This window comes from Paenibacillus antibioticophila (assembly GCF_000455265.1).
In the GTDB taxonomy this organism is placed as follows: Bacteria; Bacillota; Bacilli; order Paenibacillales; family Paenibacillaceae; genus Fontibacillus; species Fontibacillus antibioticophila.
Map to the genome: position 1 here is coordinate 303,166 of NZ_HG005139.1, position 57,671 is coordinate 360,836.

The following is a 57,671-nucleotide window of genomic DNA, read 5'->3' on the forward strand; positions in this document are numbered from 1 at the left end:
TTCGTCGCCAGACTCAGCGGTTCGACCGCTGAATTCCTCAGCATGTGGGTGATGATGATGGCCGGGAAGCATATTTTCCGTATGGCTGACGGAGAATTGCAGTTGAAGTTGAATCCTGCATTGCCGGGATGGCTCTTTGATGATCAGGGAGAAGTATCCTTTACCTTCCTGGGAAGCACATTAGTCACGTACCGCAATCTGGATCGTCGTGATACTTTCGGAGGAAACGCAGCTGCGATCTGCAGGATGACGGTAGTGAAGAGAGATGGACAGCAGATTCAGATTGACGGTAACGCCATTACAGGTACTTTGGCTGAAGCTGTGCGTAATGGCTTGGTAGAATCCATTACAGCAGAACTGGCTTAAGTCTTTAAATTCGGTATCATCTGCCGATAAATCAGAGAGTCTTTCAACGCATCAGGTTGAAAGGCTCTCTCTTATTTTGGCAAGGTAGATTTTTTATCGATAAAACTATTCATGGATTTAATATTCCATTAAAGGTAAAATAATTTTGTTGTATAAAAGCTATAAAACCTCGTAATTTTACCATATTATTGAAGTTGATAAAGGTATTTTTGATCATATTATCGAAGTAAGAGGTATGCATAAAAATTTTGGCAGGGGTGCTGGAATGAAGGGGTTTCTAAAGGTATTTTCGATTTTTATGGTGCTAGGTATATTCATCTTTTTCGTAGTTCTCTTGGAAGTCCCGGAGAAGGATAATATAAATGAGCAGGTTATTACTGAGTGGGAGATTACCTGGACGGACCATCTAGATTCTCAAATCAGCACTGAAGAACTGGAGGCCACTCAGCCTTGGACGGAGGTTCAGGCCTCTGACCAGGTCCCTGAGCGACCGGAAGGAGCCACGGTTCAATGGATAAGGATGGATCTGCCTAAGATTGAATCTGGCTCGCCAGCCCTTTTATTTGAAAAGGTGTTAGGTAGAGAAATTATTATCAAAAAGAATCAGCAGCTTATTTATGAGTCAAGAAGGGATTTTAATTACGGAGTCAATACGATCTTGCTTCCTTTGAACCAATCGGATGGAGGAGAATCGATTTATATCGGAATTGATTCACCTACACGGATTGGAATCATAGGGACTGTTCAAGCAGGTGAGTTCAAAGAACTACAAAGATCGTTCATTAAAAATAATATTCTCGATTTTATCATTGGCAGTGCCCTGATATTTATAGCAATTGTCATGCTGGTATGCTCACTCTTCCTGAAGAATGAAAATATGTCTGGCTGGTTTTCATTATGTCTGGTCATTTTATCCAGCGGGACTATTGTAATCACTTATTCATCATTCCTATACTCATTGTACGGCTCGTTAGGAAATATTTACGTGGCGCTCTTTGATTTGGGGTTACTCGTTTTGCTTCCTTCCTTTACATTGTTTTTTGAAGGGATATTTGGGAAGGGATATAAGTCTATTGTTACTAAATTTCGGAAGTTCCAAGTGGTTTACTCGACACTCTGTGTGGCATTGCTTCTAATTAATTTTGCCAGCAATAACTATTTCTACAGCATATATCAACTTTTTTCTGGATTATTGTTGAGCGTTATCATGATAATCCAATTTATTATGATCATTGTTATTTCAACAGGATATACAATCAAGGGAAATCGCGAAGCGATTATTTTTTCGTGTGGTTTTGGAATATTTGCATTTTTAGGCCTGGGTGAACTACTGTGGTTCTATTTTAAGTCAGCTAATTATGAACTCTTTATCTGGAAATGGGGGATTGTCTGTTTTCTGATTTCCCTGATTATTATTTTAGGTAATAGATTTGCAAGTAATCATGAACGGATTGTTGAATACTCAAAGCAATTGGAAATGTTTAATAACGAACTGCAGCGCTCGGAAAAAATGGAGATTATCAGTGAACTGGCGGCTTCTGTTGCGCATGAAGTACGCAATCCGCTCCAAGTAACCCGAGGCTTCCTTCAATTGCTTGTAGCCAAGCAAAACTCGAGCGATAAGGTTTATCTGAGCATGGCGCTGGAGGAGCTGGATCGAGCCTCCAATATCATTACGGACTTTCTGACTTTTGCTAAACCGGAAGTAGGTAAAGTTGCTGCCCTTAATGTATTGAATGAGTTTATTCATATTGAAGGCATTTTAATTCCGATGGCTAATTTGCAGGGGGGCAGAATAACTGTACAAATCCCAAAGGATTTGAATATCAAGGGGAATTCCTCGAAATTTAAGCAAGCCTTTATCAATATTATTAAAAACAGTATTGAATCCCTTCATGGCGAAGGTGAAATACAGGTGTGGGCGTATGAGCAAAAAGGGGAAGTGTGCATCCATATTAAGGATAATGGTGAAGGTATGGAGGAAGAAGTTCTGTCGCGCCTTGGGGAGCCTTACTTTTCGAATAAAACAAAGGGAACCGGGCTTGGGTTGATGGTGACATTCCGAATCATCGAAGTAATGCAAGGCAGAATAGAGTTCAAAAGTGAAAAGGGAGTAGGAACGGAAGCTATTGTTCGATTCCCCGCAGTTGATCCTGCATAAGGATTCGAAACTTCCTGTCTACCTACTCCCTATCTATCTAGCTTATATTACCACTCACCCCAAATAACTTGCGGTTTGATGTCGGATTTAATCGCTTTGGAAGGGCTTGGCGGTAAAACGACGTAGAATTCGTCAGAATTCTCTTCAACAGCTTTAATCTTAATGTGTTCTGGTAGAGCAATTCCCAGTGCCTCTTGAATTGCTTCTCTAGGATTTGCAAGAAGCTTTGCCTTAAAACTAGGGTCTTGCCAAGCCTTTTCAATAACTTGTGATTGAAGAGCACTTGTTGTCATAAGATCACCCTTTCCATTAAAATGGTTATATTTTCCTATTAAGTATACCATAATACCCACTAATCTAGCAATATTAGATGTTTTTTGCGAGCCAGTACCCGAGTCCCCCATTGAGCAGCATACGTCTGTTATTTATGACCTCCTGCGCCCCTTCATTGAGGTTCCTGACCAGATCATAGTGAAAGTGATAGAGATCCGGCGCCAGGTTCTTGATGGCTTCGAGGGATTCGTGGTTGCGATTGGCCAGGGCTGACAGCTCGCTTAATGCATCATGGACCATCATGCCGTCTCTGATCTCCTCCGGAGAAGGGCGTGTTCCTGAGGGGAGGTTTAATTGGGCTTGTACGACAGAGACCAGGGAATTATAGCTGCCTTGGTCAAGGTCTTTTTCCCAGTCCTCCCAATCATCCAGAAGCTGAAGCGTCACCAAGGCCGTGTCAACGGCTGACTCAAACATGTCAATCTCTTGCTCGCGCCCGCCAAGAATCATGGAGGCAGCCACGCTCAACTTAACCGGTGCTGCTTTATGCCCCAATCGCACCGGGTTCTCATAGTAAAAGTCTGCAACTTTCTCGGTGGATACAGCAGCAGCCCATTCGGAGACATACTTTTTATAGTAGACCCAAAAGGGTGCCCGATCCTTCAGACATTCTTGATAAGCACTAATGAATTCAATATGAATGAATTCTGCCAGTGTCAGCTGCTGCGATACGTCTGTATCCGGATCATCCATGCAGGCATCAACTAAATGAAAATACATCATCTTGAATAAGTTAGCTACCGCAATACGGCGGCATGTCTCCCGATCAATTCCGGCATAAGACTGAAGCCAGAACGGAAGTAAGTAGCATATGTAGTTCTTGGAACGATGCTCCTTCAGCGCATGGAATCTGTCTAAATAATCTACAGCCTGCTTGCTAAAAGGAACGGGAAGCTGAAACAGAATCGACTCAGCTTCGGAGAAGGCTAGGTCAAGCTCTTTTTCATAGTTTGAAAGCCATTTCAAGATATGAACCTCCTCTCTAAATTGGCCGGTCTGGAAATCTATATGTGTAAGAATAGAATACCATGAACTCCGTTAAAACTTAAATTTGTATCCCCGTCCCAGATTCATAGAAGAAAAGAGCCTGCAGGAACAATCTCCTGGCGGGCTCAGAGGATTTGATGAATACCTATAAGAATAAGGAGTAATCCGGAGACGACGGTTGCTCGGCTTCCTAATTTATCGGCCGCATATTTCTCTCCCAGTCCGGCACAAAAGGCAAGCAGAAGATAGCTGAATACGCCGACAAATAGTGAAGTGAGCCAGATGTTCAGATGAGTGATGCCTGCATTGAATCCGCCGGCAAGTGCGTTCATTGCAAGCGCTAGGCCAAGCAGAACAGACTCTCCGAGGCTTAATGTCTTTGAACTGTCTCGGTCGGCCTCCTCAGGGTTGCGGAGCAGTCGGGTTAACACAGAGGCATCCTGCTCTCTCATGGCCTGCTTCTTCTCCACATAGGGCTGCAGCAATACCCAGACTCCTACGGAGACAATGACAATGGTTCCGATCCATTGACCAATCCAGGGGTGGATCCATATAGCTAGCCAATTTCCAAACATACCAGACAGTAATGTCGCGAGGAAAGAAATGAGAGCAATCATTAGGTTGGAGAACCAGGGGATGTGTATTTTTCGAACTCCATAAGCAATTCCGACTCCTGCATTATCCAGGTTAGAAGCCAATCCGATAATAATGGCAGCCAACAGGCTGAGCATATCCATGTATTTCGCTCCTTTGCAAGCTTGATGCCACAGCATATGCCCAGAAGCAGGAATTGGTTTCTTGTCGACGTTATCTGAATAGTGTAGTATAATTTTAACAAAAATATGGCGAAGAGGTGACAAACGTGCTTGAAAATTTGTTGCGACCTACTCACTTACTGTTACTGATTATTGCCGCATTGCTGTTATTTGGACCGAGCAAGCTTCCGGAATTGGGGCGAAGCTTTGGAACAATGCTTAAGGAATTCAAGAAGGGTGCACGCGGAGAAGAGGATGAACAGAAATCGCAGGAAGCCCAGCCCGTGCAAGAGACAAACAAATCTTGAACGAAATAAAACAGGATGTCCCGAAGCAGTATCTTCTGCTGGTTGGGGACATCCTGTTTCTATGATGTGCCGATCTAAGACCTGATCATCCTTGCAGGAGTAGAAGTATGATTGAAGAGAGACCCAGACAGGTGCTGATCAGATAGAGGAACATGACAGCCTGCTTGCCGCTTAAGCCTGCTCGAAGCAGGCGATAGTGGACCTGACTTGCATCTGCTTCATAGATGGCTTTCCCTTGCAGGAAGCGCCGGATTACGACAAATAAATTATCAAAAATCGGAACTCCGAGTGCAAGGACAGGAATGAATAACGACAAGACGGTGGCCTGCTTGAAGGCGCCATCCAGAGCAATTACGGCAAGGATAAAGCCCAGGAAGGTTGCCCCGGCATCGCCCATAAATATTTTCGCAGGCGGTTTGTTGTAACGCAAATAGGCAAGCGCCGCACCGATTAGCGTAATAGACAGCATTGCAGATGTCGTTTGTCCCTTGGTTAAGGCGACTATAAACAAGGTAGCCGCGGAGATCGCCGATAAGCCGCCAGCGAGGCCGTCCAGGCCGTCCGAGAAATTAATGACCGTAGTTACTCCGAAGATCCAGAGAATGGTCAGGATGAATTGCAGCCAGATCGGAAGCAGGACATAGTCGCCGCTAAATGGATTTACGAAGCCCGTAAAAGAAATCCCCGAGAAGAATACCAGTATCGCAGCCGAGACTTGAACGGCAAACTTCGGGAGAGCGGGAAAGTCCTTGCCCTTGGTCTTGTACCAATCATCCACAGTTCCAATGGCGAGCAATAACACTCCCCCCAAGAACAATGCTCCGGTCTCATAGGAGAAGTCTCTTGTCAGCAGCAAATAGGATGAGAAGAAGCCGATAAAGATGGCATAACTGGCAGTCAGCGGGATCGGCTTGCGATGCAGCTTGCGCTCGACATCCTCGCGAGGCTTGTCTACAAAGTCCAGGCGGAAGGCAAGTTTGCCAAGCGGCGGGATAAGAAAGTACACAATCAGGAACGATAGCAAGAACGAGTATAGGTATAAAATGATTAGTCACCACCACAAGCAAGTTTTTTAGCTAGCTCTATTATAAGAACATTTGGGAAAGTTGTCGAACATTCATGTCGCGCGCAGGGGCATAACATCGATAATCCGGCATATTTATGGTACATTATATAAGGAATTAAGGAACCACATGCATTGGGTATGGAGGGATATACATGCAGGATGATTATGCACGTAAGCTGGAAGACCAGAAAGGCTTGTTCAAACAGCTTGGTATTAAATTAAATGCATTGACGATTCATGAGAAAGACTTTGATGTGAAGATGAGGGGCTATGAGAAGGAAGAGGTCGACCGCTTTCTTGATGATGTGATCGTGGACTATGAGCGCTTTTACGATATCATTACCGATCTGCTGGATAAATATAAAGAAATTCAGCGTCGCCAAGCCTCCTGGGAAGAAGAGAAGAAGGTCAATGCCATGCGCAAGCCAGCGCTCGACCCGACACAATCGGTGGACCGAAGAGTGGTTGAAGACGGTATACGTCAACTGGAGCGTAGTTTGGAGCAGCTAAAAATCCAGATTCGAGATTAAGGATACGTTATCAGTCCAATTTATGTATGCCGCAGCCCTGCGGTATTTTTTTTGCTACCCTATGTGAGAAATATCTGTGAATATGAATAGGGGCTGCGCAACAGGAGCAGACTTCATTATTGAAGATCCAGCGGACAACCCTTCTTCATAGGATGTTCATCTTTTAGAGATTGCACTTTCAAAAACAAAATGATAAGATAAATACAGGATTTAGAATTAGTCTAAATTTAAAGAAATGATTCACTTGCTCTCAAAGAGCTGTTGAAAATGAAAACATGAATGGAGGATATTAATCATGACCAATCAAAGCTTGACTCAAAACGAAGTAGCGTTGGAGAGACATCTGAATCTTCAGATTGCTAACTGGACGGTAATGTATACAAAGCTCCACAATTTTCATTGGTATGTAACCGGGGGAAGCTTCTTCACCCTTCATGAAAAGTTCGAAGAGCTCTATAATGAAGCGGCAGGCTATATCGATGAAATCGCTGAGCGTCTGCTCGCTATTGGCGGCAAGCCTGTAGCGACACTTCGCGAATCGCTTTCGATTGCGACTGTTGCTGAAGCAGCGGGTGGAGAATCTCCGCAAGCGATGGTAAGTGCCGTCATCGATGATTTCAAGAAGCTTGCTAATGAACTGAAAGAAGGAATGAATGCTGCGGAGGAAGCTCAAGATGAAGCTTCTGGCGATCTTTTGCTCGGTATTCTGACTTCAATTGAGAAGCATAACTGGATGCTGAATGCATACTTGGGCAAATAATGATTCGGAACGCTAGCCGCATATTCCACGCCCCGCAATCGGCAGTAGTACCGTTTGCGGGGCGTTTCTCTATGTTCAGGACAGCTTGAACCGCTCAATCAGGGTATGAAGCTTCTCGGACAAGCCGGACAGGAAGTTCGCCGAAGTATCCACTTCCTGCATGGCTGCCAGCTGCTCTTGGGAAGCAGCGGAAATCGTCTGAGTCCCGTCTACGGTAGCATTGGCGAAATGAACGAGCTGCTCCATAGACTGAACCAGAAGCTGGGCATTCTGTGACAACTGATGGACGGTTTGACGCACCTCTTCTACTGCGGTTGCAGAGGATTGGTTGGATTGATAGATCACCTCGAACGAGCTTCCAGCCTTGTCGACTAAATCGGTCCCTAGCTTCACTTCCCGGGTAGCTTCACTCATTGTTTCTGTAGTAGCTTCCATTTGCTGAATAATCAGGTCAATCAGTTCACTGACCTGATAGGAAGAGGAAGCAGAGCGTTCCGCGAGCTTGCGGACGGAGTTCGCAACGACCGCAAAGCCCTTACCCTCTTCTCCGGCCCGAGCTGCTTCAATTGCGGCGTTCAGGGCAAGCAGGTTCGTCTCTGCGGCGATCCCGGTAATCACATCGACAATGCTTTGAATTTCCTTGGAATGGCCGCTGAGCTTATCGATGCTGGAGGCCAGTGTTGTAATTTTGTGATCGATTTTATTCATTTGGGTGACGCCAAGCTGCATGGAGGTAGCGCCCTCCTTGGAGGCTAGGGCAGATACATTGGCTTCATTGGAGACACTGTCGACCTTGCTTACAATCCGTTCAATGAAATTGGACATTCCCTGGAGCGCTGACGAGCTCTTCTCCAGGCTCTGAAGCTGAGTCTCTGCGCCGTCCGCCAAATCTTGAATAATATGTACCGTCTGCTCTCCGGCTTGTCCGGTCTCTTCGGCACTGGCAGACAGCTGCTCCGAGGAAGCAGCGACCTGCATCGAGGTCTCATTAACTTCTGAAATAAGCTGGCGAAGGTTAGAGGTCATATGGGCGAAATCCCTTGATAATTTACCGATCTCATCCTTGCTTGCGAGCGGCGGCTCATTCAGAGACAGATCGCCTTCGGCAACCCGATTGACGCTGAGCGACAGCTTCTCCAATGGACGAACCATGCGATGGATAAATATGTAGGTAACGATGATCGCCAGCAAAAATACTCCGCCGCCAATGGCAAACGGCAAGGCAATGATTTCCCAGGTTCGTTCCTGAATGATCGATGCGTCAAAGTTAATTACCATGAGGCCTACAATTTCCTTCGTATGATCATGATCCTGGTAGATTGGACCGTATCCGCTGAGAAGATCGGCACCTTCGAAGGAGTATATTTTGGTGTATACGGAATGCTTGGTGCTCTGAATGGCCTCGCGATCTGCTTCATTAAAATAAAAAGCATCCCCGGCTTGATAACCGCGGGATTTCAGATTCTGGTCGGCGGCAAGGATTGTCCCATCAAGCGACATGATGAATACTTCCTTGAACAGTGACTTATGATCCACCGTCCAGTTAAGCCGCTCTTCCAGAGCCGCAAGTCCGCTGTTGTCTCCTTGGGCAAGGCCGGCAATGACGGCCGGATCAACGAGACCGGTTGTAATATTCGCACAACCGACAGTCTCAATACCGACTGACTCTTCAACTTGACGATAAGCCGTCTTGTAACTGAAAAAGCCGATTAGTACGCTGACTAATATTAGAACGGCAATGATTCCTGATGTTATTTTTCTAGCAAATCCCATGTGGACTATCCCCAGTCATATAAGATATGGTACTAAATGCTACATGCATCATTATATATAGGATGTGATATGAGCAAAATGGACTATATTAAGGTTCTGTGTCGAAAAATCGAACAATGATTATATTATCCACGAACTTGACATGATGGGTAAGAAGAATGTAAAACAGAATAGTTAACTTCTTGGATGAAGTATTCAAAAGTTAATATTGCGGTTACATAAAAAAGGGAGATAGAAAGATATAGGATAGTTGTAGGAGGTCTAGTTTGAAATGCAAATTTTTCGACAAAATTCTTATGTCGCTTTATTACTTGGCGTGATATTGGTAGGAGCAGGATCCATCTGCTTGCTGGGAGAAGATGAAGCTGTGCCGGAAAAGGAAAGGACTTTGGAGTCCGGCTCGGTTCATATTTTAGTTCCTGCAAGTCTGCAGGCTCTGCCAGCCAAAGAAGAACCAAGTCTATTAGTAGAGAGGCCTATGCAAGGAGATAGCAGTGCGGAGCACGCGTTGTCCTTTATGCCTCATCTGATTACCCTTGAACTGAAGGGGATAACAGAGGAGGAGATAGGGATCAGTCATTGTGTCATGCTCGAGGAAATGAACAGGGAACGAATATTGCTGCAACAAAATAATAACAAATCCCTGCAGAATGGCGAAGAGATATCTCAGCCTGCAGGTCCCCCCGACAAATTATTCTTCACCCGAACCGAGCTGCTGAGTCCAGCTGAGCAGGAGGATGCTCAATGGAGCTACGCTCTGGTTGATGAAGAACTGCTGCTGCTGCAGAAAATCGTCATGGCAGAGGCAGAGGGCGAGCCGTACGAGGGCAAGATTGCGGTTACAAACGTAATTTTGAACCGGCTACGGTCAGCTAATTTCCCCGACACTATCAAAGAAGTAATCTATCAAAAATCTCAATTCAGTCCGGTTCATAATGGAAGACTGAAAAGAGTTACAGCGGATGAGGAGACAATTGCAGCGGTTAATGAAGCGTTGAACGGTAGAAAGGAAGTTACCGACGATACGTATTATTTCCTGTCCTTGAAGCTGGCCAGCGATCTGACGATCGCCAAAACCAAGGATGAAGCAAAAGCCATCGGTAACCATACCTTCTATAAATAAGCCTGACTGAGGCTCAATTCCTGCGTCCCGGGCATTAGAATACCTGCAATTTGCCTGATGCAAAGATCCGGGCGATACGGGGAAGGCATCGTACTGCGGGAGGTGAATTTGCAGATTTCCGCCATAGGACTGCCGCCTTCTTGACGTGCTCCAAAGCAGGCCTGAGCGAGCAACTGATCCAGCAAATCCGTGGAGGACAAGGCAAGACCATAACCGTTTTTGACAAAATACTCCTGGTTCTGCAGCTCTTGTCCCGGGATGGAGTCATAGAACAACATGGGTAATCTTTTAGCCATGCTCTCGGTGCAGGTCATACCTCCCGCCTTGGTCACCAGCAGATCGGAGGCATCCATCCATTTACTGATTTCTGTGGTGAAGCCAAGCACCCGAATATGGGGATGCTGCAGCTCCGAAAGACGGTTCAGCCTTAGGGCTAATTTGTCATTGCTGCCGGTGCAGCAGATAAACTGAACGTGCTCCCTCCAAGCGGAGATGGTCTTGATTAATGCCTCGTTATACAGCAGCCCCCAGCCCCCTCCCATCATCATTACCGTAGGCAGATCCGCCAATTCCAGTTGACTCCGGACCAGATCCTTATCTTGCTTGGTCCAAAAATCGGGGTGTACAGGGATGCCTGTCACCTGAATGGCTTCACTACGTACACCGCGCTGCATAAGCAGGCTCCGGACTTCAGGCGTGGAGACAAAATAACAATCAACGCCGGGATGAATCCAGGAGGAGTGGGCATCATAATCTGTAATCAAAGTGTACATCGGGATCTCCAGCCCGGACTCCTTCAAGCGTGAGACGATCGCACATGGAATCGGATGGGTACATATAATGAAATCCGGCTTCAGCTCTTGGATGGTCTGGTAGGCCTGACTGTAAAATAATTTATGTAGGGCTAATACAGAGAATCCGCCCAGCGGTTTCTCATACTGATTGCGATATAGCTTGCCGATCATTCCGGGGTTAGTAGAGATCGCAGTCCGATATGCTGCATGGAACATCGGTGCGATCCTTGGGTTTAGGAAGGAACCCAGTTCAAGCACCCTTGCCTGAATGCGTGAATCCGTTATTTCCAAGCCGGCGGCAAGTGCATGAGCGGCTTGTGTATGTCCGCAGCCAAAGCCTTCCGAAAGGATCAGCACGGTTTGCTTCTTAAGCATAGGTATCACCTGCATCATTCAAACTGGATTTGCGGAGCAAGGAATCACCCGCATTTCCAGTTTATTTTTTTGCTCGGAAATGGTACAGAGTCTACGGGCGGGTCACAGGCTGGACTAAAGTCGGGGATTAAGCAATGGCTGATCACGAGTGAAAACTGAAATGAAACTTGCATGAAATACCACTTGCAAATGAGATATAGGCGTGTTAAAGTGATTTATGACCAAATGACCAGAATTGATTTTTAGTCATTTTTTGATATTTTATCTTGATTGGGAGGTGCCGATTATGGCTGTAGTAGATCGAAGGAGACTTGTCGTTGAAGCTGCTGAGAAATCGTTCGCATTATTCGGATATAAAGCGACGACGATGGACCAGGTCGCCAAAATCGCAAATGTCGCCAAAGGGACAATCTACACTTTTTTTACGAATAAGGAAGAGCTGTTCGATGAGATTCTTCGCTCTGTCATTCTGGATATGCGGCGGATCGCAGAGGAAGAGTTGCGGGATGACCGAACCTTCTTCGATAACCTGTATCATACGGTCGATAAATTGCTGGAATATCGGGCTCAGCACAATCTGCTGATCAAGTTGTTCCAGGAGGTCCGTGATTTCGGGACACCCAAGGCGCGTGAAGGTCTTGAGACGATCGAGCATGCTATTCTGGATTATCTCGAGAAGCAGGTGACGCGGGCGATGCAGCGCAACGAAGTATCAGGGCTGGACCCCAAGGTCGTATCCTTTGTCCTGATGAAGCTGTATATTGCCCTCACTTCCGATTGGAACAAAATCCATGAGCCGCTAAGCAAGGAGCAGATTAAAGAATTCGTTCAGCGATTTGTTGCAGGCGGCTTGTCTCCGGAGAAGTCGTCGTGAGCATATTTCAAATGCAGACCACGGATTACAATCATTAGTTCAAACTTATATAGTTAGTAAATTAGAGAGAGCAATACTAAGGAGAGAAGATCAACATGAAGTCAGTCTCGGTATTTTTCAAGACATGGTCAATTCCTTCAAGAAACCGAAGGTCATTATACCGATCATTGTCGTCCTATTTATTCCCGTACTGTATAGCGGAATGTTCCTGAAGGCATTTTGGGATCCCTATGGCAAGATGAATGAGATTCCGGTAGCCGTTGTCAATGAGGATGCAGGCGCTGAGTTTGACGGGCAATCGCTGCAGGTTGGTGATGAACTGGTAGATGAGCTCAGGAAGGGGAATGATTTTGCCTGGGACTTTGTGACTCGCGAGCAAGCGGAAGAGGGGATGAGGTCCAATAAATATTATATGACCATCGTCATTCCGGATAACTTCTCATCACAGGCAACGACGCTGATGGATGAGAATCCGCAGCCGGCCGAATTGCTGTATGAGCCGAATGAAGGCTACAATTTCCTAGCAGCACAGATTGGCGGTACCGCAGTGAAGGAGATCAAATCCAAGGTATCCGCCAAGGTTACGGAGGCATATACAGAGACCTTGCTGGATCAGGTTGAGCAAATTTCCGGTGGCCTAGGCGAGGCAGGCAGCGGTGCGTCCAAGATCAACGAAGGGGCAGTCAAGCTGGACGACGGAGCCGAGAAGCTGAAGAAGAATCTGGCAAAGCTCGCAGAGGGAACAGCACAGCTGAGCCAGGGGATCTCCCCGCTTCAGCAAGGAGCCTCCAGCCTGAATCAAGGGGCAACAGAGCTGAGTACAGGAGCGGCTTCCCTGAACAGCGGCCTCCAGCAACTGTCCACGGCTCATAAGCAATTGGCGGAGGGGGCTGCAAAGGCACAGCAGGGCGGCGCTCAATTGGAGCAGGGACTTAAGGCTTCCGCACAAGGTGCCGAGCAGCTTCACTCCGGACTTACAGCTGCAGAGGCAGGCAACGCCTCACTGGTTGCCGGATTGCAGTCCTCAGTAGAAGGAAGCAATAAGGTGGCTGAAGGCGCACAAGGAGTTGCTCAGGGACTGGAGCAGCTGGTGCAGGCAAATCCAGAGCTGGCTAAGAATTCGGTGGTGCAACAGCTGGTAACTGCCAGCAAAGCGGTAGCTCAAGGCAGTACCCAGCTCGCCCAAGGCCAGGCACAGCTGCTCTCTGGCGGACAGGAGCTGCACGCTGCCGGGCAACAATTACTGCAAGGCAGTGAACAGCTTGTACAAGGACAGCAGCAGCTAGTACAAGGCGCAAGTCAGCTCACGGCAGGTCAGACTCAATTGGTTGATGGGATGAGCCTGTTTGGCAGCAAGCTGACTGAAGCTGCTGCAGGCAGTAATGTGCTGGCGCAAGGCGCGAGCAAGCTGAGTGCGGGCGCCGGGCAGATTGCAGGAGGTATGGGGCAGCTGTCAGGCGGTGTATCGACCTTGGCTAACGGCTCCAAGCAATTGGATGCCGGAGCCGGAGAGATCAAGAGCGGCATGGATCAGCTGGCTGAGGGATCGGAAGAATTGGCTGCTAAGTTGAATGATGCGGCAGAGCAGACCTCCGGCGTCAAGAAATCGGATGCGCTGGTGAATATGTATGCTGAGCCGATTACGATTCAAGAAGAGAAGGTTAGCGAGGTGCCTAACTATGGTACCGGATTTGCCCCTTACTTCTTGTCCTTGGGGTTATTCGTGGGAGCTTTGATCTCTACGCTGGTTGTTCCGCTGCGCGCTTCAACGGTAGCTGGGGCGAGCGGCTGGAATCGGTTCGTTAGCCGTACCTTATCCTTTACAGGCATGAGTCTGGTGCAGTCCTTGCTGGCTGCTGCACTGGCCCTGTATGGCCTGGGACTTGAGGTAACGAACATCCCGTTATTTTATCTGTTCAGCTTCATTACCAGTCTAAGCTATATGTTTATTATCCAGGCTTTGGTTACCTGGTTGGATAATCCTGGCCGCTTCCTGGCCATCCTGATGCTGATCTTCCAACTGACCACATCGGCCGGCACCTTCCCGCTGGAGCTGATTCCGAACTGGATGAAGGTATTCAATCCATTGCTGCCAATGACATATAGTGTCAAAGGCTATAAGGCCGTTATTTCCATTGGAGACATGGGCAGTGTATGGCAGCAAGCAGGAATTTTGTGTATGTATGCATTCTGCTTCCTAGCCATTACGTTGGTCTACTTCCTGACCCATAGCAAGAATGAGGATCGGCGTGAAAGTACAAATGTGGATATGGCTCTGCAGGCATAGTCCGCATCGCATGTCCTGAACTGAGTCCGTTTCCCCGGAGGCTTCCGGGGGACGGACTTTTGTCATTTATAAGGATTTTTGTCCCTAATCGCCAATAAAATCCTGAAAAAAAATCAAGTTTAGTGCAAAAGAAAGAGAAGATAGTGCAAAAACACCGCAACCATTTTCCGTTAGAATAAAAATACTAATAGTGCGAGTTCAAAAAGTCAGGTTTTCAGCACCGAGAAGGTTGTGAGAAGCCGAAGAAGGAGGAACGGAGTGTAGGCAAACCCTACATGAGTACCGGACTTCGAGGGTGAACGCAAGATTCGATGTCGAATCAACCTCTTGAATTCCTTCGTGATCAAAAGATGGCTTTTTGAACTACCTCTATCTATGACCTGTCGTTTATTTAGGATACTTTATCTATAGAAAGGTTGCGCTGATCATGAAACATACCGTTATACCACCAAAGCAAGGACTCTACGATCCCGCATTTGAAAAGGATGCTTGCGGCATGGGCTTCGTTGCTCATATTAAAGGCAAGTCATCGCATGATATCGTTGCTCAGGCGCTTACCATGCTGGCCAATATGGAACATCGCGGCGGTCAGGGCAGTGAGCCGAATTCCGGTGACGGCGCAGGTATTTTACTGCAAATCCCTCACCGATTTCTGCAATCAGAAGCCGAGAAGCTGGGCTATCCATTGCCCGCCCCCGGCTATTACGGGGTAGGGATGCTGTTTCTGCCTCAGGACGAAGAAGTACGGCAGCAACAAGAACGTGAGCTTGCACGAATTATCGAGGAGGAAGGACAGCGTCTGATCGGTTTCCGTACGGTGCCGACAGAAGATCATATGCTTGGCAAATCCGCCCGTGAGGCAAAGCCGTTCGTCCGGCAAGTATTTATTGAGCGCAGTGCTGATGTAGGCTCGGAGCTGGATTTCGAGCGGAAGCTGTATGTCATCCGGCGTCGTGCCGAGCAGGCGATACGTTATAGCGGTCTGAAGGAAGGAGATGCCTTCTATGTATCCAGTCTGTCCTGCCGCAAAGTTGTCTACAAGGGAATGCTTACAACCGAACAAGTCGGGCAGTTTTACCTGGATCTGAACGATGAACTGCTGGAATCAGCCATTGCGATGGTGCACTCCCGGTTCAGTACGAATACTTTTCCAAGCTGGGAACGCGCCCACCCCTACCGCTTCATGATTCATAACGGCGAGATTAACACCCTTCGGGGCAACGTCAATTGGATGCGAGCACGCCAGTCCTTGTTCGAGACGGAAACCTTTGGAGGCGATCTGGAAAAGGTAAAGCCTGTTATCAATCCGGATGGATCGGATACAGCGATGTTTGATAATACCTTCGAGTTCCTCTACTTGAGCGGACGTTCGTTGCCGCATGTAGCCATGATGATGGTGCCTGAACCTTGGAGCAATCACGCGGAGATGGATGAGGATAAAAAGGCGTTCTATGAATACCACAGTACATTGATGGAGCCGTGGGATGGACCGGCAGCCATGGGCTTCACCGACGGTGTGCAGATTGGCGCCATTCTGGACCGCAACGGTCTGCGTCCCTCCCGGTATTACGTGACAAAGAACGATTTGATTGTGTTGTCGTCGGAGGTAGGGGTGCTGGACATCCCTGCGGAGGAGGTCCTGTACAAGGATCGTCTTCGTCCGGGACGGATGCTGCTGGTGGATACCAAGGAGGGGCGGATCATCTCTGACGAAGAGGTCAAGGCCTCGATCGCCAAGGAGAACCCGTATCGGGAGTGGCTGAACGAGCATATGCTGTCGCTTGAGGATTTGCCTGAAGCCCCAGAGCTTCCGGACGAACGCGGCGACGATATTTCACAGCGGCAAATGGCCTTTGGCTATACCTTTGAGGATCTGCGCAAGGTGTTTGAACCGATGGCGCTTACGGGCTCGGAAGGCATTGTCTCGATGGGCTATGACGCTCCATTGGCCGTGCTCTCGGAGCAGCCCCAGCGGCTGTATAACTATTTCAAACAGATGTTTGCGCAAGTCACGAATCCGCCGATCGATGCGATCCGCGAAGAGCTGGTTACCTCGACGGCGACCATGATCGGGGCGGAGCGTAACCTGTTGAAGCCAGAGCCCGAGAGCTGCCGCCAAATTCGCCTGGAAGCTCCGATTCTGTCCAACGAGGATTTTGCCAAGCTGCGGCACATCCGCCGTCCCGGCTTCAAGGCCGCTACGATTCCGATCTTGTTTGAAGCAGGTCGCGGTGCAGAAGGACTGCGCGAAGCGCTGGATGCGCTCTGTGAGGCTGCTGACCGTGTGATCTCGAAGGGACATAATGTAATCATTCTGTCTGACCGCGGGGTGGGTGCGGAGAATGCGGCCATTCCGGCTCTGCTTGCGGTATCGTGTCTGCATCACCATTTGATTCATGAGGAGACGCGGACAAAGGTAGCCTTGCTTCTGGAATCAGGCGAGCCACGGGAGGTGCACCACTTTGCCCTGCTGCTTGGGTATGGCGTGAGTGCCGTGAATCCTTATCTGGCCTTCGAGACGCTGGACGATATGATCCGGCAAGGCTTGCTGCAAGGAGTTACGCTGCAAAAGGCCGTTTACAATTACATCAAGGCGGCAACGAAAGGCGTCATAAAGACCTTGTCCAAAATGGGGATCTCAACGATTCAATCCTATCGGGGAGCTCAAATTTTCGAGGCGGTTGGCTTGCGCGAGGAGTTTGTGGACCGTTACTTTACCTGGACACCGTCCCGGATCGGAGGGATCGGGCTTGAAGAGGTCGCCGTCGAGACGCTGGCCCATCATCGCCGTGCCTTCAACCATCTGGATGGGGATAAGGTGCTCGATTCTATTGGAGAGTACCAGTGGCGGAGCGACGGGGAGGAGCATCTGTTCAATCCGCAGACGGTTCACCTGCTTCAGCAAGCTGTGCGGACCGGAGATTACGGGACGTATAAAAAGTTTACGAGTCTTGTGCTGGGCGAACATGAAAAGTTCCTCACGCTTCGTTCTTTGCTGGAGCTGAAACCGGCAGGACCGAAGGTGCCGCTGGAGGAGGTTGAGCCGGCTTCTTCGATTATGCGCCGCTTCAAGACCGGGGCCATGTCCTTTGGCTCGATCAGCAAGGAAGCCCACGAGACGATTGCCATCGCAATGAACCGGATCGGCGGTAAGAGCAATACGGGGGAAGGCGGAGAGGACCCGGCCCGGTACGTTCCGGATGCCAACGGGGATCTGCGCCGCAGTGCGATCAAGCAGGTTGCTTCCGGACGCTTCGGCGTAACCTCCAACTACCTGGTCAATGCGGATGAGATTCAAATCAAGATGGCTCAGGGCGCCAAGCCGGGCGAAGGCGGGCAACTGCCGGGCCGCAAGGTATATCCCTGGGTGGCTGAGGTTCGCGGATCGACACCGGGTGTAGGCTTGATATCCCCGCCGCCGCATCATGATATTTATTCCATCGAAGACTTGGCTGAGCTGATTTATGATTTGAAGAATGCGAATCCGCGGGCAAGAATCAATGTGAAGCTTGTCTCGGAGGCCGGCGTTGGCACGATTGCGGCCGGCGTGGCCAAGGGACGCGCGGATGTTATTCTGATCAGCGGTTATGACGGCGGCACAGGAGCCTCGCCGCAGAGCTCGATCCGCCACGCGGGGCTTCCTTGGGAGCTTGGGCTGGCCGAGACGCATCAGACGCTGATGCTTAATCACCTGCGCGACCGGGTTGTGCTGGAGACGGACGGCAAGATGCTTACGGGACGCGACCTCGCCGTAGCCGCCCTGCTTGGAGCTGAGGAGTATGGCTTCTCCACAGCGCCTCTTGTAGCGGTTGGATGTATTATGATGCGCGTATGCCAATTGGATACTTGCCCGGTAGGGGTGGCTACGCAAAATCCTGAGCTTCGCAAGAATTTCACCGGAGATCCGCAGCATGTGGTCAACTTCATGACCTTTGTGGCAGAGGATCTGCGCGAATGGATGGCAGAGCTCGGCTTCCGCAGCCTGGATGAAATGATCGGGCGGACGGACTGCCTGGACACCTTCAAGGCAGTAGACCATTGGAAGAAGAAGGGCGTGGATCTGACGGCTCTGCTGCATATGCCGGAAGTGCCGGAAGGCAGCGTTCGTTATTGCACACGCCAGCAGAATCACGGGCTGGAGGAGACGCTGGACGTGACGGCACTGTTGAGTCTGGCGGAGCCGGCACTGGAGCGCGGCGAGGCGGTCAGTGCTGTGCTGCCGATCTGCAACGTGAACCGGGCGACAGGGACGATCCTGGGCAGCGAAGTGACCCGCAAATACGGTGCGGCCGGTCTGCCGGAGGATACGATTGCGTTCCGGTTCGAGGGATCGGCGGGGCAAAGCTTTGGCGCCTTCGTGCCGAAGGGGATGTCGCTGACGGTGGAAGGCGATGCCAATGATTACACCGGCAAGGGCTTGTCGGGCGGCAAGATCATTGTGAAGCCTTCGCCGCGTGCCACATTCGCCGCTGAAGAGAACATCATCGTCGGCAATACGTCTTTCTATGGAGCTACCGGCGGGGAAGCGTACATTCGCGGTATTGCCGGGGAGCGGTTCGCGGTCCGGAACTCCGGCGCGGACATCGTCGTGGAGGGCGTCGGCGACCATGGCTGCGAGTACATGACAGGCGGCCGGGTCGTAGTGCTCGGCGGTACGGGCCGTAACTTTGCGGCCGGGATGTCCGGCGGGATCGCCTATGTGCTTGATGTGCAAGGCGATTTCGTGAAGCGGTGCAACCTTGAGATGGTGCTGCTTGAGCCGGTTAGCGAGCCAGCTGAGGTGGAGCAGCTTCGCACGCTGATCAGCCGCCATACGCTCTACACCGAGAGCGCCGCTGGGCGGCGTGTGCTGGACAACTGGAGCGAGCTGCTGCCGCGTTTTGTCCGCGTTATTCCGAAGGATTACAAGCGGATGCTGGAGCAGATCAGCAAGGTTGAGGCCGCAGGGCTGCAGGGCGAAGCTGCCTTGCTGGCAGCCTTTGAAGCCAACACACGCGAGTTGGCTGGATCCGGCAACTAGCGGCAGCTGGGGGACGCTGAGAGCCGCTAGCGCAACTGAGCGACTAGGGCCACTGAGAGCGACTAGCGCACCTGAGAGCCACTAGGCCCAGAGCCACTAGAGCCACTGGTATCATCGCTTGCTCGCTCGCGAGAAGACCTAGGGGCTAGCGCTGGTCGGCCGGGCACTCGTGCGTTGGGAACCGATGTGGTCGCTCGTTCGGCGATTATAGTGCAAAAAGTCATTAAAAATGCTGATGTGGTCGCTCATGCGGCGATTATACTGCAAAAAGTCATTAAAAATGCTGATGTAGTCGCTCATGCGGCGATTATAATGCAGAAAGTCATTAAAAATGCTGATGTGGTCGCTCGTATGGCAAAACCACCAATTAGCTACTTGGAAATTACTGAGAAAACTAATATAATGAAACTATGACGAAGAACGTCCTTTCCTTTTGGAGAGGGCGTTCTTTCTTGTTAAAGGCAGTCAACCAAATAGAAGAGAAAGGAGAACAGGTGTATGCCGTATGAGGAAGCGCATCGCGCGTTTATGAAGCTTCATTTGAATAGCAGGAGTGGAGAGCGTAAAGGCAGATTGGCTAGAGGGCACAAATATGCCGAGCAAAAGTTTCTGGAGCAAGTTTGGTGGCCTGTGGTAGGCAGCTTCGATCATCTACATCCTGAATATGAAGTTAGCGACTGGAACCGGAAATCGATTTACTTGGATTTTGCCTATATTACACCTTTATGCAGGATTGCGATTGAATGTGATGGCTATCAGAGCCATGTGAAAGATATGGATCGGGAGAAGTTCAGCTACTCTTTAAACCGGGATACGTTTCTGACAGGTATGGAATGGAGAGTAGTGCATTTTTCGTTTGATGATATTGATCAACGCCCGGAGTTGTGCAGAATGCTGCTTAAGCTGGTATTGGCTCCCCATTTGATGCATCAAGCTGCTAACAGAGATGAGAAGAAAGACTTGCACCATATTGAGCGAGAGATTATCGCATTGACCTGGAGGCTCGGAGCAAAGATAAAACCTAAAGATGTAAGTGTTTTTCTGTCGATTAGCTATAGAACTAGCAAAAAATGGATTGAGGTATTGTGCAAAAAAGGGATGCTGTCACCCATTCCCGGAAAAACAGGGACACGAGTGGGTAGATATCAGCTTAGTTCTAATGCAATTGAGTATCTGGCGGGATAGTGGGAATAAAAACAGAGAGCGGCAGACATATGAGTTAGTAATTGATTGGAAAAAGTCAGGATGAGGTGTCCGTAGTCTTTAGTAAGACTAAAGGAATAGGTAGTATAGAGAGACTAAGCGAGAGAATCGTTTCGGGAAATGGAGGGGAGTAAGGAGATAACAATTTCTAAGCTATTTGCGGCTTTGTAGTAACCAAAGGTTCATGCCCAAAGATAAATCCTAAAAAAGCCATGGGTACATCCTATTCTATTAAAAAAATTAATATAAGTCTATTTCTTTATTTGAATAAATTGTATTGTTAAATACGCAGCCGCGGTGCAATAGGAAAGATGAAGGGAGAATATCCGTATGATCTCGTTAAGAAAAATCACGCTGGAAAACCGGCGTGCCATGTTTAATTTGGAGGTAGCCGAGGAACAGCGGCAGTATGTGGCGTCGAATCTGTCGAGTGTGGCGTCCTGCTATGTTCTATCGGTCAACGGGGGGCACCCTTATCCATTCATTATTTACGCAGATGAACAACCGGTGGGATTTGTGATGATAACCTATGGGATCACGGGATATGAGGAACCTTCTCTGGCAAAGGATAATTATTGCATCTTGCGGCTAATGATTGATAAGCAGCATCAGCATAAGGGCTATGGACGAGAAGCGATGGGCAAAATTCTGGAGTTTATTCGCACCTTCCCGGCGGGAGGCGCCCAGTATTGTTGGATTCCCTATAAAAGAGATAACACCGCTGCAAAAAAGCTGTATGAAAGCTTTGGCTTTCGTGACAATGGCGAAGTCTTTAATAATGAATCCATTACTGTTTTGGAGCTTTGACTTGTTGTAATGCTAAGTTGAATTATTGAAGGCAGGCTGGGGCGGCGTGTGAAGTGTTATGCTTTTGTTATGCTATTCTAAGTTACGTCGCTTCTCCAGCTCAACTACTTGGTGCCTATCCTCCATTTTTGTCGCACACGACATCTGTGATAAAATGATTGAGATTAGGGGTGTGAAAATAATGGAAAATCAACCAGTTGTACGGATCCAGGGGGTCAGCAAGGTCATCGGCGGCAAGAAGCTGATTGATTCCTTGAACCTGGATATTCCCTCGGGTCAGGTTTATGGATTTCTGGGGCCTAACGGAGCCGGGAAAACAACGACCATTCGGATGATCGTCGGACTGATGTCTATTACGGAGGGCGATATCCTCATTCAAGGCTCGAGTATCAAGCATGAATTTGAAGAGGCGATTAGCCATGTCGGAGCCATTGTGGAAAATCCGGAGATGTACAAGTTTCTCTCCGGCTACGAGAATCTGCTGCATTACGCCAGGATGTCGCCGGGTGTATCCAAAGCGCGTATCATGGAAGCCGTCGAGCTTGTCGGCATGGAACATCGCATCCATGATAAGGTGAAGACCTATTCGCTTGGCATGCGGCAGCGGCTAGGTGTGGCTCAAGCCATCCTGCACCGGCCGAAGCTGCTTGTGCTGGACGAGCCGACAAACGGGCTGGACCCGCAGGGGATCCGGGAGCTGCGCGATTATTTGCGCCGTCTGTCCCGGGAGGAGGGGACAACTGTGTTTGTCTCAAGCCATCTCCTGTCCGAAATGGAATTGATGTGCGATACGGTCGCTGTGATCCAGCAGGGCAGACTGATCGATGTGAAGGAGCTTGGACACAGCGGGAAGGCAGATGGCTCAGGAGGAGCCGATCAGGTGCAGGAGACTGTGTTTGAAGTGAACACGCCTGCTGCAGCACAGGATCTGCTTGTCAGCCTGGGCTTCAGCTCCAGAGCGGAAGAGAACGGAGTTATCCTAACCGTTAACCGGACTGACGCGGCGCACGTGAATGCGAGACTTGTTAATCACGGAATCGCGGTCTATGGTATCCGGCCGGTCACCCGGTCGCTGGAAGATCAATTCCTAGAGATGACGGGAGGCGGGCGTATTGACTGATTTTTTCAGACTAGTTCAGAATGAAAATATGAAAATCTACCGCAGGCTCCGCACCTGGATCATGTTCGCCATCCTGTTGGCGTTAAGCATTCTGTTTGGCGTCCTGTTCTATCTGGGAAGCTCAGGCACCATGCAATTGACCGCATGGGATGCGGTGGACCAATTGTCGTTCCTATATTACCTGGCTTCCATCTTTGCCGTGGTCATCGCCGCCGATAGCGTGGCCAGCGAATTTACATGGGGAACGATTAAATTGTTATTGATCCGGCCCTGGACCCGGACCAAGGTTTTGGCTTCCAAGCTGCTGTCGGTATTGCTGTTCACAATTGCTATCAGCGCCGTATTCCTGATATCCAATATAGCCATCGCTTTTCTGCTCTTCCCGAATGAGGCGTCAATGCTATTCCCGCAGGGAACGAGCCCGTTCGTTTCCATCATGGAGAGTTTGATGTACAGCTATATTGACCTGCTCGTTATCGTCGTGTTCTCATTCATGCTGTCGACCGTCTTCCGGTCAAGCGGACTGGCTATCGGATTGTCTATGTTTATCCTGTTTGCCGGCAACATCTTCACAATGCTGTTTCACCCAAACCGGTATGAGTGGGCGAAATACATGCTATTTGTCAACATGGATTTGAGCAAATATCAGGGAGGAGCCGTTGGGCCTGCGGGAATGACAATGGGATTTTCAGTTGCCATCCTGTCAGCCTATGTCCTGTTATTCCTTGTAATCAGTTGGCTGGTCTTTAAGAAGAGAGACGTTGCTGCGTAGTTTCCTGCGAGAGCGCAGCTACAGCCAATATAAAACCAACCAATGATTTTGCCGCGTGCCGGAGGGCAACGTGTGAAGTATGCTTACGATCGCTGTTGTTCGCGGATTCCTTTGATTGAGTAAAATCTGAAATGGTAGGAATCCACTCGCAAAGGCGAACACTCCGTTTCTTCAGCACACTTCACACTTATACCCTTATTACGCGGGTTTTAGTTCGGCTTTATAGGTGCCGAATGTACTATAGTAGCTCCCCTCCGCACGTCGGAGGCATGGCCGAATGCACTAGAATCACTTGCCTAGCCTACAGGCTCGTTCATTCAGCATAGCATCTTGATGCCTGATGCATTACAACAGTAACTGCGTATCATTGCACCTTCAGCGGGCAGGTGCATGGACAACTACCCACACGAGGACTATCCCCAGCAGATTCTGCAAAAAGCCGACGAAGTACGTATACACACACCTCGCATCAGCATCATGCAGATCTCACACTGTGCGAAGCTCCCAATGTGCGGTGCTTCAAAGCATGACGAGGGTTGGCAGACCCCATGCATATACGGATATAGTGAAATTCTTTCGCTTAAAGTTGGCTAAAACGTGGGTTTGGCTAGTGACTGGCGATTCTAAGGTAAGTTTTTTCACTATATGTGGGTTCGAGCGTCGAATGGGAAATTTAAGGTAAGTAATTTCACTGGAGCGTGGCCAGAATGAGGCTGAATAAGTGGGGTGAGTGAAGCTCGGAACAAGACTGGAATGCGTAGTCGGATAACGAAGTTCCGCGTTCCGCATAAGGCCGAGGCAACGTGCGACTAGGCGCAACTCCTGGCGCTCAGTGTTCCATTGGCTGTGCGTAAAGTGAATCGCACAGGCCTCCATTTGTGATGCCTAGCCTAAGGCGAGCCTGGCAGCAAGGGGAAGTTGGGAGGAGGCTTGCGCGTAGTCTCCTGCTTGTATGCCACAGGTGGCCTGCTTACTGTAATGAAACATGTGGCACAACCATGGTGCTATCTGGCGTATCAGTTAAACAGCAAAGGAGAAGTAGTTAGGGCATAAGTGTGAAGGGTTGTGAAGAAGCGGAGCGTTCGCCTTTGTGAGCGGATTTCTCCACTGTTAGAATTTAGTCCAATCATAGAAATCCGCGAACAACAGCGATCGTAGCAACTCTTCACACGTTGCCCCTCTGACGCGCCTCTTTATGTTTTGCACAGTATCTTATTTATTACCCCGCCTCGGGTCTTGGAGTCTGTTTTTTGACAGTGGACTTGTCGGCTTGCTTGTCGGAGCCTTTTTCCATTTCCTTATCCTTGTTCTTGCTGAAAGCCTGCACGGCAGCTTCACGTTCCATATGGCTTGAGCCGTTCAGAAGCCCGCCCTCCACAATGACCAGCTTGGTCACATTCACATTTCCGTCCACTTGACCGCTTCCGGTAATCGTCAATTTGCCTTCACTGACGATATCGCCGATGACATGTCCGGCAACGATAATTTCTGCTCCGCGAATGCTGGACTTTGCTTCTCCCGTCTCGCCGATAACGACCTGCCCGGCACAATCAATCTCGCCCTGAAAATGACCTTCAATCCGCAGATTGGCCTCGCAATCAAGCTTTCCCTGTGCGGAGGAGCCAAGTCCGATCAAGGTGTAACGGGTGCCTGCGGGCTGCTTATTCTTTCTTCTCATAAGGGTTGTAGCCTCCTGTCTTATCCATTGTTTGATTTAAGGTAAGGGAGCGGATCGATCGTCTTCCCCTTCTTCAAAATCTCAAAATGCAAATGAGGCCCGGTGCTGCGTCCGGTATTCCCCAGCTTGCCAATCTGTTGCCCCTTGCTGACCTCATCCCCCTCGGATACGGTAATCTTGCTCAAATGCAGATACCAGCTCTCCAGTCCTTCCGGATGCTCGATCACAATGTATTTGCCATGGGAGCTGTCACTGGCGACGGTAACCACTTTGCCTGCCCCGGCTGCGTAGATCGGATCGCCTGTCTTGCCTGCAATGTCGATTCCGGCATGGAAGGCAGCGCGCCCCGAAAAGGGATCGCTGCGATAGCCGAAGTTGGAAGTAATCCGCTGGGACAAGGTTGGCCATTCGGTCGGTGTGCCTGCAAGCTTGATCTGGGTCTGCTCCGCAATTTGGAGAGTAGCGGGCATATTTCGCTCCATCTCATCCAATAATTTGCTCATTTCTGCAAACTGCTTGCGCGTATCCTCGGCAAGCTGTTCGATTTCAGTCTCGTGAACGGCAATAAATTCCCCGCCAACGCCATCGCTTGCATACCAACTGCTGTCATCCATGGAGAGGGAGGAGAGCTTGCCCGGCTCCTGGCTTCCGCTACCTTCAGAACCGTATTTATCGATGAATTTCTGCAGCTCGGTCTCAAGCTCGGCCATTCGTTCCATCCGGTCCATCATTTCCCGGGATTGTCCTGACAGGGCAATCACTTCATTCTGCAGGCGCTCGATGGCAGCATCCTTATCCGTAACAGTAGCTTCAAAACGCAATTGCTGGGCTTGCAGCATACTTTCCAGATTGTCGATTGTTCGGTTGGATTGAATCTGAAGACTGACGATCAAGCCGCTGAGCGACAGCAATGCGATAAGCGGGACGGCGACGACCAGCGGCTTGGATACCTGAACTTGCTTGACAGGCTGGTTGGCGTCCTTGAGAACAAGCAGGGTTATCCGCCTAGGATTAGGTAAGCCTATGCTGGCAGTTTTCATGTCGGCTCCTCTCTTAAATCGGATTTATAATTATCTATTCCTATGACTCTCAATTCATGTCAAAAAACCGCCTTGTCTGATATACATGGTGCTCCATGAATAAATTGCTTGCATGATGGTTAATGCTGATTTAGAGGGAAAGGAGGACGGTTATGATCTGGCTGAGCCTATTGTTGGTTGCATTTATTTTTCAAATTGCTACGATTCTGGTCCTCGAGTTCCGAAACCCGGGCAGAGCGGTAGCCTGGATGCTGATTCTGTTTGCGGTGCCTTTCATTGGATTTGTCCTATACTACTTTGTGGCGCAAGACTACAAGAAGCGGAGAAAGCTTCGCAGAAGAGGAAGTCCGTTATTTCAGGAAATGAAGGCCAAGCTTTGGCAGCAGACAGAAATTATAGATTCCATCGAACAGATGAAAAACAAGGATTTTCAGGGACAGGAGCGGCTGTTCAGTCTGTTAACCGGGCTGTCGGAAAGCCCGATCACAGGCTGTAATGAGACTGAAATCTATAGCAGCGGAGAACCGGCGTTCCATGCCATGTTAGAGTCGATGTATCGTGCCAGGCACCATATACATATTGAGTTCTACATATTCAGGGATGACGGTATTGGACGGCAATTCAAGCAAGCCATGATGGAAAAGGCCTCCCAGGGCGTAAAGGTGCGCCTTATCTGTGACGGACTGGGAAGCTACCAGCTTCCGCAGGCATTCGTAAAAGAGCTTGAACAGGCCGGGGTCGAGGTGTACTTCTTCCTGCCTCCATTGATCGCCATGCTGGACCGGCGGGTGAACTATCGAAATCACCGGAAGATCCTTGTCGTAGATGGGCAGGTTGGCTTTGTCGGGGGATTGAATATAGGCGATGACTATCTGGGCCTGTATGAAAATATGGGGTATTGGCGAGATACGCATCTGAGGATTAGCGGTGATGCTGTTTATGACCTCCAGCGGACTTTTCTTGGGGATTGGCAGCTGGCCTCCGGCAGTCTGCTCTCAGAGCCCGGCCTTTTCCCGGAACATTGCTGCGAGGGAGAAGAGCATGTGCAGATTCTGACCAGTGGTCCTGACCAGCATTGGGATGCTATTCAGGAGATGTGCTTCGGGGCCATTGCCGTGGCTAAAAAAAGGGTGTGGATCACTTCGCCGTATTTCATACCTGACCCAAGTATTTATGCCGCCCTGAAAACTGCAGCAGTGGCCGGTGTAGAGGTTATCGTCCTGCTTCCCTATCATTCGGACAGCCGATTGGTGAAGCTGGCCTCCCTGTCTTATGTGGAGGAGCTGATGCAGGCAGGAGTCCGGTTTTATGAATATACCAAGGGCTTCGTACATGCCAAGGTATTAATTGTGGACGATCTTGTAGGCACGGTGGGAACGGCGAACATGGACATGAGAAGCTTCTTTTTTAATTTTGAAATGCTTGCTTTGCTGTTTGACCGCGAACCCATCAAACGGCTGGAGAAGGATTTCCTGCAGGATCTGAGCGACTCCCGGGAAATCCGGCAAGAGGAATTTATGGCGCGGCCGCGCAGGCAGAAGGGAGCAGAGCTTGTCGCCCGGTTGCTGTCACCGCTCTTATAGAAGCCACTTAGGGCTTGCCTCCGCTTCCTGCCCCTGTTCGCTGCAGATGGCTGATGATGACATCGACGGGCTGCGGCGGGATGGTGGAGAGCAGATCGCCGTAGCGGGCCAGTCTTTCCCCTATATTCAGCAGATGGTAATCGGCAGGCGAGGGATTCTGCCGGACCTCCTCCCAGAGAAGAGGCGTAGAGACACTGGCCGCCAATCGTGCTCTTGGGGTGTAGGGAGCAGCAAGCGTCTTGCCGGCGTAGTGCTGTAAGTAGTCAAAGTAGATTTTGTCTTCCCGGTCCTTCTTCATCCGTTCGATCGTAAACAAATCCGGTCGCTTCTCCGTCACAAAACGGGCGACAAAGTGGCCGATAAGCCGCAGCTCGTCAAAGGTAATCCCGTGGGAAATCGGGACGATAATCTGAATCCCGGTGGCTCCTGAAGTCTTGGGAACAGAAGCGATCCCCAGGGAATCCAGCACTTCTCCGACGAAGGCGGCGGCCTCCATGATTCGCGGCTCTTCCTCAAGCGAGGGATCCAGATCGATCATCCACTCGCAGGGCAGATTCTCTCCGATATAGTGCAGGGACGGATGGAACTCGATCGCAGCCAGATTGCCAAGCCAGAGCAGGGTCGGGAGATTGTTCAACACGATATAGCGAATTTCTTCATGATGAACGGTCCGGACATAATCCGGCAGCGGCTCGGGAGCATTTTTCTGATAAAAAAAGGTGCCGTGAATTCCGCCCGGATAGCGGATCGTCGTGAGCAGACGGTCTCTGCAATAAGGGAGCAGGTACGGCGAAAGCTCGGTCAGCTTCTGCAAATAGATAAGCTTGGTGATCCCGGCCTCCGGCCAGAGCAGCTTATCCGGATTGCTTACCTGGATCTCTTGTCCTTCGATAACAATGCTGCCTGTAATGCTTTTGGGCATATGTTCACCTCAATTTCTTAGAAGGTTATTCATTTAAGGAGGGCTATGCATGGATCTGCAGCCTGTGATTCCGTTTGAGCCGATACTGGTCAAGGAGCTTCCATCCCCCGGCGATCCCTGGATCGCGCAGGTGAAATGGGACGGCGTACGGATGCTCACCTACTACGACGGGCGGAGTCTGCGGCTTATCAATCGCCGAGGTAATGACCGGACCCTCCAATATCCGGAATTTGCCGGATTGAATGAGAGCTGCCGGGCAGGCTCCTTTATTTTGGATGGAGAAATGATCGCATTGACAGGCGGGAAGCCATCCTTTCACCAGATTATGGGCCGGGACAGTCTGCGGCGGCAGATGGAAATTGCGTTCGCTGTACGGCGAATTCCTGTCATTTACATGGTTTTTGATCTGCTCTACTGTGATGGCGAATGGGTAACCGGGCTTCCGCTCCGGCAACGGCAGGACAGATTACGTCAACTGATCATCCCCAATGAACACCTCCAGCTAGTCCCGAACGTGGAAGAGCCTGCAGCTCTGTACCGGGTCATGGAGGAGCGAGGCTGGGAAGGCATCGTCTGTAAAAATCTGGACAGCAGCTATGCCATTGGCGGCAAGGATGGCCGCTGGCAGAAGCTGAAGCTTAGTCATGATCTCCAAGCGGTCATCGGCGGGGTAACCTACCGGGACGGGCAGGTCAATGCCCTGCTGCTTGGACTCTATGACGAGGAGGGCAGACTGATCTATATCGGCCATGCCGGGAGCGCCCGCTGGCGTGCCGAGGATTGGAGCCGGATAACCAAGGAGGCTGTCCGGCTTACAGCTGCAGGGAGGCCCTTTCTGAATCCTCCGGCCCGTTTGAAGGATGCGGTATGGCTGCGGCCGGAGCTGACGGTCAAGGTATCCTTTATGGAATGGACCCTCGGAGGAACGATGCGCCACCCGGTCATTCAAGGCTGGAGTCCGCTTGAGCCAATGAGATGCCTGCTGTCCCAAAGCATGTAAAGCAGATTCTGCATCGATCAGGAGATGGTTTTTTGAGCTTTCTTCGTACTCTTGCGCTTGGGCTTAGGTTCACCTTCGGCTTCGGGTTCGGCTTTGGCCTTGGCGCCGCTCTTGGCGCCGCTCTTGGTTCGCTTGGCAGCGGCTGGTCCCGGATCGGCAGGGATAGGCTTCACGGCCTCAATGCTGGCCTGCAGAGCGGCCATCAGGTCGACGATATTATGCTCTTGCTTGGCTGGGGCAAGGCTGATCTCTTCTCCAGCTACCTTTTGCTCAATCAGCTTCAGCAAATTGGCACGGTAATCGTCGTTGTATTTCCCTGGCTCAAACGGCGTAGAGAGCTGCTCAATCAGCAGCTTCGCCATCGTAAGCTCCTTATCCTGAACCTGAATGTTCTCCGGTAAATTCGGAACCTGGGCGATCGGGCGAATCTCGTCCGGATAGAAGATCGTCTCCACCGCCAAACAGTCCTCGATTACACGGATGGCGGCAAGGCTGCTTTTAGAGCGGATCGCGACCTTGGCGACTCCAATCTTCCCGGTCTGCCGCATCGCTTCAAGCAGAAGGGAATACGCATTGGCTCCAGCCTGATCGGGTGACAAATAATAGGTTTTTTGAAAATAGACCGGATCGATCTCATGCAGGTCCACGAAATCGAGAATCGTAATGGTCTTCTCCGTTTGAGAAGATAGCTGTTCAAGCTCCTCTTTGGTAAACAGCACATACTTGCCCTTCTCGTACTCATATCCTCTGGATATTTCCTCCCAATTTACGTCAACCTCACAATTCGGGCATCTTCGGACATAAGAGATCGGACTGCCGCAAACCTGATGAATGTATTTCATGGAGATATCTTTGTCCTCTGTGGCAGAGAACATTTTAACGGGAACATGAACCAGACCGAAGCTGATCGCGCCTTTCCATACGGTGTGCATCGCAGGCTCCTTTCGTTTTGGCAGCAAAGGGAATGTTTCGGACAAGCTGCACTGCTATCCGCTGACCTTTGCTGTGATTTCCTGTCTTGTTGAACAACGTCTATAGTATGGGTGAAATTGCGTTTTCTATGAATCGATCCTCCAACGCTGGATGCAGGCGCCTTATTGCGGGGGGAAGGATGGACCGATATAATGAGGACAGACGTTTGTAGGTTCCGGCGGATGAACAGGAAGGATAATTTATCATGAGACTAGCTAAAAACAGGGCGGATGCAGATTATATTTTTGAAGCGGGCAGTCTGGAGGAGACGGAAATGCTGGCGGCTTATTTGGCGCGCCGATCGAAGGCAGGAACTGTGATTGCGCTGGACGGGGATCTCGGCGCAGGGAAGACAGCCTTCTCCCAATTGTTTGCAAAGCATCTTCAGGTGCGGGATACGGTGAACAGCCCGACGTTTACGCTGATTAAAGAATATGAAGGACGCCTTAAGCTGTATCATATGGATGTGTATCGCCTCTCCCTGGAGGAGGCTGATGAGTTGGGGCTGGACGAGTATTTTTATGGTGAGGGAGTCTCTCTGGTGGAGTGGGCCAGCATAATCGAAGAGATTCTTCCTCCAGAGCTGCTGGAAATTTATATCGAGACAGAATCCGCTGCTACCCGGAAATTTTATTTGATTGGCCATGGACAACCCTATGAGGCATGGGTTCATAGCCTGCGAGAGAATGGAGTCATGCTGCATGAATAAGATACATCAACCGGCTGCGGAGCCCGCTGGAGCCCGCCGCCTGCTCGCCTTTGACACCTCGACCTCCTCTTTGGCGGTTGCGGTGATGGAAGGGGGAAGCTTGCTGGCGGAGCATCATCTTCACGCCGAGCGCAATCACTCGGCGGTGCTGATCAGCGCGATCCAGGAGGCGCTGGACAAGGCCGGCATCCATAAATCGATGCTGGACGGCATTGCCGTCGGCCTCGGCCCCGGCTCCTATACAGGAGCACGGATTGCCGTTACGACGGCGAAGACGCTCGCCTGGGCGCTGAAATTGCCGGTCTACGGCATATCGAGCCTGGAGGCGCTGGCGCTGGGTGGCTGGGCGCGTGCCGCGGGCCAGACTGTGGCGGCGCTGGGCGCAAGCGCCGCAGGCTGCGGCGGGCGGTCTGCTGCGAATGCATCGCAGAACGCCGCCGAGGTGCTTGTCAGCGGGGACTGGATTGTCCCGCTGATGGATGCGCGGCGCGGCCAGGTATATACCGCGCTGTTCACGGCGAAGCCGGGCCGGATGCCGGAGCGTCTGGCATCCGACGGCATTCGCCTGATGGTGAGCTGGATGAGCGAGCTCGCCGGACGACTGGAGGCGGCCGCGCCGGAAGAGCGGCCCGCCCGAATCTGGATCGTGGGCGAGACGGAGGCGGGGAAGGCGCAGCACCACTCTGAGGCGGCCCGCGAGGTATTGGGTCCGCATGCAGGTGAAACGCTGCAGGTGTTCCCTTATGAGCTTGAAGGAGGCTGGGTCGGACTTGCGGGCTTGCGCCGCAGCCTCCTTGGAGATAGCGATCAGCTTCATACATTGGAGCCTAATTATACACAGCTTGCAGAGGCCGAAGCCAAGCGCCTTGGCAAGGGATAGGGGGACGTTGCAGATGGCGATCCATAACGAGAACGAGACAACACCTGCAGGTTCCGTGTCGATCCGTAAAATGACCCTGGAAGATATTCCGGACATTATGATTATTGAGCACGAGTCCTTCACGCTGCCTTGGAGCGAGGAAGCCTTTCGCAACGAGCTAACCATGAATCATTTCGCGAAATATTTGGTCATGGAGCTGGACGGAAAGCCCGTTGCTTATGCGGGAATGTGGACGATTGTGGATGAAGCGCACATTACTAACATTGCGGTTCGTACCGCCCATCGCGGACAGGGCTTGGGAGAAGCACTGCTGCTTCAACTGATCCAGCTGGCGATGGAGTACCGCATCGAACGCATGACGCTTGAAGTACGGGAATCCAATCTGGTCGCTCAAGCACTTTATCGCAAGCTTGGCTTTGAACCGGCGGGCATCCGTAAAGCCTATTATTCCGATAATCAAGAAGATGCCGTCATTATGTGGTGCGAGCTGCCGGAGCAACTGGTTTGGGAAGAGGAAGGAAGCGAAGAGATCGATGAATGAGCAACAACAGGAATGCTATATTTTAGCAGTGGAGACAAGCTGTGATGAGACTTCCGTTGCCGTGGTCAAGAACGGCACGGAGGTGCTGTCCAATTTGATCGCAAGCCAGATTGAGACCCACAAGGCATTCGGAGGCGTTGTTCCCGAGGTGGCTTCCCGCAAGCATGTCGAGAATATTACCATCATGCTGGAGGAAGCGATAGAACAGGCGGGAATCGCTCCCGAGAAGCTGTCTGCCATAACGGTGACAGAAGGGCCTGGTCTGGTTGGTGCGCTGCTTGTGGGGATTATGGCGGCGAAAAGCCTTGCTTTTGCCCTCGACAAGCCCTTAATCGGAACACATCATATTGCAGGACATATCTATGCCAACCGGCTGGTGGGAGAGATTCACTATCCTGCCCTCGCCCTTGTCGTCTCAGGCGGTCATACCGAGCTTGTGCTTATGGAGCAGGAAGGAAGCTTTAAATTGCTAGGCCGCACGCGGGACGATGCCGTCGGGGAAGCGTACGATAAGGTTGCTCGGGCACTCGGGTTTCCCTATCCCGGCGGGCCGCATGTAGACAAGCTGGCGATGGAATCCCGGACATGCGAGGGCATGCCTCGGGCTTGGCTTGAGCCGGATTCATATGATTTCAGCTTCAGCGGCCTGAAGTCGGCGGTGCTGAATGCAGTAAATCAGCATCGGATGAAAGGTGAGGAAGGCTATGAGGCAGGGATTGCCAGAGGCTTTCAGGAATCGGTCATTGAGGTTGTAGTTGAGAAGGCGGTTCGGGCCGTGAAAGCCTGCGGCGCCGTGCAGCTCCTGCTGTGCGGCGGTGTAGCGGCGAACAGAGGTCTTCGACAAGCATTGACCGAGCGCTGCGAGAAGGAGCAAATACCGCTTACGATCCCGCCGCATCGTTATTGCACAGATAATGCCGCCATGATCGGCGCTGCCGCCTATCTGAAGTACAAGCAAGGCTTGTATTCCGGTCTGGAGCTAAAGGCTGAGGCTTCCATGTCTCTGGAGGCATGGGCGGTAAGATGACCGGGGACAAGGACATCCGTTCTTTTCACCGGAGTTACCCCTGGTGAATCACGAAAATAAGTGCAAAAAAGCATTAAAATGAGCAGAGTCGGCTGCTGTCGAGCTAAATAAGTGACCTCTTGCAGTTAAATCTCTCTTTAAAAGCAAACAAACAAAAAAAGTCGGCGGAAAACACAAGGTTTTCCGCCCGACTTTTTTGACTTGCTATATAAGTTGAACTAAAGAACTGCACAGAAAAGGCATGAGTGTAAAGTGTTCTGTAGAAGCGATAGCGTTCGCCTTTGAGAGCGAATTTCTTCCTTTACATGGCCAATTCAATCCAAGAAATCCGCGAACAACAGCGATCGTAAGAATACTTTACACGTTGCCTCCTGTGTATAATCATTAGTTCAACTTATATAGACACCCTTTATTATGTTACCAGGACTTGAAGGTGACTTCTTCCTTTTGAGTATTTTGTCCTTTAGAGGCGGGCGGCGTACTCTGAGTTTCGGTTTTCAACTCCGATGCTGCTGCGGCTTCTTTCTTGGATGCCTCGTCTTGTACGGGGGCTCCGTTTCCGCCAGCCATACGGCTAGTTCCTTCAAAGATACTGCCTTCTTCAATCGAGATCGAAGCGGCGGACATATTTCCGAACAGCTTGCCCTTTGCCGTAATCGACAGCTTGCTCCGAGCCTGAATATTTCCATTCACTGTCCCGGCGATGATGACGTTCCTCGCAAAAATATTGGATTGAACGACCCCCTTTTCGCCAATGGTAACATCGCCCTCGCATTCAATGTCGCCGATGATTTGTCCTTCAACTCTTACGCCTGCCGCGGACTTGATCTTTCCTTCGAATACGCTTCCTTCGCCGATTAAAGTATCCGTAGTGTTAGGATCGACTTTAGCGGCTTTATTATTTTTAAACATCGTTATTCATCCTCTCCCGGAATGGTTAAATAGTTAATGGGATCAACAGGGGTTCCTTGCTTAATGACTTCAAAATGAAGGTGCGGGCCAGTGCTCCGTCCGGTGGAGCCGAGCAGTGCTATGATATCCCCCTGCTTGACGGTATCCCCTTTGCTGACGCTGATCTCCTTCAAATGCATATAATTCGTCTTCACTCCGGAAGGATGAGAGATGGTAATATAATTGCCTCTGGCGGAGCTATAGCCTGTATCCGTGACGGTTCCATGCGCAGCGGCATAGATCGGATCTCCGGATGGGCCGCCTATGTCGATTCCGTTGTGGGACGTCAGGGTGCCATTGAAGGGATCTCTCCGCGTGCCGAAGGTAGAGGTAATACGGACAGATTCTGTCGGCCAATACGTAGGCAGAATCGTCATCATTTCTTTGTATTTCTTTAAATTAGTCTTGGTTTGCTCCATGCGGCTCTGCAGCTCGGGCATTTCCTCGAGCGAGGAACTGATGCTCAGCTTCGTCTCCTCAATGAGCATGCTGACCTCTTCATCTGACAGCGGGATCGCTTCCCCGCCTACTCCGCCTTCTATATCTGCATGCTCCATCGTCTTATCGGAGTCGGTAAGAATATTGCCGGTGCCGGATGATTTGCGGCCGCCGCTGGTAATGGCCTTCATATCGGCTTCGAGCTGCTCAAGCTCCGCCATCTTCGATTCAATTGTCTTTGACTTCTCGGATAAGTCCATTAGTTCAGTCAGCAGTTCGTCGATTGCTTGCTCTTTATTGGCGACCGTGCTCTCCAGCCGATTGGTCGAGGTTGATAATTCGGCCTTCAAGCTTACAATTCGGCCCGTGTGCTGACGGTTCATGATCATCAGCATCATTAGCATACCAAGCATGACAAGCAAAATGGCCGCTAAAGTGATCATGGAAAAAGAGCGCATGTTGAATCGGAATACCGGGCTGGTTCCTTCGGGTACGATGAGCACGGTATACTTCTTGTTCTTAGGTCTTAACTTGAGCTTCATTTGATCCTCCTGAAATCCTAAAATCCTCCAAAAACTTCTCCAGTCAATAGTCCAAAGGTATTTATTCGGCAAAACCATCCAAATCCCTCCTGAAATCAAAAAAAATGTACTCAAAATCACATAATCCAGAAGGAATCTGTCGCATTGTAGCGAAATCAGTTGTATCGTGTCTTCCTTGGCTAGATTTGGATATGGATATTTTTAGATTGAAGAGGAGGTAATTATGATTAAAATAGCCGGTATTGATGTGGGGAATGATAGCGTCAAGGTCGTCGTGGACGGCTCGTCCCGTCCGATATTAATCCCTAGCATTGTTTCCCCGGGATATGAAAGACATATTTTGCAAGAAGAGGATTCTCCTTTGAAGGCGCTGGATGTACAGATTCGCAGTCCTAAGCTGAAGAGAAGCAATCAGCGGTATTTTGTTGGACTGCTGGCTATGGAGGATCAGGATAATTCCGAGCTGGAGGAAACGGATAACAAGGCGACCAGTGATCAGGCTCTGGTGGTTGCACTTACAGCTCTTGCTTATGCAGCCCTGGCAGACCAGACCTACCCGGCTGCAGGAAGCCTGGAGGAAGTCGAGTATATTATCGGCACAGGTCTTCCGGTACGTTCGTTTGTAGCCTTTCACAGTGCTTTTGAAGAGCGCCTGACCGGTGAACACGAAGTGGCGTTCTTATCTACACCGGGTCTTCGCGGACGTACAGTTCGGATTACCATCCGACGTGTGGTGGTATCCGTCGAAGGGGCCGCTGCCCTGTATCATCTGGCGACAAATGATCAATTGCAGGTGAACAATGATGAGATACATAACGGCTGCATCGGAATTTGTGAGATCGGTGCGCTAACCACTGATTTTCCGGTGGTAAAGCGAATGAATATTGACAACCAATTCAGTACTGGCGAACAGTTTGGACTTGCCGCCTACCTGGATTCGATCATTCGGGATGTCGAGGATCAATTTGGCTATCGTTTTCCGAGCCGGGCTAAGCTCATCGGCAGAATCCGCAACCGGGAGTTTGCGATTCAGCGGGTAGGTGAAGGTAAAGCCGATATCCGGCCGATTGTAGATATGTATTTTAGCCGTGCAGCCCAAAAGCTGGTTGACCTGATCCGTAAACGGTGGAAGAAATATCCGGATATCGAGTGCTTCTACGTTCTTGGAGGCGGCGCTTCCGCCTTGCGTTCCTATATTATTGATGCAGCAGGCAGCATGAGGCTGAGATTCGAGGAAGACAGCGAAATGTTGAATGTTCATGGATATTTGAAGCTTGCCAAAAGTAAGTCAGGCTATTCTCAAAGCGGGGCGCCTGCCAATTAATCATCAAAAAAGAAGAGAAGTTTGTACTAAAGGAGACGGGCTGAATTTCGGGCTCGTCTTCTTATTATTGAACACGGACTATGCAGCGAAAGGTTATAATAAATACCAGACAGGGAGTGATTGGTATGCAAGAGATACAAGGTCAATTATTTACTCAATCAACAATATTGCAGGATTTAAAAGAGCTGGGAATCGAGTCAGGCATGACATTGATGGTTCATTCCTCCTTCAAGTCGTTAGGCTCATGGGTAGCTGGCGGGCCGGTGGCTGTAATCCTTGCGCTGGAGGAAGCGCTTGGGGAGACAGGCACCCTTGTCATGCCGACGCACTCCAATGACCTTAGTGATCCGGAGGGCTGGAGCAACCCGCCCGTACCTTCGGAGTGGTGGGAGGAGATTCGCGAGCACATGCCTCCTTATGATCCTCACTTGACACCGCTTTGGTTCATGGGGATTATTCCTGAACTGTTTCGCAAACAGGAGGGGACGATGCGAAGCGGTCATCCCCATCATTCATTTGCGGCAAGAGGACCAAAGGCAGCCAGCCTTATTAGCGGCCATGCTCTTGCCTTCGGCTTGGGGGAGGATTCTCCGCTGGCCAGACTCTATGATGCAGAGGGCTGGATTTTGCTGCTTGGTGTCGGTCATGGGAATAATACCTCGATTCATTTGGCAGAGTACCGGGCTGAGTTTTCGGGAAAAAAGCAAATCCCTAATAAAGCACCCTTGCTTGTAGATGGGGTTAAGCAGTGGGTGGAGTTCCCTGATCTGGAGCTGAATTCGGATGATTTTGTAGTGATTGGAGAAGCATTTGAGACCGAGACAAAGCAGGTCAGACGAGGGAAGGTCGCGGGTGCTGAAGCAATTCTTGTTCCGCAGCGGGCATTGGTCGATTATGCAGTAGGCTGGATGGAGCGGAACCGGTAACTATGCCCCAATGTATTTGTCAAGATGTGGACAAAGTTATCCACATACGTGTATGATTTTTATGAAAAACAGATGAAAGCTTGTCTGTCAGTGAGGGAAGCACTTTCTCGAAAAACACCTCATTTTTTTCAGAAAACTGTGGATAATGTGCATAAGTCGGTGGATAAGCCATGAAAATCAGTTCATTTCCGGTTAAAACACGGAAAAAAGCGACCTTGCGAGGTCGCTTTTGTTGTGAATAAACTACTGCATAACTGTAGATAAGTCTTTTTTGTCAGCTTCATGTTTTTTTCTGCGGGCTGACCATAGCCGAAGCCCGGTGAGCAATGCAGCAACCAAGCAGATCACTGCTGAGGTCGTGTAAGCAGCCTTCATGCCGAAGAGGAAAATGTCGGGACGACCAGGGATCAGATCGGTGACTCGGTAACCAGCTTTTGTACTCATTGTGTGGAACAGGACAGTGGTGGCCACGGTAATTCCGGTGACCATGCCGACATTGCGGACGAGCGAATTTACGCTTCCTGCCACACCGAGTTGGGATCTTGGAGCCTGCGACATGATCAGCGAGTTATTGCCCGGCTGGAAGATCCCGTTGCCAAGACCGAGCATGGCGATGAGCAGAACGACGATTGAGAGCGGACTTCCATCATGAAGGGATGCCAGGCCGATGTGGGTGGCGAACATCAGCAGGAGTCCGACGAAGGTCAACAGCTCGGAGCCGATCTTATCGGAAAGCGCCCCGCTTAACGGAGATACGATAACCATGATGACCGGGAAGACCATCAGGACAAGTCCGGCATGAAAAGGCGACAGATTCAGGATGCTTTGCAGATAAAACGGCGACAGGATGTTATATGCGAAATTTGCCGTAAAGGTAAGAAAGCCGCACAGGATGCTCAAGGAGAATAATGGATTTTTGAATAGACTCAATTGCAGCAAAGGCTCTGCTTTTCGTGCTTCGACACTTAAAAAGGCTGCCAGCACAAAGACGGATGCAATAAAGGATGCGATGATCCACGGGTTGTTATATCCGGTCTGCTGACCGAGCAGCAACCCTGAAAATAAGGCAAGAATGAACAGCGTGAACAGGATGCTTCCCGAGGCATCAATCTTGACCTTAAGCAGGCTGACATCCTTAGGAAGAAGGCGCCAGGCAATGATCACGGCCGCAAGACCGATCGGAACATTCACCCTAAATATATACTGCCAGCCTAGTCCGGATACGATAACGCCGCCAAGGCTTGGCCCCGCTATACTTCCAAGAGATACAAAGGTTCCTATCAGCCCGAGAGCCTTGCCTCGCTCATTTTTGGGAAATATCTCGGTTACAATCCCCTGGTTGTTCGCCATTGTCATTGCAGCGCCGAGTGCTTGCACAGCTCGGGAAAGGATAAGGGTGATCAGCGTGTTGCTAAGTCCGCATAGCAGCGAGCCGATGAGGAAAAGAAGCATTCCCCATTTGAACACTTTGATTTTGCCAAAAATATCGCCGAGCTTGCCGAAAAATAAAATTGCCGCACAGATCACCATTAAATAGCTCGTGACGACCCACTCCGCTTGAGCGACGGGTAGTTCGAGGGTCTGCGAAATTGAAGGCAATGCAATGTTGACAATACTTCCGTCTAATGTCGCCATAAAGGTAAATAAGTTAAGAATGATGAGAAGCGTCCAGCGTCTCTTTTGAATGGACGGGTCATCCGCAAAGGAACGTGGAGCAGTTAGGGTGTCTTGGGATTGCATGCTATGTAGCACCTCTCTCTAGTCGTATGAAGAATTAGTTGCACACGCAACTATATGATGCTCACCTATTGTACTTCTAATTAGTTGCACGTGCAACTAATTTAAGGTACTATTTTTTACATGAGCCAGGGAAAGGGAGTACCTTCGATATGAATTCCATCGGCAAACTAATTTCTTATAGTAATCGGATCTATCAGAAGCATTTATCCAAACGATTAAAGCAGATAAATTTTGGAAGCGGGGCCCATCAGAGTTACCTGATTCTGGTTCTGAAACAGCCTGGGCTTACCCAGGAGCAGCTTACGAGTGAAGTGAAATTCGACAAGGCGACGACAGCGCGGTCCATAAAGCAATTGGAGGAGGCTGGATATGTCGAGCGCAGGGTGGACGAGAAGGACAGACGCTCCTATCGTCTCTATCCCACAGCGAAGGCAAGGGAAATCGAACCCGAGATGTATAAGGTATTGGCAGACTTGAATGAGCATCTGACGCGTCATTTGACACCGGAAGAGCGGGAACAGCTGTCTGCGCTGCTGGAGAAGCTGTATGAAGGAATTAAGGAAGAAAGCGATTGAATATAGCAATAGGGTGTCCCAAAAGAAAACTTTGGAACACCCACATCAACAAAATAGGGTAGTATTAATAAAAGCCAAGGAGCTAAGCGGCCTATCTTCGCTTAACTCCTTGGCTTTTGGCGTGCACCGCTGCTTTTATGAGTAGATAATGGGCAAGAGAAAGCCACTCGACCTCAAGGCTCACTTTGGATCAGCCTCGAAGCAGGAACCTTTTAAAGCCTCGGTTATTCTTCATATCGCCAAACACAGGCTCCGGCTCGATCATGCGCCTTACTGAGGGCATAACAATCTTCGCCGCCATAGCCCGCATCGGCGATAATGGTGACCGGGAGTTGTCCTAACTGTGATTTTAATTGTTCAAGATGCGGGATGAGGCAGCGCGTGTCGGTCGGTCGCTGGTGCAGACTGTAGCCGATAATGGATTGATTCTCGGTGCCGATCTGGACAGTATACAGTATAGTCTTGCTTTAGCTGGCCGTTTCGCATGTGGTCTTCTTTCATTAGCATAAAGGCAGCGTCATGATCCGTTTTGCTATAGCTGTTTCTCTTCCCTAAAATCGCTGTCGGATATTTTAAACTCGCTAACGGACATTTTAGACTCTTAGCAGGCTTGTTCTCATGATTCGAAGGGTTAACGGACATTTTGGGCGCTTAGGACGCTCAAACGACTCTGGTTCACTCGATTCTACTCTCTTAGCAGCCAAAATGTCCGTTACAATTCTGGCTCATCCAAAAGCGGACCGTAAGGAGAACTAATGTCCGTTGATATGAACGAAACCTGTCAAGCGCCTCTGTGGCTCTCTCGTTTTTGACGCGCTTAAATAAGAGCCTGTCAAGCGCCTGTCTTGACAGGTGGCTCTTTCCAGCGATACTTTTTGAATGTCCCTGGCCAAGGCCAGGGGCTGCCATACGGCGAGTAACGGGTGCAGGGAGTGCACTTCCTGCGTTTCCCCTTGTAGGGGACGGAAGGGGTAGATCATGCTTTAGCTCGGCGGCGAAAACAATTCGCTGGTTGGCAATCTGATATTCGTGGATTCACACACATTCTACATACGTCTGAAGAAGCTGGCCGCTAACTAGAAACGTGCGTGGAAGCCGAAGCTTTGCACAAACGGACATCGCGGGTCTCTTCTTCACCTTGCCTGATTTTGCCGCCGAGGTAAATCACGATCTACTCCCAGCCTCACCTCCTTGCTTCATCCATCTCACTTTGAACAACCCTCTGTCCGTCAAACGGTTCCCTCATTACGAAGCCTTGGCTTTAGTCATTTCCACTTCTTTCGCAATCGCCCACACAAACCCGGCAAGTTCCCTGGCAATGGCCACCGCGATGGCCCCCTTGTGTTTTCCCATGCGTAACAAGCTCTTGTACTTTTGATGCAAACGATGCTGGGCCTCCCAAGCGATTCGCTGTACTTCAGGCGGTAGACCCAAAATACGCTGTCTCATCTTCTTTTTCACGGCGGGACTGTATCGATAGCTCCAAGCGGCTTCCACTAACACTCTTCGGAGATGGGCATTCCCCGCTTTGGTGATCTTCCCTTGCCGGCGGCTGTCTCCCGTCGAATTTTCACTAGGAACCAGTCCGCAATAGCTCATAAAAGCCGAGGCCAACGGAAATCGCGCGGCTTCGATCATTTCTGAGGCAAGGGTGGTCGCGGTAAGCACGGCCACGCCTCGTAACGCTTGCAGAGCCTGAATGAGCGGAGCTTGCGCACAGCTTTCGGCTTGTCGTTCGATCTCCTGCTCGTACCGGCGAATGCGTTCTTTCGTTTCCCAGATCGATTGGCGATACTCTTGAAACGTTACCTGCTGACAGTGATCTGCAAATTTTAAGCTGTCCAACCACGCTTCATACGCATGCGTCCATGGGGTGGATCCCTTGGGGGAAGCCAGTTGATTACGTAGTAGAAACTTCCCTAACCGTTGCTTTTGCCGGGCCAGATCTTCTTTGGCATCTTCCCGAGCTCGAACTAAATCCCGCAATGCTTCATCCGCCGGTGTCGGAATGTAAACCGACGTCAGTTCCCCTGCACGAAACAACTGAGCGAGCCGAAGGGCATCTCGTTTATCCGTTTTGACCCGATCTCCCGCACGCTTGGGAATGAGGGACGGGGCCACGATGGTACAAGAAATATTCATTTCTAGCAGCCAGCGATAGAGCACATATCCCGTAGGTCCGGCTTCATAACAAACCTCCAAGGTGATGTCTTCGGATTTACTCAACTGTTGCATCAGTTTGCCCACCGCTTCTTTCGTATGGGTAATGGTTCCCCAATACCGTGCTTCTCCTCGGCCCTCATCGGCAATGGCCACCGCGATTTTGGATTTGGACACGTCTAAACCTACATACTTTGTGGTAATACTCATTCTTAGACCGACTCCTTTTTGTTTTATAGCTCTGATTGTGGAAAGTCCAATGGGTTGAGCTTACTTCTCATTATTTCCACAATTAACCTACGTAGTAGCAATTAGGATGTCGGTTTCGTTCATTATAACTAGACCAAGTACCAAGTACTTCCTTCCCTTAGATCAAATGTACCGCATGGCTTATATTGGGAAACAGAGTTGATCCCTGCTGTATCGAATGTACAAGGAAACCGTCTCTTTTTGGTTTAAGGTTGGGGGTGCCTCCATTTTCCATAGAGCGGTTTCTTTTGTTTGAACAAATGAATGAGGGTGCCCCTCAGTTCATCTTATGATCCCTTTTGGGACACCCTTTTTTCTAGTCCAGGTGTAGCTATTCCTCCTCGGCAGCTAAAGCTTCCCACTCTTCATAAGCTTCAGCCAATGCTGTCTTCTGCTGGTCAATGATATTCTGGCGTTTTTGTACAGCCTCATAATCTTGATAGACTTCAGGCAGCGCCAACTCGGCCTCCAACTCAGCAATTTGGGTTTCTATCGCCGAGATGGTCTCCTCCAGCTGTTCCATTCGCCGCTTACGGGCACGCTCCTGTCGTTTCATTTGTTTGTCAGCCTCGTAGGAAGTAGCGCCTGACTTACCGTTCCACGCGGCCTCGTTCTCTTTGGCGGGAACAGGGGCTTTGTTTTTTGTCGATTCTGTATTTGCCAATTCAGCGGCCAATTCCTCAAGCTCCTGCTTTTTGGCAAGATAATCGTCATAATTACCCAGGAAATGCTCGGCGCCCTGCGGGTGAAGCTCAATGATGCGTTCGGCCATTTTATTCAGAAAGTAACGATCATGAGAGATGAACAGCAGAGTTCCGTCATATTCGAGCAGCGCCGACTCTAGCACTTCTTTGCTGAATAGATCCAAATGGTTCGTCGGTTCGTCAAGAATCAACACATTGGCCCGTTGAAGCATCAGCTTGGCCAAAGCGACACGCGCCTTCTCTCCGCCGCTTAATGAAGAGACCTTCTTCAGTACATCCTCGCCGCTGAACAGGAAATTGCCAAGCACGCTGCGGATTCGAGCCTCTTCCATATAAGGGTAAGTGCCCCAAACCTCTTCCAGCACCGTGTTTTGCGGGTTCAGATGACTCTGTTCCTGATCATAGAAGCCGATTTTGACCTTAGCCCCCCAGGAAATACTGCCTGACGAGGGGGCAAGATCAGCGGTCAGCATCTTTAATAATGTCGATTTTCCGATTCCGTTCGGTCCAATAAGCGCAACAGTTTCGCCGCGACGAAGATAGAAGCTTACATTTCGAAAAAGAGGCTTGCTTACACGATCGAATGCAAAGGATAATTGATCGACCTGGAGCACATCCTTGCCGCTCATGATCTCTGCCTCAAAGGAGAAATTGGCCTTTTTGAGATCGCCCAACGGCCGATCCATCACATCCATTTTCTCCAGCGCCTTCCGGCGGCTCTGCGCGCGCTTCGTAGTGGAGGCACGTACAATATTGCGGCGAATGAAGTCCTCCATCCGGGCAATCTCATCCTGCTGCTTTTCATAAAGCTTCATTTGGCTCTCGTATTCTGCGGCTTTAATCTCAATATAACGGCTGTAATTCCCGGTATACCGGTGAGACTGATGCCGTTCGATTTCCACAATACAGGTAACAAGACGGTCGAGAAAATACCGGTCATGGGATACAACCAGCAAAGCGCCTGAGTAATTGCGGAGATAATCCTCCAGCCAGGTCAAAGTCTGGATATCCAGATGGTTCGTCGGTTCATCCAGCATAAGCAGGTCTGGAGCCTGAAGCAAAATCCGTGCCAATGCCAAGCGGGTCTTCTGACCGCCGCTGAGGGTGGAGACGATCGTAGACGGGTCAAAAGAACCGAAGCCCATACCGTGCAGCACGCTTTTAATCCGGGTCTCGATTTCATAGCCGCCATGATCCTTGAACCAATCGGATTTAACGGCATATTTGGTCAACAAATCCTGATAGGTCTTGTCTTCGTGATTCAGGGATGGATCGGCAATCTCAGCCTCCATCCTTCTTAGATCCTGCTCGGCTTCCGTCAGCTCGGAAAATACGGCCAGCATTTCCTCCCAAATGGATCGATCCGATTGAAGGCCGCTGTTCTGGGCAAGATAGCCCACCTGGGTTTCTTTCGCCTTGAATATTTGTCCGCCGTCCGGCGAGATTTCATTCGCTAAAATTTGCAGCAGGGTAGACTTCCCCGCTCCGTTCACACCAACAAGACCAATCCGGTCCCGCTCCAGAACTTGCAGATTAACGCCTCCAAGGATGGTGGTTACACCATATAGCTTGGTAATTTCAGTAGCTTGAAGCAGCATATTGCTTGACATCCTCCCAAATGAACTTGCACTCTATGCCTAGTGTACATGAAAAAACGATGAAATGCATCGCCATTCCCGCTAAATGAGCTTGTTTCTGTAATAGTGAAAGTTTTCATTTTACCCTAAGAATGATACACTAAGAGGTAGAATCAAAAGAGATTGGTGGCCCCAAAAAAAGGAGTCTGTCATGGATAGGGTACAGGACAAGCAGGCACTTAGAGATAAAATGAAGCAAATTCGTTCACAGGTTCCCGCGGCTTCAAGAGAACTGCAGTCCAAGGCGGCCAGCCTGCTGGCCGAGTCGGAATGGCTTGCCCCGCTCCGGAAGGCGAGAGGTAGAGAACTGAATGTCTGCTGCTATCTGTCCTTTGGAGATGAACCGGATACGGGATACCTGCTTCAAAGCTGCAAGGCTCAAGGGGATCGCTTGATCGTGCCTCGTCTTGTTGGACGGACCATGAAGCTGCACCTGCTGGAGCAGCACCAGGAGCTGGTGCCGGGACTTTGGGGGATTCCAGAGCCGCCGGGAGATGCGGAGGAATGGGGCAGTGAACGGTACGGGGGGATCGATGCGGTCATCATTCCCGGACTGGCGTTTGATCGTTGGGGCGGAAGGATCGGCTTCGGAGCAGGGTATTATGACCGGCTTATCGCACAGATTAGAGCTCAAGAGGCATTCCGCGTACGGGATCATGAAAGCAGCAATTTCCCTGCAGAGCTAGGAGCCATTGCGCTGCGAGAACAGATTCTTGAAGAACGGGTGCCTATGGAGCCTCATGACTTTAGAGTGAACAGAATTTTTACTCCTGATGGGATTATGGAGATCAATGATGCGTAAGTAAGACCGAAGTGTATATGAATTACTGCGTTTTTAAGCTGCAGACGAACATAGATAGCTTTGCTATAGAACAGGAGGGTGACTCATGGTTTGGAAGACAGCGATCCTAACGGCAAGTGACAAAGGAGCCAGAGGCGAGCGTGAGGACACGAGTGCCCAGGTAATCCGCGAGCTGGTGGAGGAAGAGTTGGGCGGTGAGATTGTAGAATACCGGATTGTTCCCGATGATCCGGATGAGATCATTGCGGCATTGATTGAGATGACGGATTACTTTCAAGCGGATCTGGTATTGACTACGGGAGGAACGGAATTGGCGATCCGGGATGTGACTCCTGAAGCAACGCGGAGAGTTATCGAGCGGGAAGTACCCGGAATGGCTGAGGCAATGAGACACGCTGCTATGCAGAAGAATCGGGGAGCCATGCTGTTTCGCGGAATCGTCGGCATTCGCGGCCGCACCCTGATCGTGAACTTGCCAGGGACACCGAAGGGGGTTCACGAGAACCTTGCTGCCATCATGGATCAGCTTCCGGAAGCTTTGCTCATGGTGACGGGGCAGTTCAGATTATAATCCCTATTTTTCTGACATAAAGTTGTCACACCGATGGACTAATTCTGTGATATAGGTTATGTTATTACTATATTGATGAAAGGGTTTTCGGAGGGGGAGAATAATCATGTCAGGCGGACTCCTACTTATTATCATAGCGGCACTGCTGCTCTTTGGACCGAATAAGTTACCGGAACTGGGGCGGGCTGTCGGTCGTACATACCGAGAATTTAAAGAGGCTACCCGTGATATTGCGGAGGATTCACCTGTCGCCAAGCCAGAAGCGGAATCAGTCTCAACAGAAGCTCAGAGCGAGAAGCGGGATACGAGGCGCTTACCTGAATAGCCAGTCTATATTGTATTTGAGTGTCCCTTCCTGTTACAGGGAGGGACATTTCCATGATATTGCTTGTTGCGGAGACAATTCCTGCTGAGTAAGGGAGGTAGTTGGATGAGTGAGGACAAAGCGCGTGAGCAGCAGACGGTGGTAGATCATCTGACTGAGCTCCGGCGCAGGCTGGTTTATGTGTTAATGGTGTTTGTCCTGGTACTTGTGGGAGCTTTTTTTATCGTTGATCCGATCTATCATTACATGACCATAAATGTGCTGTCCGGAGTCATTATTGAGTTAAATGCCTTTTCGTTCTGGGATGGCGTTGGCGTCTATATGAAGATCTCCATGCTGGTTGCGTTGGCCGTAACTCTTCCGTTTACCTTGTACCAAATCTGGGCCTTTGTCAGTCCGGGTCTGAAGCCTAGGGAACGTAAGGCTACATTGCGCTATATTCCTTTTGTCTTCATCTTGTTTATTCTGGGCCTAGCCTTTGGATATTTTGTTGTCTTCCCCTTGGCCATGACCTTTACCGGAACAGTAAACAAGGAGTTGGGCCTTGTCGAAACTTACGGGATGGCAGATTATTTTACATTTCTAATGAATATTGTTCTTCCGATCTCTCTATTGTTTGAACTGCCGTTAATTATTTTATTTCTTACGCAGCTTCGGCTGTTGAATCCGACACGTCTGAAAAAGATGCGGAGAGTTGCTTATTTCATTCTCGTGGTGATCTCGGTGATGATTACGCCGGCCGATTTTTTCTCTGCGTTTTTGGTCCTGATCCCGCTGATCATTCTGTATGAATTCAGTGTGGTTTTATCCGGCAGAGTGTATAAGCGGCAGCAGGCAAAGGATGCGGAGAGAAACGAAAAGGCTGCTTCCTCCAATTGATGAATGCGCGCTGATTAGGGCACCCGGAATAAAGGGGTGCTTTTTCTATAGTCGCTTCACTTATTGGAATAGTTTTCTAGTCCAAGGGATAGAATGGTGAAGGGCTGTCCGAGGCTAAGCAAAAATTGCAGCTAAATTGAAGAAGGGACTTGAAATTCGTTTCTAAGTTGAGTATCATAATTATTGGTTATTAGCACTTGATGTTGTTGAGTGCTAATACATAGTTTAATTTAATTCACTCTACACAACATATTTAAAGGAGGCTATTTTTCATGATCAAACCTTTAGGTGAACGCGTATTGGTAGAACCAATCCAACAAGAGGAAACTACTGCTTTCGGGATTGTGCTTCCGGATACAGCGAAGGAGAAGCCACAAGAAGGTAAAGTCGTTGCAGTAGGCAGCGGTGCGCTGAAGGACGGTGCTCGAATTCCACTAGAAGTGAAGGAAGGCGACCGTGTCTTGTTCTCCAAGTATGCCGGTACGGAAGTAAAGTATGAAGGCAAAGAATATTTGATTATGAAAGAAAGCGACATTCACGCCATTATCGGCTAAGCAAGCAAAGTGGCATAGAGAATTAGCAGCTCATCATCATATTCCAGGGAGGTAATTATTCAATGGCTAAGGAAATTAAATTCAGTGAAGACGCCCGCCGCGCAATGCTTCGCGGGGTAGATACATTGGCAGATGCAGTTAAAGTTACGCTTGGACCTAAAGGACGCAACGTCGTTCTGGAGAAGAAATTCGGCAGCCCGCTCATTACTAATGACGGTGTGACGATTGCGAAGGAAATCGAATTGGAAGATGCTTTCGAAAACATGGGCGCTCAGCTCGTTAAAGAAGTAGCAACCAAGACGAATGACGTAGCCGGTGACGGTACAACAACTGCTACGGTACTTGCTCAAGCCCTCATCCGTGAAGGTTTGAAGAACGTAACTGCAGGTGCAAGCCCGATCGGATTGCGTAAAGGGATCGACAAGGCGGTTCGTACTGCCGTTGAGGAATTGAAGAAAATTTCCAAGACGATCGAAGGCAAACAATCGATCGCTCAAGTTGCTGCGATCTCTGCCGCCGACGAAGAAGTGGGCGAACTGATTGCTGAAGCGATGGAAAAAGTGGGCAAAGACGGCGTTATTACCGTTGAAGAATCCCGCGGCTTCGCTACAGAGCTTGAAGTGGTTGAAGGGATGCAATTCGACCGCGGCTATGTATCTCCATACATGATTACCGATACGGATAAGATGGAAGCCGTACTCGATAACCCGTATATCTTGATTACAGACAAGAAAATCAGCAGCACACAAGAAATCTTGCCGCTGTTGGAAAAAATCGTACAACAATCCAGACCACTGTTGATTATTGCCGAGGATCTGGAAGGCGAAGCGCAAGCGATGCTCATCGTGAACAAACTGCGCGGAACCTTCAATGCGGTAGCAGTCAAAGCGCCTGGCTTCGGCGACCGTCGTGAGGCAATGCTGCAAGATATCGCAGCTCTGACTGGCGGACAGGTGATTACCGAGAAGCTTGGCCTTGATCTGAAGAGCACCGTTGTAGAACAATTGGGTAATGCTCGTCAAGTTATCGTGACTAAGGAAAATACCACAATCGTTGACGGAAGCGGCGACAAGAGCGATATCCAAGCTCGTGTGAACCAAATCCGTGCTCAACTGGAAGAGACCACTTCCGAGTTCGACAAGGAGAAGCTGCAAGAGCGTCTGGCGAAGCTGGCTGGCGGAGTAGCCGTTATCAAAGTCGGCGCGGCAACCGAGACCGAACTGAAGGAGCGCAAGCTGCGCATTGAGGATGCTCTGAATGCAACTCGCGCTGCAGTAGAAGAAGGTATCGTATCCGGCGGCGGCGTAGCCCTCGTGAACGTATACGGCGCAGTCTCTGCTCTTGAGCTTAGCGGCGACGAGAAGACAGGCGCTAACATCGTGCTTCGCGCTCTGGAAGAGCCTGTTCGCACAATTGCAGCGAACTCTGGTGAAGAAGGCTCCGTTATTGTGGACCGCCTGAAGAAAGAAGAAGTAGGCATCGGCTACAACGCAGCTACCGGCGAATGGGTGAACATGTTTGACGCAGGGATCGTTGACCCTGCCAAGGTTACCCGCTCCGCGCTGCAATACGCAGCTTCCGTGGCAGGTCTGTTCCTGACAACTGAAGCCGTTATTGCCGACAAGCCTGAACCGGAAAAAGCCAGCGCTCCTGACATGAGCGGAATGGGCGGCATGATGTAATAAAGGTCTGCAAAGCCGTGTGTGGTAAGGGTTTCTCCTCGGAGAAACCTGGATTGCCCACATTGTGTAAAATAAAGACACCTTAGTGTGATGGAAATCACTCTAAGGTGTCTTCTATTTTTAACTAAGGAGATGATGATTTGAGTTTAACAAGACGGTTGAATTCAAATGAGATAGATGGTATAGCCACTTTTTATCATTTTGATAATCATACTAAAATTGTACTAACAAATAATATAGCTACATAACAGGAAGCCTATATTTTCAACAAAGTCATCCCATACTCATTCGTAACAAAGTTCATGTCTGAATCCCGGGAAACCAGTACCAAATTAGCTGTAAAGGCAGTTGCAATAATGAGTGCATCAGGAGTTTTTATTTTCCGACCCTTGCTTCTCTGTTCGCTTTGCATGGAAGCTGCTTTTCTTGAGACAGCGGAATCGACGTGTATCATATGCCTATGGGAGAATAGTCTTTCTGCGATTAAGAACTGATTGTGTTTGACACCGCTCAGTACTTCACATTCCGTAATCGTCGAAAAGAATATCCGTCGTTGTTCTTCTTGGGCTTGTCGTACTAATTTTACAGCGGCATGATCGTTGTCCAGAATGGCGATGACGATGTTGGAATCGAATAAATATCCGGAGTGGTTGCGGGTCACTTTCCCCAGCCCTCCCGTGACTCCTGAATGTGGTTTAATAATTCTTGCGCTTCCCCGGGCTTCAGAATTCCAGCCACACTTAAAATGTCATCTACTGAGTAATCATCATAGTCCTCGATGGTTTCTGCTTCAAGGTCTATGACAAGCTTCTTGGTGGAAATATTGTTTTCAGATAAAAACTCCCTTAAGTCTTTTGCTATATGAGGATGGAGTTTGCGTACCATTGACATGGAGAACCACTCCTTTATCAAAATATGTTGCTAAATTGTTTCGTTCTCGCGATCTTCTTCGATCTTTACTTATAAACAATTATACCCGATAATGTAATGAATGGATACGGCCGCGGCGCACAGAACGAGCTGTTATCGTGTGCCTTTCTTGTACTATTGGGATTAATGTTAGTGCCCACAACTTGCCCACATTTTGCCCACGAACTCTAAGCATGCATCGTATTCAAACGGAGTTATCGAACCAAATTTTCTAGAAAACCGGACAAATAGTCCGCCAAAATACTCAAAAAACCCATGAAATCGCATTTGTCTCATGGGCGGCATGATGTAATAAAGGGTACAAAAACCCTGTAATAGCGCATGAAGAGAGGGTGTTCCAAAGTTTTCTTTTGGGACACCCTCTTCAATTATTACGATATTGAGGTATGCCATACGTTGTGTTACGATAATAATAGAAATAAGGAGCTGGTCGCCACCAGCTCCCTGCACAACACTTGGGTGGAATACCTCCAAGAATGAGCTTGAAAATAACCCGTTCCCCTGGCGCTAACCTGGGCGGGTTATTTTCGTTTATTCAGATAAGTGAGGAGTGCAAGGACAAACATTCCGAGCATCATGACTTCTGAAAACGAAAATAGGATAAGCATCACCTCCGTCCGGAGGCAATACTTCCCACCCAAGTTCAGTTGTACAAGCCAAATTATACCACGAGTCTGCCATAGCTGCAGGCTCTTTATTTTGCCTGAAAGGAGGAAACCCAATGGAAGAAAGAAACAACACTACTGCTAAATTCGAAGTTTTAAATCTGGGCGGACTTGAAGAGCTGTTGCACGAATCCCGATAACTCGCGCAACAGCTTGAAGAAAAATGCAAACAGATTAGGGGCTGGCAGCCGCATGTTTCATCGAATCATTCAAAGACCTAATTGCCTACGAGTGTAGTCAACTGTTGCATTTTAAGTAAATCACTTATTCCACAACAAGAATACGAGGCGATGCTTTACGGATGACATTGGATGAGACCCAGGCTCCCAGAGCGGCGGAGATGATGTTGATGCTGGCGATGAGCAGAATTCCGCCCCAGTTCAGAACAATTGGCAAATGAACAATGCCGTATCCGGCAAGAACCGTTTCCAGCAGGGTGGGTAGCAAATAAACGCCTGCCGCGATGCCAAGTATGGCTCCGATCGCCGATAGAGCGGCGATTCCCAAAGTTATTGACCATCTTAAGCGGTTAGAGGCCATGCCGACCGATTTATAAATGCCATAGGTTTTACTTTCTCTCCGAATATTAATGCGGCAGGTACTGAAAATAATGATGAACGTAACGAGTACAAATAGCAGACCCATCAGACTCATCGGGAAGATTAAAATGTTGGACGCCTCTTTAAAGACGGAATCCAGCAGCGTCTGTTGTGTTACTACTGATGTGGAAGCTTTAAAGCTAATATTCAATGCATCCGCCACCGTATCCGCCTGATTAAGGCCGTTCACATTAATAAATACCACATCCACATCATTGTAGGTCGGATTAACCGTTCTAACAGCATCCATCGTAGTGCGTCCAGAAATGGACATATTGGCTATGGCTTGATAAATTCCCGTGATGATAAAGGTCTGCTGCTTACCTTCAATATATACATCTATCACGTCGCCCAGGTTCTTATTCAACATTTTCGCCACGTTTACGCCAAGGGCAATTTCATTTGGCAGGCGCGGATTGTTTCCGCTCAAGGTTTCAAATCCTAATTGCCGGTAGTCTCCGTCAAGAACGCTAATAGAGATACTCAGCGATTGACCAACTGTATCCGGTTTAGCTTCTGAACTGATGATCCCTGTTATATTAGCCTGCCAGCCATAATTAGCAATTCTGGAATCGGCATTTAGGACTTGCTCGAATTCGGCACGGGGGAACTCGGTTTTGTTAACAATCACGGCTGCGATATTGGCGTTGTCATAACCCCATTTCGCTGCTGTATGCTGAATGCCGGTAATGCTGCTTATCAGAACATACCCCAGTACCAATACAGAGGAAGCCATCGTGGTCAATATCAACATGAGAACGGACACTTTAATATTCTTGATCAGGTTCCTTAGACCGATAACAACGGTGGCGGGAAAATGACCGAATCCAAGCCGTCGAACGCCGGCCGAGTTCATTCTGCGGCTGATTTTGCTGTTGTCCGTTTCCGACATGCCATAACGAATCGCTTGTACTGGTTGTATCTTACGCGCTTTCTTTGCATACAGCACCACGAACAAAATAACCAGGGCGAATAAGATCAGCCCTATGAGCATGGCGGCGCCGAAGCCTTGAATTCTGAGATCGGTATCGGCTGTCTTAAGCGAAGATAGCGAGAAGGTAAGGATAAGCCGGGACGACAGGGTACTAAGTACCAATCCGGGCGGTATGGAAACAAACGAAAGAAACGAATACAGCATGACATAGGTAGCGATTGTTCTACGGGACGTCAGGCCTAATGATTTGAGTACCCCAATGGTTTTGTAATTGGCCAGAATGGAATCGGAGATGGTAAAGCCAATGGTAATGAGCGCAATCAGCATCATGACCATGCCCAAGAAAATCATAACAAATCCGATGATCCGATTAATGATCAGGTAAAAAGATAATATGCTTTCAAACTCCATTTTCGATTCGAGGAACGGGGTGCCTAGATCTTTTTCAAAAACCTCCCAATAGTCCCTATTGTTGCTGTAATCAGCAAAGCGAAGCCCGATCAAATAATTATCATTGCCTGGCAAAGCCGTGAGTTTCCCTTGATAATCATCGCTGTTCATCCAGATACGTGAGGTATTTGAGAATGGTGCGCCGAAAGGAACATCCACAACAATGGCAGACACCCGCAACTCCAGTGTGGTGGCTCCGGCTTTGAAGCTGATCGTGTCGCCTACGGAAATATTGTAGGAGTTAGCCATGGAAGTGGGAACCCATATCGCTCCCTTCTCCGGAGTAGAGCTTACCATGCCTTGCGAGAAAACAAGCTCATCTACGCCCAGAGGAGAAGCAGGGGTATTCATCATGAACAAATAAAGGTTCGGAAAGTCCTGACCCTGATGAGAGATTCCCGACAAAGCACGATATTGCAGCAGTTTTGTTACTTCGACGCCATCCTGTGCAGCCCACCAATCATGGACAAATTGCGGGTCATGATGCCCTTTTTCAAGCGTCAGGATTTGATGAGATCCGTTTGTGCGGCTATGCATTTCGGTGAACAGATTACCGGTATTGGCAATAATGATCGCCGCCGTGGAGACCAACAACGTGGATAGCAGGATGAGTAAGGCGATAAACAGATTTTGAACCTTGCTTTTTTTTAAATAGGATAAGCTAAGCCTCCAAACTGCACCCATCATTTACTCCTTTCTCGAAACGAAGGAGAAGATCAGGGCTTCCCGTTCCTGGCTATGATTAGCGTCGTATTTCTCAAACTCCAGAATTCCGCCGATTTTACCGTCCCGGATATAAAAAAGCCGGTCAGCCCTACAGGCTGCTTTAATGTCGTGAGTAACCATAACGACCGACTGCCCCTGACGATTTATACCGCTTAGAATGTCGAGTACGGCTTTGCCGTGATCGTAATTCAAGCTTCCGGTCGGCTCATCCGCGAAGATGATGTCGGGAGAATTAATCAATGCCCGGGCAATCGCCGCTCGTTGCTGTTGTCCACCCGAGGTTTGGGAAGGAAGGCGGTTATTCAGGCTGTCGATCCCCATGGAACGGAGCAATTCATTCGCTTTAGCCTTCACTTTGTTCTTTTTATATCCGGCAATATAGCCCGGTAAGGAAACGTTGTCCATAATTGAAAGATCAGGCACAAGGTTTATACTTTGATAAATATAACCTATCCTCTTGGTGCGGAAATCGGACATCTCTTGTTCGCTATAAGCATCAATACGTTGCTCGCGGAAGTAGACCTCACCCGCACTAACATTATCCAGCCCGCTAAGCAGGTACAGCAGGGTTGACTTTCCCGACCCGGAATTCCCCATGATGACAGTAAACTCCCCTTCATAGATTTCCAGGTCAATATTGCGGATCGCATGATGCTGCTCGCTTCCGGCATTGTATGTCTTACATAGATTTTGGGCGCGGATAATTACCGTTCCGGACATTTGCATCACTCCCGTTTTTCTGTTTAAGCAACAGTATAGGTGCCGAATATTTAAAAAGGCTTATCAAGTTATTAATAAAATATTACTGCTGCGAATTTAACAGTTAGGAAGAGTGAAATGGAATGTAGTTCCTTGCCCCTCTTTGCTTGTAAAAGAAATCTGACCGCCGTGAGCTTCAATAATAGTTTTGCAAATCGAAAGACCTAAGCCTGATCCCTCCAAAGCATGCTCCCGGTAGGCGGTGCTTGCTTGTCCTTTGAAATAACGCTCAAATATAAAAGGCATATCCTGGGGCCGGATTCCTTTGCCTGTATCGGCAATCGTAATCTTCAAATGTCCCGTCTCTAACTCGGCTTTGATCATGATGGTGTCCCCGGGAGCGGTGTGCTTTAACGCGTTGGATACTAGATTGGAGATCACTTGCTCGATCCGCACGGTATCGATATTGATCAGAACGTTTGGGATATTCTCAGGTTCTACGTAAACCAGGCCATTAGAACGGACATAATGACCGATAGGTTTGAGCATATGCTGCAATAGTTCCTGGCTATACTGTTCACGAGGATCTACCGAAATCTGCCCTAGTTCCTGTAAGGCATGAATAAGCAGGTCATCCACAAGCCTTGCTATTTTATCCGTATTGGTTCGCATGACTTCAACGTATTCCAACATCGTTTCCGGGTCCGGACAAATGCCCTCAAGAATCGCGTCTATGTAAGCCTTCACGGTTGTAATCGGAGTTTTTAGATCATGGGAGATATTTGAAATCAGTTCTTTTTGCGCTTGCTCCTGCTTGATCCTCTGTATGTTCAGATGCTTAATTTCTTCTCTCATCAAATCAAACATCCCAAATAATTCGTCCAGTTCATCCATTCTGGCGTATTGAATCTGCTGCTCGTAATTCCCCTTCAGGATGGCTTCAGCATGCTGCTTCAATGTTTGAACCGGGGATATCAGGTGCAGTTCCATTTTTCTTTTAATTGAATTGAATAGAACAACTAGGCTCAGAGAGAGCAGTATTGCAGCAAGGAAAAGCAATAGGGGGATAGTGTTGGTATTCTGTTCGAGAATGATGTTTTCAGGCACAGTAAAAATAGCATTTCCTATTTGGGTCGGGGGCGTTCCGCTAATGACAGGAAAAGCAATTTCAAAGTATTCTCCTGCTTGCAAAGCAGAGTGCATGTCATAGTGAAGATCAGTATGTAAATCGATTTTTTGAATCGGGGGGAGGCCTGCTGTTTGGAAGGAAACCGTACCAGCAGGATTTGTATACATCATTTCAACATGGTTAGCTTGCGTTAATGTGTTAAGTTGCTCCCGAACCCCAGCATCATCAAGCTTGTCCGCATGTTGCTCCAGATAAAGCATGATCGGATTAACGGTTATCCGAACTTGGTTGATAACATACTTGGGATCGGAGGCACTGTCACCAGTATCGATGTACATAAAAAGACCTATACTGCAGCCTGTTATTATGGTCAGACAAATTATGACGGCCCTGAACCAGTTCCTAGACCAACTGCTCAATGACATGAAGTATGCTCCAATCGTAGATTAGTCCAAACTAAATTTATATCCGACGCCCCATACTGTCTTCAGATAGACCGGGTTCGATGGATCGGCCTCAATCTTTTCCCGGAGCCTGCGGATATATACGGTTACTGTGTTCTCATCCCCGTATGCCGCATATCCCCAAACCGCGTCAAGCAGTTGAGCTTTGGAGAACACTTGATTTTTGTGGCTTGCCAGATAGTGGAGCATCTCGAACTCTTTGGCCGACAGCGCAGCCTCTTTGCCGTCTATCGTTATCTTATAAGCCTTTTTATCAATCATCAGCCTGCCTAAATGTAGCTTGTCAGGATCTTGCCGCTCGCCAGTAATCATTTCATATCTGCGGAAGTGGGCATTAATTCGGGCCAGCAATTCACTTAAAGAAAATGGCTTGGTCATATAATCGTCGGCTCCGAAGCCAAGTCCCAGAACTTTATCTATATCGCTGCCTCTAGCGCTTAAAATAAGAATGGGCACATTATTTCTGCGCCTGATTTCCCTGCATAAATCAATGCCATCCATATCCGGGAGCATAATATCGAGAATAATATAATCCGGTTGCAGCAGCTCCAACATCTGCAAGCCGTCTTTTCCGTTCCCTGCAATGGCAGCCTCATATTTGTTTTTTGCTAAATAATCTCTCAAAATACGCGAAATATCTTGCTCATCTTCAATAATGAGGATTTTACGGACTTGCTCCATGGTCAACTCTCCATTTGTTTTAGGCGTACTTTCTCTATTATTTTATACTATATAAGTTGAACTACTGAATATTACGTTCTGGGGGCAACGTGTGAAGTGTTCTTACGATTATATAGTCAGCATTATCAAACTCGGGTATATGGAATAAAGTTAATGCGTTTTCCGTACTTACTCTGGAAAACGCATTAACTACAGAATATCAATAATTTTCTATCTTTACTTATAAAGAATTATACCCGAAAACGGAATGAATGGATACGATCAGGGAATACAGAATGAGCTATTATCATATATCTTTCATGTACTAATTTTTAGGCTCTGCTATAATAGAACTTGTACATGAACTGGCTAAAAAGGACGGTCGGCTAAGTCTCCCGGAAGGGAGGTGATGCCTGTGGAGATTAAGGATGCTTTGACGATCATGATCAGCTTTGGGGCGCTTGTTATTGCGTTGCTGACGCTGGTGGTGGCCATCGTCGTAGCGATCAATCAGCACACAAAGAAATAGACCGCCCTGAGCAAAGGGATGCGGTCTATTTCGAGCCGTAAAACCTAGCAAAGCCGACCGC

Annotated in this window: 51 protein-coding genes and 1 pseudogene (1 of these 52 running past the window's edge); 30 read left to right on the forward strand and 22 right to left on the reverse strand. The window is 49.2% G+C overall.

Going from position 1 to position 57,671, the window contains the following annotated elements; all coding sequences use genetic code 11:
• Both TX85_RS01280 and TX85_RS01285 read left to right on the forward strand, forming a co-directional pair.
• A protein-coding gene (locus TX85_RS01280; protein WP_044477328.1) for a hypothetical protein crosses the window boundary here: on the forward strand, window positions 1-366 show its 3' portion. Its footprint begins 2,856 nt before the window's first position; only the last 366 of its 3,222 coding nucleotides appear in the window; its start codon lies off the left edge, out of view; the stop codon is at window positions 364-366.
• A 235-nt stretch (window positions 367-601) separates the two neighbouring features.
• The gene (locus tag TX85_RS01285; RefSeq protein ID WP_233500581.1) at window positions 602-2,527 is read left to right on the forward strand and encodes a sensor histidine kinase; all 1,926 of its coding nucleotides are present in this window, start codon (window positions 602-604) and stop codon (window positions 2,525-2,527) included.
• Between the two features lie 47 nt (window positions 2,528-2,574).
• Here TX85_RS01285 and TX85_RS01290 read toward each other — a convergent pair whose 3' ends face one another.
• The 3 genes from TX85_RS01290 to ytaF form a co-directional block, all read right to left on the reverse strand.
• Window positions 2,575-2,931 carry an NHLP leader peptide family RiPP precursor gene (locus tag TX85_RS01290; RefSeq protein ID WP_316244863.1) on the reverse strand — a complete coding sequence of 119 codons (357 nt, stop codon included), beginning with the start codon at window positions 2,929-2,931 and terminating at the stop codon, window positions 2,575-2,577.
• Window positions 2,894-3,826 (reverse strand): hypothetical protein, encoded by a 933-nt coding sequence (locus TX85_RS01295; protein WP_044477330.1) that lies wholly within the window; start codon window positions 3,824-3,826, stop codon window positions 2,894-2,896. The genes TX85_RS01290 and TX85_RS01295 overlap by 38 nt, the downstream gene beginning before the upstream one ends.
• Window positions 3,827-3,972: 146 nt before the next feature.
• Window positions 3,973-4,620, reverse strand: a complete 648-nt coding sequence (gene ytaF, locus TX85_RS01300) for a sporulation membrane protein YtaF (protein WP_324607075.1) — start codon at window positions 4,618-4,620, stop codon at window positions 3,973-3,975.
• 89 nt (window positions 4,621-4,709) lie between these two features.
• Here ytaF and tatA (TX85_RS01305) point away from each other — a divergent pair, with 89 nt between their 5' ends.
• On the forward strand, window positions 4,710-4,910 hold the full coding sequence (gene tatA, locus TX85_RS01305; protein ID WP_044477333.1) for a twin-arginine translocase TatA/TatE family subunit: 201 nt from the start codon (window positions 4,710-4,712) through the stop codon (window positions 4,908-4,910).
• Window positions 4,911-4,995: 85 nt separating this feature from the next.
• On the opposite strand, the gene TX85_RS01310 is transcribed toward tatA (TX85_RS01305), so the two are convergent.
• A complete protein-coding gene (locus TX85_RS01310; protein ID WP_392391801.1) occupies window positions 4,996-5,934 on the reverse strand; it encodes an MraY family glycosyltransferase in 939 nt (312 codons plus the stop codon).
• A 194-nt stretch (window positions 5,935-6,128) separates the two neighbouring features.
• Between TX85_RS01310 and TX85_RS01315 the strand changes: the two genes are divergently transcribed.
• Complete coding sequence (locus TX85_RS01315; protein WP_044477335.1) at window positions 6,129-6,506, forward strand: DivIVA domain-containing protein; 378 nt, start codon at window positions 6,129-6,131, stop codon at window positions 6,504-6,506.
• Window positions 6,507-6,801: 295 nt separating this feature from the next.
• Window positions 6,802-7,266 (forward strand): Dps family protein, encoded by a 465-nt coding sequence (locus TX85_RS01320; RefSeq protein ID WP_044477336.1) that lies wholly within the window; start codon window positions 6,802-6,804, stop codon window positions 7,264-7,266.
• 75 nt (window positions 7,267-7,341) lie between these two features.
• Here the strand turns inward: TX85_RS01320 and TX85_RS01325 are convergent, their stop codons facing one another.
• Window positions 7,342-9,039, reverse strand: a complete 1,698-nt coding sequence (locus tag TX85_RS01325) for a methyl-accepting chemotaxis protein (RefSeq protein ID WP_044477337.1) — start codon at window positions 9,037-9,039, stop codon at window positions 7,342-7,344.
• A gap of 271 nt (window positions 9,040-9,310) precedes the next feature.
• Between TX85_RS01325 and TX85_RS01330 the strand changes: the two genes are divergently transcribed.
• Entirely contained in the window at window positions 9,311-10,162 is an 852-nt protein-coding gene (locus TX85_RS01330) for a cell wall hydrolase (RefSeq protein ID WP_044477338.1), read from the forward strand.
• Here TX85_RS01330 and TX85_RS01335 read toward each other — a convergent pair.
• A complete protein-coding gene (locus TX85_RS01335; protein ID WP_233500582.1) occupies window positions 10,153-11,349 on the reverse strand; it encodes an MGDG synthase family glycosyltransferase in 1,197 nt (398 codons plus the stop codon). The genes TX85_RS01330 and TX85_RS01335 overlap by 10 nt on opposite strands.
• 268 nt (window positions 11,350-11,617) lie before the next feature.
• On the opposite strand from TX85_RS01335, the gene TX85_RS01340 reads away from it, so the two are divergent.
• The 8 genes from TX85_RS01340 (at window position 11,618) to TX85_RS01375 (ending at window position 23,414) form a co-directional block, all read left to right on the forward strand.
• Window positions 11,618-12,205 (forward strand): TetR/AcrR family transcriptional regulator, encoded by a 588-nt coding sequence (locus tag TX85_RS01340; protein WP_044477340.1) that lies wholly within the window; start codon window positions 11,618-11,620, stop codon window positions 12,203-12,205.
• Window positions 12,206-12,329: 124 nt separating this feature from the next.
• Window positions 12,330-14,492 (forward strand): YhgE/Pip family protein, encoded by a 2,163-nt coding sequence (locus TX85_RS01345; protein ID WP_044477341.1) that lies wholly within the window; start codon window positions 12,330-12,332, stop codon window positions 14,490-14,492.
• 427 nt (window positions 14,493-14,919) lie between these two features.
• On the forward strand, window positions 14,920-19,512 hold the full coding sequence (gene gltB, locus TX85_RS01350) for a glutamate synthase large subunit (RefSeq protein ID WP_044477342.1): 4,593 nt from the start codon (window positions 14,920-14,922) through the stop codon (window positions 19,510-19,512).
• A gap of 174 nt (window positions 19,513-19,686) precedes the next feature.
• The gene (locus TX85_RS01355) at window positions 19,687-19,926 is read left to right on the forward strand and encodes a hypothetical protein (protein ID WP_044477343.1); all 240 of its coding nucleotides are present in this window, start codon (window positions 19,687-19,689) and stop codon (window positions 19,924-19,926) included.
• A gap of 84 nt (window positions 19,927-20,010) precedes the next feature.
• Window positions 20,011-20,697, forward strand: coding sequence for a PDDEXK family nuclease (locus TX85_RS01360; protein ID WP_044477344.1), 687 nt, complete (start codon window positions 20,011-20,013; stop codon window positions 20,695-20,697).
• A 348-nt stretch (window positions 20,698-21,045) separates the two neighbouring features.
• Window positions 21,046-21,522, forward strand: a complete 477-nt coding sequence (locus TX85_RS01365) for a GNAT family N-acetyltransferase (protein WP_044477345.1) — start codon at window positions 21,046-21,048, stop codon at window positions 21,520-21,522.
• 181 nt (window positions 21,523-21,703) lie between these two features.
• Entirely contained in the window at window positions 21,704-22,642 is a 939-nt protein-coding gene (locus tag TX85_RS01370) for an ABC transporter ATP-binding protein (protein ID WP_044477347.1), read from the forward strand.
• Entirely contained in the window at window positions 22,635-23,414 is a 780-nt protein-coding gene (locus tag TX85_RS01375) for an ABC transporter permease (RefSeq protein ID WP_044477348.1), read from the forward strand. Before TX85_RS01370 ends, TX85_RS01375 begins: the two co-directional genes overlap by 8 nt.
• 1,219 nt (window positions 23,415-24,633) lie before the next feature.
• Here TX85_RS01375 and TX85_RS01385 read toward each other — a convergent pair.
• Window positions 24,634-25,092: a bactofilin family protein gene (locus tag TX85_RS01385; protein WP_044477350.1), complete on the reverse strand. Its 459-nt coding sequence runs from the start codon at window positions 25,090-25,092 to the stop codon at window positions 24,634-24,636.
• 20 nt (window positions 25,093-25,112) lie between these two features.
• A complete protein-coding gene (locus tag TX85_RS01390; RefSeq protein ID WP_044477351.1) occupies window positions 25,113-26,132 on the reverse strand; it encodes a M23 family metallopeptidase in 1,020 nt (339 codons plus the stop codon).
• A gap of 152 nt (window positions 26,133-26,284) precedes the next feature.
• Here TX85_RS01390 and cls point away from each other — a divergent pair, with 152 nt between their 5' ends.
• The gene (gene cls, locus TX85_RS01395) at window positions 26,285-27,715 is read left to right on the forward strand and encodes a cardiolipin synthase (protein WP_044477352.1); all 1,431 of its coding nucleotides are present in this window, start codon (window positions 26,285-26,287) and stop codon (window positions 27,713-27,715) included.
• A 7-nt stretch (window positions 27,716-27,722) separates the two neighbouring features.
• Here cls and ligD read toward each other — a convergent pair whose 3' ends face one another.
• Window positions 27,723-28,637, reverse strand: a complete 915-nt coding sequence (gene ligD, locus TX85_RS01400) for a non-homologous end-joining DNA ligase (protein WP_044477353.1) — start codon at window positions 28,635-28,637, stop codon at window positions 27,723-27,725.
• A gap of 49 nt (window positions 28,638-28,686) precedes the next feature.
• Here ligD and TX85_RS01405 point away from each other — a divergent pair, with 49 nt between their 5' ends.
• Entirely contained in the window at window positions 28,687-29,637 is a 951-nt protein-coding gene (locus TX85_RS01405) for an ATP-dependent DNA ligase (RefSeq protein ID WP_044477354.1), read from the forward strand.
• A 17-nt stretch (window positions 29,638-29,654) separates the two neighbouring features.
• On the opposite strand, the gene ku is transcribed toward TX85_RS01405, so the two are convergent.
• A complete protein-coding gene (gene ku / locus TX85_RS01410) occupies window positions 29,655-30,569 on the reverse strand; it encodes a non-homologous end joining protein Ku (RefSeq protein WP_044477355.1) in 915 nt (304 codons plus the stop codon).
• 245 nt (window positions 30,570-30,814) lie between these two features.
• On the opposite strand from ku, the gene tsaE reads away from it, so the two are divergent.
• Genes tsaE through tsaD form a run of 4 tightly spaced genes read left to right on the forward strand, consistent with a single transcriptional unit; the run spans window position 30,815 to window position 33,766 of the window.
• Window positions 30,815-31,318, forward strand: coding sequence for a tRNA (adenosine(37)-N6)-threonylcarbamoyltransferase complex ATPase subunit type 1 TsaE (gene tsaE, locus TX85_RS01415; RefSeq protein ID WP_044477356.1), 504 nt, complete (start codon window positions 30,815-30,817; stop codon window positions 31,316-31,318).
• Entirely contained in the window at window positions 31,311-32,198 is an 888-nt protein-coding gene (gene tsaB, locus TX85_RS01420) for a tRNA (adenosine(37)-N6)-threonylcarbamoyltransferase complex dimerization subunit type 1 TsaB (protein WP_044477357.1), read from the forward strand. The genes tsaE and tsaB overlap by 8 nt, the downstream gene beginning before the upstream one ends.
• Before the next feature lie 13 nt (window positions 32,199-32,211).
• On the forward strand, window positions 32,212-32,739 hold the full coding sequence (gene rimI, locus TX85_RS01425; RefSeq protein WP_044477358.1) for a ribosomal protein S18-alanine N-acetyltransferase: 528 nt from the start codon (window positions 32,212-32,214) through the stop codon (window positions 32,737-32,739).
• Complete coding sequence (gene tsaD / locus TX85_RS01430; protein WP_044477359.1) at window positions 32,732-33,766, forward strand: tRNA (adenosine(37)-N6)-threonylcarbamoyltransferase complex transferase subunit TsaD; 1,035 nt, start codon at window positions 32,732-32,734, stop codon at window positions 33,764-33,766. Before rimI ends, tsaD begins: the two co-directional genes overlap by 8 nt.
• Window positions 33,767-34,183: 417 nt before the next feature.
• Here tsaD and TX85_RS01435 read toward each other — a convergent pair whose 3' ends face one another.
• Entirely contained in the window at window positions 34,184-34,678 is a 495-nt protein-coding gene (locus tag TX85_RS01435) for a bactofilin family protein (RefSeq protein ID WP_044477360.1), read from the reverse strand.
• 2 nt (window positions 34,679-34,680) lie between these two features.
• Entirely contained in the window at window positions 34,681-35,697 is a 1,017-nt protein-coding gene (locus TX85_RS28030; protein WP_044479723.1) for a peptidoglycan DD-metalloendopeptidase family protein, read from the reverse strand.
• Between the two features lie 223 nt (window positions 35,698-35,920).
• Here TX85_RS28030 and TX85_RS01445 point away from each other — a divergent pair, with 223 nt between their 5' ends.
• Both TX85_RS01445 and TX85_RS01450 read left to right on the forward strand, forming a co-directional pair.
• Entirely contained in the window at window positions 35,921-37,021 is a 1,101-nt protein-coding gene (locus TX85_RS01445) for a ParM/StbA family protein (protein WP_044477361.1), read from the forward strand.
• Between the two features lie 125 nt (window positions 37,022-37,146).
• Window positions 37,147-37,947, forward strand: coding sequence for an aminoglycoside N(3)-acetyltransferase (locus tag TX85_RS01450; protein ID WP_044477362.1), 801 nt, complete (start codon window positions 37,147-37,149; stop codon window positions 37,945-37,947).
• Window positions 37,948-38,190: 243 nt separating this feature from the next.
• Here the strand turns inward: TX85_RS01450 and TX85_RS01455 are convergent, their stop codons facing one another.
• On the reverse strand, window positions 38,191-39,687 hold the full coding sequence (locus TX85_RS01455; RefSeq protein ID WP_044477364.1) for an MFS transporter: 1,497 nt from the start codon (window positions 39,685-39,687) through the stop codon (window positions 38,191-38,193).
• A gap of 149 nt (window positions 39,688-39,836) precedes the next feature.
• Here TX85_RS01455 and TX85_RS01460 point away from each other — a divergent pair, with 149 nt between their 5' ends.
• On the forward strand, window positions 39,837-40,262 hold the full coding sequence (locus TX85_RS01460; protein WP_044477365.1) for a MarR family winged helix-turn-helix transcriptional regulator: 426 nt from the start codon (window positions 39,837-39,839) through the stop codon (window positions 40,260-40,262).
• Window positions 40,263-40,353: 91 nt separating this feature from the next.
• On the opposite strand, the pseudogene TX85_RS28285 reads toward TX85_RS01460, so the two are convergent.
• The 3 genes and pseudogenes from TX85_RS28285 to TX85_RS01470 form a co-directional block, all read right to left on the reverse strand.
• Window positions 40,354-40,823, reverse strand: a pseudogene (locus tag TX85_RS28285) (transposase); the annotation flags it as partial.
• Window positions 40,824-41,507: 684 nt separating this feature from the next.
• Window positions 41,508-42,632, reverse strand: coding sequence for an IS110 family RNA-guided transposase (locus TX85_RS01465; protein WP_044477366.1), 1,125 nt, complete (start codon window positions 42,630-42,632; stop codon window positions 41,508-41,510).
• A gap of 370 nt (window positions 42,633-43,002) precedes the next feature.
• Window positions 43,003-44,973 carry an ABC-F family ATP-binding cassette domain-containing protein gene (locus TX85_RS01470; protein WP_044477367.1) on the reverse strand — a complete coding sequence of 657 codons (1,971 nt, stop codon included), beginning with the start codon at window positions 44,971-44,973 and terminating at the stop codon, window positions 43,003-43,005.
• A gap of 190 nt (window positions 44,974-45,163) precedes the next feature.
• On the opposite strand from TX85_RS01470, the gene TX85_RS01475 reads away from it, so the two are divergent.
• The 6 genes from TX85_RS01475 (at window position 45,164) to groL (ending at window position 49,825) form a co-directional block, all read left to right on the forward strand.
• Window positions 45,164-45,814 (forward strand): 5-formyltetrahydrofolate cyclo-ligase, encoded by a 651-nt coding sequence (locus TX85_RS01475; RefSeq protein ID WP_044477369.1) that lies wholly within the window; start codon window positions 45,164-45,166, stop codon window positions 45,812-45,814.
• 85 nt (window positions 45,815-45,899) lie between these two features.
• The gene (locus TX85_RS01480) at window positions 45,900-46,385 is read left to right on the forward strand and encodes a MogA/MoaB family molybdenum cofactor biosynthesis protein (protein ID WP_044477370.1); all 486 of its coding nucleotides are present in this window, start codon (window positions 45,900-45,902) and stop codon (window positions 46,383-46,385) included.
• Between the two features lie 106 nt (window positions 46,386-46,491).
• Window positions 46,492-46,710: a twin-arginine translocase TatA/TatE family subunit gene (tatA, locus tag TX85_RS01485; RefSeq protein WP_044477371.1), complete on the forward strand. Its 219-nt coding sequence runs from the start codon at window positions 46,492-46,494 to the stop codon at window positions 46,708-46,710.
• A 105-nt stretch (window positions 46,711-46,815) separates the two neighbouring features.
• The gene (gene tatC, locus TX85_RS01490; protein ID WP_044477372.1) at window positions 46,816-47,589 is read left to right on the forward strand and encodes a twin-arginine translocase subunit TatC; all 774 of its coding nucleotides are present in this window, start codon (window positions 46,816-46,818) and stop codon (window positions 47,587-47,589) included.
• 272 nt (window positions 47,590-47,861) lie between these two features.
• Entirely contained in the window at window positions 47,862-48,143 is a 282-nt protein-coding gene (groES, locus tag TX85_RS01495; RefSeq protein WP_044477373.1) for a co-chaperone GroES, read from the forward strand.
• A 62-nt stretch (window positions 48,144-48,205) separates the two neighbouring features.
• A complete protein-coding gene (gene groL, locus TX85_RS01500; protein ID WP_044477374.1) occupies window positions 48,206-49,825 on the forward strand; it encodes a chaperonin GroEL in 1,620 nt (539 codons plus the stop codon).
• Window positions 49,826-50,081: 256 nt separating this feature from the next.
• Here the strand turns inward: groL and TX85_RS01505 are convergent, their stop codons facing one another.
• The 6 genes from TX85_RS01505 to TX85_RS01535 form a co-directional block, all read right to left on the reverse strand.
• Complete coding sequence (locus TX85_RS01505; protein WP_044477375.1) at window positions 50,082-50,486, reverse strand: type II toxin-antitoxin system VapC family toxin; 405 nt, start codon at window positions 50,484-50,486, stop codon at window positions 50,082-50,084.
• Window positions 50,483-50,716: a hypothetical protein gene (locus TX85_RS01510; protein ID WP_044477376.1), complete on the reverse strand. Its 234-nt coding sequence runs from the start codon at window positions 50,714-50,716 to the stop codon at window positions 50,483-50,485. The genes TX85_RS01505 and TX85_RS01510 overlap by 4 nt, the downstream gene beginning before the upstream one ends.
• A 968-nt stretch (window positions 50,717-51,684) precedes the next feature.
• Window positions 51,685-54,087: an ABC transporter permease gene (locus tag TX85_RS01520; protein WP_044477378.1), complete on the reverse strand. Its 2,403-nt coding sequence runs from the start codon at window positions 54,085-54,087 to the stop codon at window positions 51,685-51,687.
• A 3-nt stretch (window positions 54,088-54,090) separates the two neighbouring features.
• Window positions 54,091-54,849, reverse strand: coding sequence for an ABC transporter ATP-binding protein (locus tag TX85_RS01525; RefSeq protein ID WP_187375121.1), 759 nt, complete (start codon window positions 54,847-54,849; stop codon window positions 54,091-54,093).
• A gap of 96 nt (window positions 54,850-54,945) precedes the next feature.
• The gene (locus tag TX85_RS01530; RefSeq protein ID WP_233500583.1) at window positions 54,946-56,295 is read right to left on the reverse strand and encodes a sensor histidine kinase; all 1,350 of its coding nucleotides are present in this window, start codon (window positions 56,293-56,295) and stop codon (window positions 54,946-54,948) included.
• Window positions 56,296-56,403: 108 nt separating this feature from the next.
• Entirely contained in the window at window positions 56,404-57,102 is a 699-nt protein-coding gene (locus TX85_RS01535; protein ID WP_044477381.1) for a response regulator transcription factor, read from the reverse strand.
• Window positions 57,103-57,490: 388 nt separating this feature from the next.
• On the opposite strand from TX85_RS01535, the gene TX85_RS26655 reads away from it, so the two are divergent.
• The gene (locus TX85_RS26655) at window positions 57,491-57,610 is read left to right on the forward strand and encodes a putative holin-like toxin (protein WP_374706025.1); all 120 of its coding nucleotides are present in this window, start codon (window positions 57,491-57,493) and stop codon (window positions 57,608-57,610) included.
• Window positions 57,611-57,671: the final 61 nt, after the last annotated feature.

Excerpts from the sequence above, each read along its gene's own strand:
- TX85_RS01285 (WP_233500581.1), top strand. The coding sequence starts at position 602 with ATGCATAAAAATTTTGGCAGGGGTGCTGGAATGAAGGGGTTTCTAAAG.
- TX85_RS01290 (WP_316244863.1), bottom strand. The coding sequence starts at position 2,931 with ATGGGGGACTCGGGTACTGGCTCGCAAAAAACATCTAATATTGCTAGA.
- ytaF (WP_324607075.1), bottom strand. The coding sequence starts at position 4,620 with ATGCTGTGGCATCAAGCTTGCAAAGGAGCGAAATACATGGATATGCTC.
- TX85_RS01315 (WP_044477335.1), top strand. The coding sequence starts at position 6,129 with ATGCAGGATGATTATGCACGTAAGCTGGAAGACCAGAAAGGCTTGTTC.
- TX85_RS01320 (WP_044477336.1), top strand. The coding sequence starts at position 6,802 with ATGACCAATCAAAGCTTGACTCAAAACGAAGTAGCGTTGGAGAGACAT.
- TX85_RS01325 (WP_044477337.1), bottom strand. The coding sequence starts at position 9,039 with ATGGGATTTGCTAGAAAAATAACATCAGGAATCATTGCCGTTCTAATA.
- TX85_RS01330 (WP_044477338.1), top strand. The coding sequence starts at position 9,311 with ATGCAAATTTTTCGACAAAATTCTTATGTCGCTTTATTACTTGGCGTG.
- TX85_RS01335 (WP_233500582.1), bottom strand. The coding sequence starts at position 11,349 with ATGATGCAGGTGATACCTATGCTTAAGAAGCAAACCGTGCTGATCCTT.
- TX85_RS01340 (WP_044477340.1), top strand. The coding sequence starts at position 11,618 with ATGGCTGTAGTAGATCGAAGGAGACTTGTCGTTGAAGCTGCTGAGAAA.
- TX85_RS01345 (WP_044477341.1), top strand. The coding sequence starts at position 12,330 with ATGGTCAATTCCTTCAAGAAACCGAAGGTCATTATACCGATCATTGTC.
- gltB (WP_044477342.1), top strand. The coding sequence starts at position 14,920 with ATGAAACATACCGTTATACCACCAAAGCAAGGACTCTACGATCCCGCA.
- TX85_RS01360 (WP_044477344.1), top strand. The coding sequence starts at position 20,011 with ATGCCGTATGAGGAAGCGCATCGCGCGTTTATGAAGCTTCATTTGAAT.
- TX85_RS01365 (WP_044477345.1), top strand. The coding sequence starts at position 21,046 with ATGATCTCGTTAAGAAAAATCACGCTGGAAAACCGGCGTGCCATGTTT.
- TX85_RS01370 (WP_044477347.1), top strand. The coding sequence starts at position 21,704 with ATGGAAAATCAACCAGTTGTACGGATCCAGGGGGTCAGCAAGGTCATC.
- TX85_RS01385 (WP_044477350.1), bottom strand. The coding sequence starts at position 25,092 with ATGAGAAGAAAGAATAAGCAGCCCGCAGGCACCCGTTACACCTTGATC.
- TX85_RS01390 (WP_044477351.1), bottom strand. The coding sequence starts at position 26,132 with ATGAAAACTGCCAGCATAGGCTTACCTAATCCTAGGCGGATAACCCTG.
- cls (WP_044477352.1), top strand. The coding sequence starts at position 26,285 with ATGATCTGGCTGAGCCTATTGTTGGTTGCATTTATTTTTCAAATTGCT.
- ligD (WP_044477353.1), bottom strand. The coding sequence starts at position 28,637 with ATGCCCAAAAGCATTACAGGCAGCATTGTTATCGAAGGACAAGAGATC.
- TX85_RS01405 (WP_044477354.1), top strand. The coding sequence starts at position 28,687 with ATGGATCTGCAGCCTGTGATTCCGTTTGAGCCGATACTGGTCAAGGAG.
- ku (WP_044477355.1), bottom strand. The coding sequence starts at position 30,569 with ATGCACACCGTATGGAAAGGCGCGATCAGCTTCGGTCTGGTTCATGTT.
- tsaE (WP_044477356.1), top strand. The coding sequence starts at position 30,815 with ATGAGACTAGCTAAAAACAGGGCGGATGCAGATTATATTTTTGAAGCG.
- tsaB (WP_044477357.1), top strand. The coding sequence starts at position 31,311 with ATGAATAAGATACATCAACCGGCTGCGGAGCCCGCTGGAGCCCGCCGC.
- rimI (WP_044477358.1), top strand. The coding sequence starts at position 32,212 with ATGGCGATCCATAACGAGAACGAGACAACACCTGCAGGTTCCGTGTCG.
- tsaD (WP_044477359.1), top strand. The coding sequence starts at position 32,732 with ATGAATGAGCAACAACAGGAATGCTATATTTTAGCAGTGGAGACAAGC.
- TX85_RS01435 (WP_044477360.1), bottom strand. The coding sequence starts at position 34,678 with ATGTTTAAAAATAATAAAGCCGCTAAAGTCGATCCTAACACTACGGAT.
- TX85_RS28030 (WP_044479723.1), bottom strand. The coding sequence starts at position 35,697 with ATGAAGCTCAAGTTAAGACCTAAGAACAAGAAGTATACCGTGCTCATC.
- TX85_RS01445 (WP_044477361.1), top strand. The coding sequence starts at position 35,921 with ATGATTAAAATAGCCGGTATTGATGTGGGGAATGATAGCGTCAAGGTC.
- TX85_RS01450 (WP_044477362.1), top strand. The coding sequence starts at position 37,147 with ATGCAAGAGATACAAGGTCAATTATTTACTCAATCAACAATATTGCAG.
- TX85_RS01455 (WP_044477364.1), bottom strand. The coding sequence starts at position 39,687 with ATGCAATCCCAAGACACCCTAACTGCTCCACGTTCCTTTGCGGATGAC.
- TX85_RS01460 (WP_044477365.1), top strand. The coding sequence starts at position 39,837 with ATGAATTCCATCGGCAAACTAATTTCTTATAGTAATCGGATCTATCAG.
- TX85_RS01465 (WP_044477366.1), bottom strand. The coding sequence starts at position 42,632 with ATGAGTATTACCACAAAGTATGTAGGTTTAGACGTGTCCAAATCCAAA.
- TX85_RS01470 (WP_044477367.1), bottom strand. The coding sequence starts at position 44,973 with ATGCTGCTTCAAGCTACTGAAATTACCAAGCTATATGGTGTAACCACC.
- TX85_RS01475 (WP_044477369.1), top strand. The coding sequence starts at position 45,164 with ATGGATAGGGTACAGGACAAGCAGGCACTTAGAGATAAAATGAAGCAA.
- TX85_RS01480 (WP_044477370.1), top strand. The coding sequence starts at position 45,900 with ATGGTTTGGAAGACAGCGATCCTAACGGCAAGTGACAAAGGAGCCAGA.
- tatA (WP_044477371.1), top strand. The coding sequence starts at position 46,492 with ATGTCAGGCGGACTCCTACTTATTATCATAGCGGCACTGCTGCTCTTT.
- tatC (WP_044477372.1), top strand. The coding sequence starts at position 46,816 with ATGAGTGAGGACAAAGCGCGTGAGCAGCAGACGGTGGTAGATCATCTG.
- groES (WP_044477373.1), top strand. The coding sequence starts at position 47,862 with ATGATCAAACCTTTAGGTGAACGCGTATTGGTAGAACCAATCCAACAA.
- groL (WP_044477374.1), top strand. The coding sequence starts at position 48,206 with ATGGCTAAGGAAATTAAATTCAGTGAAGACGCCCGCCGCGCAATGCTT.
- TX85_RS01510 (WP_044477376.1), bottom strand. The coding sequence starts at position 50,716 with ATGTCAATGGTACGCAAACTCCATCCTCATATAGCAAAAGACTTAAGG.
- TX85_RS01520 (WP_044477378.1), bottom strand. The coding sequence starts at position 54,087 with ATGGGTGCAGTTTGGAGGCTTAGCTTATCCTATTTAAAAAAAAGCAAG.
- TX85_RS01525 (WP_187375121.1), bottom strand. The coding sequence starts at position 54,849 with ATGTCCGGAACGGTAATTATCCGCGCCCAAAATCTATGTAAGACATAC.
- TX85_RS01530 (WP_233500583.1), bottom strand. The coding sequence starts at position 56,295 with ATGTACATCGATACTGGTGACAGTGCCTCCGATCCCAAGTATGTTATC.
- TX85_RS01535 (WP_044477381.1), bottom strand. The coding sequence starts at position 57,102 with ATGGAGCAAGTCCGTAAAATCCTCATTATTGAAGATGAGCAAGATATT.
- TX85_RS26655 (WP_374706025.1), top strand. The coding sequence starts at position 57,491 with ATGCCTGTGGAGATTAAGGATGCTTTGACGATCATGATCAGCTTTGGG.